The sequence below is a fragment of the Alienimonas chondri genome (genome assembly GCF_013036045.1).
GTDB classification, from domain to species: Bacteria; Planctomycetota; Planctomycetia; order Planctomycetales; family Planctomycetaceae; genus Alienimonas; species Alienimonas chondri.
In genome coordinates this window covers 1-45,295 of the sequence record NZ_WTPX01000022.1, presented here as the reverse complement: position 1 = coordinate 45,295, position 45,295 = coordinate 1, and the positions used below count along the sequence as shown (strand labels likewise).

Below are 45,295 nucleotides of genomic sequence, written 5' to 3'. Positions count from 1 at the left end.
CCATCCGCCCCGTTACGTCCCCGCGCCGGCCCCTTCGCATCGCAGCTCTGCTGTGCGCCGCGGCGGCGGTCTGCGGCGCTTCGGGGTGCGGGAAAACGATCTCCCACGAAGCGACCCAGCAGCTCCTCACCGCGGACAGCATCGACCGGGCCGTCGCGGAACTGGACCTGTCCCCCTTCGCAGACCGGTCGGTGTACCTCGACACCGAGTTACTGGAACACAAGAAGCTCGACGCCGTCGGCATCGGCGCGCAGAACTATCTGATCGGGTCGCTCCGCCAACAGCTGATGGCCGCCGGGGCCAAGCTGGAGGACAAGGCGACTGACGCGGAGTTCATCGTCGAAGCGCGGGCCGGGGCGGTGGGCAGCGACTCGCACGAGGTGACGTACGGGATGCCGGCGAACTCGTTGCTGTCCTCCGCGGCCAGCTTCGTGCCGAACAGCCCGCCGCTGCCGGTGATCCCGGAACTGTCCGTCGCCAAGCAGGCCCAAGAGCACGCGGCGACCAAACTGCGTCTGTTCGCCTACCACCGGGAGCGCCGGGAGATCGTCTGGCAAAGCGGCGACGCGAGCGCCAACTCGCGCGCCTCGCACACCTGGCTGCTGGGCGCCGGCCCGTTCGAGAAAGGCCAGATCTACGACGGCCCCCGCTTCGCCGGCGACAAGCTGAGCATCGTTCCGAAGTGGCTCCGTAAGAAAGAGCCCGTGGCGCACGACCCGATCGCTTCGCTTGAGAACTACAACGAACCTCGGGTGTACGGCCTCGATCCGGCCCCGCCCCCGCCGGAGCCGGTCCCGCCCGCGGCCGGCGGCGAGGTGCAACTGGCCTCCGCCGAGAAATCCACGGACGAGAAACCGGCGGAGAAGAAGCCCGCGGAGAAGAAACCGGCGGAGAAGAAGGAGGACGCGGCGAAACCCCAACCCGTCGCCGACGCCCCTCCGCCCAAGCCCGACCCGAAGCCCGAGCCGACAAAGTAAACGCCGGCTCGGCGACGGCCGGTGGACGGCCCGGCGCCGCTTGACGCCGTCGGCGCACGGCCGGTTCACTGCGGGGCGACGTTTTCTCGCCCCCCTGCTCCGGTCGCCCGATGTCCGCCGCGTTCACGCTCGTTCTGCTCTGCGCCCCCGGCTTCGCCGATCACCACGAAGGCGACGCCAAGGCGGGCGAGCCGATCGTGTTGTTCGACGGCAAGAGCCTCGACGGCTGGACGGCGGTGCTCGCCGACGACACCGATCCGAAGACGGTCTGGAGCGTCGAAGACGGCCTGCTGAGGTGCACCGGTCGGCCCAAGGGCTATATCAAGACCGATCGGCAATTCAAGAACTATTCGCTGTCGGTCAAGTGGCGCTGGACCGGCAAGCCCGGCAACAACGGCGTGTTGGTGCACGCGACCACGCCGAACGCTTTGAACGTCTGGCCGATGTGCCAGGAGGTGCAGTTGATGAACGGCAACGCGGGCGATTTCTGGGTGATCGGCAGCGAGATTAAAATTCCGCTCGAAGGCGTGCCCGGCTATGAGAAGATGGTGCAGGGTCGCCGCCATTTGAACTTCGTCGACGGCGCCGAGAACCCCGTCGGCGAGTGGAACGAGATGACCGTCATCTGCCGCGACGCGACGATCACCGTGCTGGTGAACGGCAAGCTGGTGAACTACGGCTTCGACAGCACCGTGACCGAAGGCAGCGTCTGCCTGCAAAGCGAAGGGGCGCCGATTGAATACAAGGACATCGTCCTGACGCCGCTGGCAGACTGAGCGGGCCGACCGCTACCAGAGTCCCGCGACGGACCCCGCCGCGCAGATCAGCAGGATCGGCGGCCACACGTTGAGCGGCAGGAAGAAAAACGAATCTTGAATGCGGAACCACGCGGGGACGGCGCCGTTCTGCAAGTCGCGTCGCCGGATCGCCAGGTCGATCGCGGTCAGGATCACCGCCGACGCGCACAGGGCGGCCGGCAGGGGCCAGAGTTCCCGCTGATAAAACAGATCGTCGCCGGTCGCTCGCTCGACGACGTACTCGCAAGCCAGACAGCAGCCGAACGAGATTGCCGGGACCGTCCAGCCGTATCCAGTGAAGATCAGCATGGGTTCGGCGGGGACGAGGGGGGAACGGATTCTAACCCCGACGCGATCGCGGGGGGCGGCCTGCGACGCCCGGCCCGGTTGAGTCGGCCCGGTCGCCCCGGCTACCCTGATCGGTACAGTCTCTCACTGTACCCGCCATGCGTGCGCCGGGGCGCCGCCCGCCCGCTCCGTCGACCTACCAACGCCCGAAGCGACCGCCGATGACCCGTTCCCTGCTGCTCTCCCGGTTTCTGTGGCTGACAGCCGCCGTCGCGCTCGCCGCGAGTCCGGCGTTCGCACAGCTCTCGCCGATGAAAGACAACGGCCCGATCCCTGACAACGCGAAGTACGGCCAAGCCGACGTCTTCCGCGAATTGACGGAGATCCTGCCCACCCCCAACGCCTACCGCACGGCCAGCGGCGCCCCGGGGCACGAATATTGGCAGCAGCGGGCCGACTACACGATCGACGTCACGCTGAACGAGGACGAACACACCCTCACCGGCGCCGAGACCGTCGTCTACCACAACAACAGCCCGGACCGGCTGGAATATCTGTGGATGCAGCTCGACGCGAACCTGTTCACCCCGGACAGCCTCGCCCGCCGCACGGCTTCCGGGCCGAGCGAAATGAACGATATGTCGTTCGACGCCCTGAAAGCGATGCTCGCCGCGGAGACGTTCGACGGCGGATTCAAGATCGACAAGGTCGCCGCCGGCTCCAAGGACGCGGACGGCCCGGACCTGCCGCACGCCATCGTCGACACCATGATGCGGGTCGATCTGCCCAAGCCGCTCGAACCGGGGGCGAGTTATACGTTCAACGTAAGCTGGCACTACAATATTAACAACGTGGACGAGATCGGCGGCCGGACCGGCTACGAGCCGCTGGACGACGGCAACGATCTGTTCTGCATCGCCCAGTGGTTCCCCCGCATGTGCGTCTACGGCGACGCCGTCGGCTGGCAGCACAAACAATATTACGGCCGCGGCGAATTCGCCCTCGAACTGGGCGACTACGACGTCACGATCACCTGCCCCGCAGACCTCATCGTCTCCGCGACCGGCGTGCTGCAGAACCCCGGCGAGTGCCTCACCGAAACGCACCGTGAGCGTCTGGAGTCGGCGAAGACCTCCGAGACGCCGGTGTTCGTCGTCACGCAGGCCGAATCTGACGAGGCCCGCAAGACCCGCAACGAAGGCGGCAAGACGAAGAGCTGGCAGTGGAAAGCCAAAAACGTCCGCGACTTCGCCTTCACCGCCAGCCGGGCGTTCATCTGGGACGCCTGGGGCCGCACGATCCCGGACGAAGATTCCAAAAGCGGCGAGCACTTCGTGATGTGCCAGAGCCTGTATCCCAGCGAGTGCGAACCGCTGTGGAGCCAATACAGCACCCAGGCGATCGCGCATTGCGTGGAAGTGTATAGCAAGTTCACCTTCCCCTACCCGTACCCGAACGCGATCAGCGTGTACGGAGTCGTCGGGGGCGGGATGGAATACCCGATGATCTGTTGGAACGGTCCGAAGCCGGAGGAGGACGGCACCTACACCGCCCGCACGAAATACTTCCTGATCTCCGTGGTGATCCACGAAGTCGGCCACAACTGGTTCCCGATGATCGTCAACAGCGACGAACGCCGTTGGACCTGGATGGACGAGGGCCTGAACACCTTCCTGCAGTACCTGGCGGAACAGGAATGGGAGGACGAGTACCCCTCCCGCCGCGGGCGGCCGGAGGACATCGCCTCCTATATGAAAAGCACCACGCAGGTGCCGATCATGACGAACTCCGAATCGCTGCTGCAGTTCGGCTCCAATGCCTACGCCAAGCCGGCGACGGCGCTGAACATCCTGCGGGAGACGATCCTCGGCCGCGACCTGTTCGACAAAGCGTTCAAAACCTACGCCCGCCGGTGGAAGTTCAAGCATCCGGAGCCCGCCGACTTCTTCCGCACGATGGAGGACGCCAGCGGTCGGGATCTCGACTGGTTCTGGCGGGGCTGGTTCTACACCACCCAACATGTGGACTTGGGCGTCTCCAATTTGCGTGTCTATACCGTGGACGCCGGCGATCCGGTGGACAAGGAGAACCGCGAGCGGGCCGAGGAGCAGGAGGAGCCGGAGACGCTGTCCGACCGGCTCAATAAAGATCTCCCCAAGCGCCTCGCGGAGTTCCCCGAGCTGGCGGACTTCTATAACAGCTACGACGAACTCAAGGCGACCAACAAGTCGATCAGGTCTTACAAAGAGTTCCTCGAAAAGCTCGACGAAGAGCAACTCCGGCTGCTCAAGAACGACGCGAAGTTCTACATGGTCGACATCACCAACGACGGCGGCCTGCCGATGCCGGTGATTCTGAAGCTGACCTACGCGGACGGTTCGACCGAGGAAGTGCGGATCCCCGCGGAGATCTGGCGGGCGAACATTCAGAAGGTCACCAAGGTGTTGATGCGGAAGAAAGCCGTCGAAAAGGTCGAACTCGACCCGAACCGCGAGACCGCCGACGTGGACCGCAGCGACAACATGCTGCCCCGCGAGATCGTGGAAAGCCGCTTCAAACTGTTTAAGAAGAAGACGGAGTCCAACCCGATGCAGGAGGCCCGGAAAGAAGCGGAGCGAGCGGCGAAGGAGAAGGCCGCGAAAGAGAAAGCGGCCGCCAAAGCCGCCGCCGAGGCGAAGACGGACACGGAGTCCCCCGACGAAGCCGCGGAGGAAAAGGCCGAAGCCGAGGCGCCGCGGTCTGAGAACTAACGGAATCGCCTCCCCCGGAGCGATCGCGAGGGCGTCCGCGTAGCGGGCGCCCTCGTTTTCGTTTGGGTCTCGAATGTTTCCGGGACAGTCCTCGGCGCCGGGGGCCGGGTGGGTGCGATCGGCGGCCGCCGATGTGTATGGTCGACTCCCGGGCGACCGTTCCGTCCCGCGCCGCCCCTCTTCGGAGCGGCATTCGGCCTTAGAAAGCATCGAGATGACGCCGCAATCGCTCGCCAGCCTCCTCAGCATCGCCTCCCTGCTGGGCGTCGCTTCCCCGCTCCTCGCGGCCGATGCAGCGGCCGACGAAACGCCGCGTCCCAACGTCGTCCTGATCTTTATCGACGATATGGGGTACGGCGACGTCGGGTTCAACGGCGCCGTCGTTCCCCAAACGCCGAACCTCGATCGTCTGGCGGCCGAGGGGATGAAGTTTACGGACTTCTACGTCGGCTGCGCGGTCTGCTCCGGCTCGCGGGCGGCGCTGTTGACGGGCTGTCATTATCAGCGGGTCGGCATGAAGCCGGTGCTGTTTCCGAACAGTTCCGAGGGACTGCATCCCGACGAAACGACCCTCGCGGACATGCTCAAAGACGCCGGCTATCGCACCGCCTGCGTCGGCAAGTGGCATCTCGGGCACCTTCATCCCTGCCTGCCGACGGATCAGGGGTTCGAGAGCTACTGGGGCATCCCGTACAGCAACGATATGTGGATCGACCCGGCCAACAAAATCGCGGAGGACGTGCTCCTGCGGGACGGAGTGACCGTCGCGGACCTTAAAGCGGGACAGAAGCGAAAGAACGCCGTCCCGATCTTCAAAGACGACGAAGTCGTCGAATACCCCGCCGATCAGTCCACCCTCACGAAGCGTTATACGGAAGAGTCCGTCCGGTTCATTCAAGAGCACAAAGAGGAGCCGTTCTTTCTCTATCTGCCGCACACGATGGTGCATTTGCCGTTGGCGGTCTCCGAAGCCTTCGACGATCCGGATAAGACGTTGATCACCAACGCGATCGAGGAGGTCGACTGGTCGGTCGGCCAGATCGCCGACGCGATCGACGCGGCGGGCCTCGGGGAGAACACGTTGATCATCTTCACCAGCGACAACGGCGCGGCGGTCGGATCGTCGCTGCCGCTGCGGGCTAAGAAAGGCAGCGTGTATGACGGCGGGATCCGGGAACCGACCGTGATGCGGTGGACCGGCGCGATTCCCGCCGGCGCCGTCTGCCGAGAGGTCGCGGCGTCGATCGATCTGATGCCGACGCTCGCACACCTCAGCGGCGGGCAGTTGCCGACCCGCAAGATCGACGGCAAAAACATCTGGCCGTTGATGAGCGGCGAAGAGAACGCCCGCAGTCCGCACGAGGCGTACGTCTTGATGCACGGCCCGGGCACGGTCCGCAGCGGACAATGGAAGTTCTACCCCTGGCCCGAGGGGCAGGATCGTCGCGGTCGCCGTCCGGGCGTCAAACCGTCGGAGTTCCCCGTGCAGTTATACGACACCGTCGCGGACATCGGCGAAACCCGGAACGTGGCCGCCTCGCACCCGGAGGTCGTCCAACGGTTGCAAACGGCCTACGACGAGCACGTCCGCGAGATTGAAGCGAACCGACGCCCCACGGCGTCCCTCGTGCGTCCCGAGGACGCCCCCTCATCCGCACGGCCCGCAAACAGCCGATCGAACCGGCCGAATCGCCCGGCTTCGCGATGAGAGGAAGCGCCGGGGGCGGCGATGGGGTTGTTCGTCACGCGTCACCGATGCCGGTACGTTGGTCGCTCCGCGGAGCCGCCGAGGCTCCGGCCGAAATGACACGCAGGAAATCCTCATGCCCGCCCTCGGATCGCGTCGCCGACTGCTGCGTCGCCTGTGCCTTTCGTTGGCTGCGCTCGCATTGTCGATGTGGGCGTCGCCGGCCGGGGCGCAATCGCCCAGCGGCGGCGAGCCGGGGACGAAGAACGGCTATCTGCTGGTCCCCAACGGCCCGGTCTCGCAGGAGTTCGACGCCGGCTTCTCCATGTACGTCGCCGCGTGGCCGATGCTGCAGACCTACCCCGGTCAAGAGTTCCAATCCGGCCTGTTCGGCACCTGGATGCACCCGTATCACGAGACGAAGTCCGAGGAGAAGCTTTATAACACCATCGAAGGCGGACTCGGCTGGTGGCGGGACACCCGCTTCGCGACGGAGACGCCAAAGTTCATCACCGGCGGGGTCGCGCTGAATTTCTCCGCCTGGGCGAACGGCCCCGGCGCCGGCAAGGGGCGGGATTGGGACAACCCACGCGGCAAGTACGCCGTCGTGCAATTAAGTCCCCGGGTTCTTTGGCCGCCCGACGGTTTGAACCTGAAACAGGGAACCAACGGCGAGCTGTTCGGCTACGGCTGGCTGCCGCTGCCGCTGATCGACCCGCAACCCACGACCGACGGCGCGCCCGTCCCCACCGGCGGACAGTCCTGGACGCTGTTCCTCAACACGGACAACCTGAAGGGACCGATCGTCTTCTTCGCCCCCTCCTTCTGGTCCCGGCCGACCGTCGAGCGGCCGGACCTGGCGGGCATGTTTCTCGACGCCCGGCCCTCCAAGGCGAATCGGGCGTTGCAGATGGAAACGCAATTCATCCCCGCCGTGCTGGCGACGGCGGAGGACGGAACCCGCTACGCCCGCGTCGCCCGCACGTTGTTCCCCGCCAATCGCCAGGGGCCAGCGGAAGCCCCGAAGGGCGAGCCGCAGGAGGGGGAAGTCGCCTCGGTCACGGTGCATAAGGTGACTTCTTATCGCCGAGCGGCCCTGTGGGATGACGTCGAGCGCTGGTTCGACGGCGGCGCCCCGGCGAGCGGCCGGATCGACGCGGAGCAAGCCGCCCTCCACCCCTTCCCGGGCCGCGGCGGATCGACGTGGCGCATCGCCGAGCGTGGGGCGCAGCGGGAGGATCGCATTCGGCTCGATTGGGATGCGATCGCCACGCCGACCGCCTTCTCCGAGGACACCTACGGGCTCCGCTGGAATCCCGAACTGACTCGGCAGGTGGAAGTGGACGGCAAGGCCTGCGTCCTGCTGCCGGAGTACTACCGGCTGGGCGAGGATCAGCGGGGGCAACCTCTCTGGAAGCCGATCGCCGAGTCGGCTGTTCCCTCCTCCGTGCAATTCGACGAATCCAAGCTGACCACGCCCGGCGCCGACCAGCACGGTCCTTATATCACGCCGGACGACCCCGACAGCGTGTGGAACGCGCCCGGCCCGGTCGCCGGCCCGTTCACCGCCCGGCCCGGCGACGGCAGCGAGGTCACGTACTCCTGGTATCGCTTCGCCGATCAACCGGCGGTTCTCAAAGCCGGTCTGTCGGACGAAGAGCGGGAACGGCTTCAATCCCGCGTCGAACTGCTCCACCGGAACTGGACGCCGGACCGGGATTATCTCCCGCCGCCGGAATCCGGCTCGCTGGCCGAAATCGACCCCGCCCTGATCGTGACGCCGCCGAAGGGATTCGAGATCGGCTATGTGCCGATCGTCACGCGACAGGCGGCGGTCGAGGACGAGTGATCAGCGCCCTCCCGCGGGGTTCGCGTTTCTCTTCCGTGAAACCGGAGCGCAAGCTCCGGTCTCATCGCATCCACGGCGCTTTGATTTACTGACGAAGGCGGGCGCGCGAGCGCTCAGGCAGCCACGCTTTTCAACGGCTCGCGACGTTTGATCAGCGTGATCTCGTTGCCGGTCTCGTTGTGTCGCACCTCGTCCATGAAGTTCTGGATGAGCATGAGTCCGCGGCCGTGGGCGCGAATCAAGTTCTCCGGGTCGGTCGGGTCGGGAATTTTCGATGGATCGAACCCCGGCCCTTCGTCGCGGATCACGAACGTCACCTGTTCGGGAACGATCTGCGCCGTCAGCGTGACCTGCCGCTCCTGGTAGGGCGACTGCGTCCGTCGGTCGGCCCCCATCTGGGCGTATTCGCCCGGGCGGTCGTCGCGCAAAGCGGAATCGAGTTCCAAATTGCCGTGATCGACGGCGTTGACCAGCGCCTCCCGGAGGGCCAACGTGATTCTCAGCAGGCCGGTCTCGTCCAGATATTGCATGCCCCGCAGCTCTTCTTCGAAGCGCTGGACCATGCCGGTGACGATCTCCGGATCGTGGCCGAACACGAATCGGGCGTTGCACTCGACCAGGGAGCGAGACACGTGCTCCCGGGACCGTTCCTTCCGCATGACGCCGAAGATGTCGCTGAGCGTCGAATGCAGGATCCGTTCAAGCAGCCGCTTGGGAATATAACTGGCGGCGCCTTTCTGCAGCGCCTCGACCGCGATCGTTTCCGTGCCGTCGGCCGTCATTAAAATGACGGGGATGCGTTCGTACTGCTGACGGACGGCTTCGACCAGTTCGAGTCCGTTCATGTTCGGCATGTGCAAGTCCGTCAGCACCAGATCGGGCGGTCGCCGCTCGATGGCCTTCAACGCCTCCACGCCGTCGGCGGCGGACTCCGTTTCATAATCGGCGTCGGCGAGCATCATCTCGACCTGAACCGCCTGGGTCGGGCTGTCTTCGACGACGAGAATGCGCGACATCGGATCGACCTGGTCAGGGATTGACGTTAGTGAGTTTTAACAGGCGCGCCGCCATGCGTTGCGGCGATTCGGAGTGGTCGACGAGCCCGGCCTCCGCGGCCGCTCTGGGCATCCCATAGACCACGCACGTCTCCTTGCTTTGGGCCAGGACGAGACCGCCCGCTTGCCGAACGGCTCGGAGTCCGTCGACGCCGTCGCATCCCATCCCGGACATGATACAGGCAACGCCCTCCGCTCCATAGACCCGACCCGTCGACTCGAATAACGCCGAAGCCGCCGGGCGGAACCCGCCCAGCGGCGGATCGTCCGTGAGCGTCAGCCTCCCTTTGGAACCGAGGCACAGGTGGCGCCCCTCCGGACCGACATACACGACGCCCGGCCGAATTCGTTGTCCATGCTCGGCGGTCACCGCCTTCAACGCGATCGTATCGTTTAACCAGGCGACGAATCCGTCGAGAAATCCCGTACTGATGTGCTGCACGAGCAGAATCGGGGCCGGAAAATCGTCAGGCAGCGCCGACAGCAGTTGATCGAGCGCCACGGGGCCGCCCGTCGAAGCGGCGATCGCGATCACGCCGGGAATCCGGTGGTCGACGTCGACTTTCGGCGGAGCGGCCGGACGAAGCGGCGCCGGACGGATGCGAACCACTTTGACGTCGGCCATCGTCCGCAGCGTGTCCACGAGCGTTCGCCGGGATCGGTCAAAGCGGGGCGACGTCGGCGCCCCCGGTTTGCCGATCACCGCCAACGCTCCCGCCCGCAGCGACAGGATCGACTTCTCCACGTTCGGACTCTCCATACTGCCGCTGACGATGACGATCGGCGTCGGATGGGTCGACATGATCGCACGTGTGGCGGCGAACCCGTCCATGCGGGGCATCTGCACGTCCATCGACACGACGTCCGGCCGCAGCCGCTCCACCAGCTCCACGCCTTCGACCCCGTCGCGAGCCGTCCCGACCACCTCGATATCCGACTCGTGCTCAAGAATCGCCGTTAACAGATCGAGGGCGACCTGAGAATCATCGATGATGAGCACGCGTAACAACGCTCGGGCCTCGAAGAGATTTCATCAAGGAAACTGAATAAACTGCTCCACGGTCTCCAGCACTTCCGTCTGATCGAAGGCGCTTTTCACGAGATACGCGTCGGCGCCCACGTCCACGCCCCGTCGTTTGTCGGCGTCGCTGTCTCGGGAGGTCACCAGAATGATCGGCAGCTGTCCCTGAGTCGGGGAATTACGAATCAACTCGGTCAGTTCGAAGCCGTCCACCCGGGGCATATCGACATCGGAGACGACGAGGTCGATCGCCTCGCTCTGTAAACGCTCCCAGGCGTCCTGACCGTCCGGAGACCCGATGACGTCGTATCCGGCGGTCTCCAAGATGCTTTTTAGAAGCGTCCGCGTCGTGAGCGAATCGTCGACCACCAGCACGCGGGGGCACGGCCGCTTGTCCTCGCGGGTTCTAGGAAGGTCGGGCAGGGCGCGACGGACGTTCGTGCCCGCGCCGCCCGACTCCACGGACCGGAGGAGGTTATATGTATTGAGGAGCAACGCCAACTCCCCGGACCCGAGCGTGACGGCGCCGGACACATAGGGGACGGACAGGATGCGCGGCCCCAACGTCTTGATGACCGCTTCCCGCTCGGAGAGCGCCTGATCGACGAGCATGAGTAATTGCCGGTCGCCGACGCTGAGCAGGACGCCCGTTTGCAACCCGCCGGCGGGTTCCGAGGCGGACATTTCCAGCACGTTCGCGAGCGACGCCACCCGGACGGGCACGCCGCCCAGCGGGAGAACCGTCCGTCCCTGCTGCCGTTTCAACGCGGACGGATCGAACCGAACCAGCCGGGCGACTGTGCTGGTGGGGAACGCCAGCGTGCGTTCCCCGCAGCGGACGAACAGCGCCGACACCGTCGTCAACGTCAGCGGGACGGACAGCGTAAATCGGGCGCCCCGGCCCGGCTCCGTGACGATCTCGATCCGCCCGTGGAGCGATTCGATCCGACTCTTCACCACGTCCATGCCCACGCCGCGCCCGGAGACGTCGGTGACGACGTCCGCCGTGGAAAACCCGGGCAGGAAGATGCAATGGGCCAGTTCCTGATCGTCGATCGGCTCCGGCAGGCCGAGAGCGCGGACCCGCTGGCGAATCTTCGCGAGATCCAGTCCCCGGCCGTCGTCCGACACGGTGACGTTGACTTCCGCGCCCTGAATCGCGGCGCTGACCGTGACCGTGGCCGTCTCGGGCTTGCCGGCCCGCCGCCGGTCCTCCGGCGATTCGAGGCCGTGATCGACGGCGTTGCGAACCAGATGCAGCAGCGGATCGCCGAGTCCCTCGAGGACGCTCCGGTCGACTTCAATCTCTCCCCCCTCGATCACCAGCTCGGCGTCTTTCTCCTCCGTGCGGCAGACGTCGTGCACCGCCCGGGCCAGACCGCTGCACGCCTCGGCAAACGGGAGCATGCGAATGCGATGCACGTCCTCCTGCAGCGCGGCGCTGGCGAGTTTTAATTGGCGTGCATCCGCCGTCATCTCGCGGGCCAGGCGTTCCAGCCGCTCCTCGACCCGAGCGATCCGGTCCTCCGTCTCGTCGACCGCGCGGGCGGCTCGTTCCTTGAGTCGCGACGACCGTTGAACGAGCGGATCGACGCCGTCCCGCTGCACCAACTGACGGAGCGTGCCGACGATGCCCCGCCACTCGGCTCGCCAGGAATGCAGACCCTCGATTAGCCCTTCGAGATCCCCCGGCCGCGCCTCCACCCGTTGGCGAGCGACGAGCAACTCGCCGGATTGAGCCAGAAGCGAGTCGAGTTTCTCCTCGGCGACGCGAATCGTCGTCGGCAACGACCGGCTCGGTGAACTCGCGTCCTTCGGCGGCTCCTTCGCCGGCGGGGAGACCGACTCGGCTGCCCGGGACGGCTGTGGGACGCGCGATTCTGGGGCCGGCGGCGCAGTCGGCGGCGGGGCCGGTTCGGCCGGCGGCGTGGGCTCCGATTCATGGAGCGTCGGCGGCGCGGCGGCGACCTGCGCGCCAGGTCGGCCCGCCGATTTGTGCCCCCCGACTTCGTCGATTCGCTGCATGAGGCCGTCGAGGACGGCCCGATCGACGCCGGCCTGCTCGCGGAGTTGCATGCCGGCCGACTCAATCGCATCGGCGACGTCCAGTAATAAACCGCACACCTTCGGCGTGGGCTGCAACCGCTCGTCGCGCAGGCCGCTGAAGACGTTCTCCATACGATGGCAGACTTGCTCGATGCTCGGCTGATCGACGGCTCGGGCGGCTCCCTTCAAGCTGTGCGCCGCTCGAAACAACCGCGTCAGCCGCTCCTCGCGATCGTCGCCGACCGGGTCGGCTTCCAAGGCGATCACTTCGTCATTGATGGTCCGCACGTGCCCGACCAATTCGTCGAGGAACGTCGCCATTAATCGTTCGAGGAGCCGGGCCTTATCCATCGTTATGCCTGCCCCTCGCGGTCGATGAGATCGCGCAGCCGCTGGCCCAGGTCGTTCAGGTCGGCGGCGGACTGCTCCGCCTGCTGGGTGGCCGCGAGGGTCTGCTTGGTGGCCTGATCGATATGAGACATCGCCTCGTTGATCTGTTGCATCGCGCCGGCCTGTTGACCGGAGGACGCCACGATCTGCGACGCGGACCGGGCGGCGACGCTGATGGTACCGGCCAATTTTTCGATGGTTTCCTCCGCCCGTTTGACGACCTGCCGCGCCTCATGCATGGTCCGCGTGCCCTGCTCCGTGGAGATCACGGCTTTATTGGTCGCCTGTTGAATCTCGCCGAGGATCTCGCGGACCTGGTTCGTCGCCTTTTTGGACTGCTCCGCCAAGGCTTTAATCTCCGTCGCCACGACGGAGAAGCCTTTGCCGTGCTCGCCGGCCCGGGAGGCTTCGATCGAGGCGTTGATCGCCAGCAGGTTCGTTTGATCGGCAAGGTCGTCGACGGTGGAGATAATCTTGCTGATCGCCTGGGCCCGCTCCGCGAGCGCCAGTATATTTTCCGCGGTCGATTCCACCTGTTCCCGGACGTGCTCCATCGCCGAGAACGTCTGTTCGACCGCGTCGCGACCGGATTGACTGACCTCGTCCGCCTGACGAGACGATTGGGCCACCTCTTCGGCGCGTCCGCGCGCCTGTTCCGCGGTCTGGGTCAATTCCTCGACGGTCGTCGCCGTCTCCGTCACGCTGGAGGCCTGCTCCTGGGCGCTGCGGGCCTGCTCGGCCGTGGTGGACAGGATCTGAGCGCTGGAAGTCGCGAGATGGCGAACGGCCTCGCGGATGCCTTGGAACAGGCGATCCCGCTCCGCTTCCGCCTCTTTGCGGTCCGCGATGTCCTGAAGCGTGGCGATATACAGCCGGTCGCCTTTGTGATCGATCTGAGTGACGCGCAGCGCGATCGGAAATTCGTCGCCCCTACGGTTCCGGCCGGTCACTTCGACCTCCGCGCCGAGTCGGCGCACCTCCCCTTCCTTCAGCGGGGAACGATCGCGCTCGACCATCTGGCGGGCGAGCGCCGACACCAACCGGCCGGCGTCCTGCCCGCGGATCTCCTCGACGGGATAATCGAACAATTGCAGGGCGGGCTGGTTGATATTCACGATCCGACCGTCGGCGTCGACGGTGATAATGCCGTCCGCGGTGGAGTCGAGAATGGCCCGGGTCCGCCGCTGTTCGGATTCCGCTTCCGTGATCGACTGCCGCAGCGTGCCCGTCATCCGGCGGAACGAATCCGCCAACGTCCGAACCTCGCCCATGGCGTGGATCGTCGGCACGTCGGCGTCCAAATCGCCCGCGGCGATGCGGTCGGACGACAGGGCCAGTTGATGCAACGCCTGGGTGATTCGCCCGGAGAACCACCACACCAACAGCCCCCCGACGGAGCCGACCAACAGCCCCGCCAGCGGGATCCGGACGGCCAGATCGGTAATCGGCGCCAGAGCGACGTCGGCGTCGATGCTGGGCGCCACGGCCAGGAATCGGCTCGGCTCCTGCGGCATAAAGTAGAGTTTCTCGTAACAGGCGATCAGCGCCGTTCCGTCGCGCTCGTCCTCGGCGACCACCCGTTGAACGGCGTCCGGACCGTCCGGCTCCAACAGCAATTTCCCCCGGACCGGCTTGTCCTTTCGATACTCTCTGTTCGAAATGACGTACTGAGGATCTTCTCCCGAATAGACGTACAGCCCCCGATCGTCCACCACGTCCAGATATCCGGACTCGATGGTGTCCGCGGCTTCGTGGAAGATCGTCTCGGCGTCCACGACGAATAAAAAGACGCCGCGAAACTCGCCGGTCGTATCAAAGCAGGGCGTCGCCACGTCGATGGTCAGCGTCCTCGAAGCCCGGTGGACGGGCGAGACGTATACGGCGCCGCTGGGCAATGCCGCCGTCCCGGAGAAGGTCTCCCGCTTGCCGCCGGCCGGGGTCGATTGCGTGGCGACTTCCGGCTCGCCGTTGGCGTTCCGGGTGACGTGGAGCATCGGCTCGCCCGCCCCCCCCAATAACATCCCGCTGCGGTATTCAGGATGAGCGTTCATCTGCGAAGCGACGATCGTCGCCAGCCGATCGATCCAGATCTCGGTCGTCGAGCCGACCTGCTCCAAATCGGTCCCGTCGTTGTCGAGGCTCCGATAAATTCCCGGGATGGGCGGGAAGTCCCGGACCTGCAAGGCGATCGAGCCGGCCGTCGTGAGTTGGCGACCGATCGATTTCGCCGCCCGACTCGTCTCTTTGGCCAGTTTATTAAGCGTGATCTCGGTGACGACGGCGCGGCTTTCCGCCCAGGCGGCATATCCGAATCCCATCAACGACAGGACCAGCAGCGTCAGGGTGAACAAGCCGATCTGCCACCGCAGCGACAGGCCGGCGAATCGCTGGATGACGCTGCTGCGCGGGACGGCGGGCGTCATGGTCGGTCCCCCTTCAAGTCATGTTCGCGGCGCCTCGCTTTGGGTCGGTCGGCGCCGTTCATCGTTCTGCCCCGGTGACGTAAAGGCGCTGATCCCGCATCAAGGCGTCGCCGTCCAACAGCGACAAAGCGTCCGCGGTCACCCCCCGAATCAAACCCTCGCCGACCGCGGTCGCGGCGCGCGGCTTCATCACGGCGGAGAGCGGCAGCGCCCGCACTTCAAGCACGACGTCGGCCAGGATGCCGAACTCGTTGCGATCGCGGCCGCACACGATCAGCCATTCGCCGATCGGCCTGTCGGCGGACACGTTCAGGAACGTCCGCAGGTCCATCGCCGCCAGAATCTCGCCCCGCAGATTATAGATCCCTCTTAGAAAATCGGGCGTGTTGGGAATCGGCGTGACGGCCGGATGCCGGATCACCTCCCGCACCAACTCCGCTTCGATCGCGTATCGTTCGTCGGAGAACTGAAACGGGATCACGTCCCGCGTCGCTTCCGATTCCGAGGAATCGTCCGCCGGCCTGGCCAGTATTCTCGCCCGCTCGGCAAGAATCGCTTCGACCTCCCGAGAAGCCGCCAACCCGGTCGCCTGACCCTGCGGATCCCGGGGCGGCGGCCCCTCGAGCTTGGACGCAGACGCGGCGTCGGTCGGGATCATGGAACGGGAGCCGAGGGAGGTTCACCCTTGTCGGCGCTCATTGTCAGCCCTCCCGAGGCCGAGAGCCAGCGGGGACCGGGAACAAATCAAAATTCGCGTGGCCTTCCCGCCCATCGCGCCGGGCGACCGCCCGTCGGCGCCCCTCATGAGCCTCGGCGTCGGCCGACGTCTCATTTCACCGCCCCCGCCTCGCCCGCCGCCGTCTCGCCCGCCCCCGTCTCGCCCAGCAACCGCAATTGCTGATGAGCCGACTCCAGCAGCCGTCCGGCCGTTTCGCCGTCGCCGAGCGGGAGCGTCTCGTCCGCCGGCAGAGCGGCCGCGTAACGCTGGGCGTTTCGGAAGGCGCGGCGCGCCTCCTCCGCCCTCCCCAGCCGGCGGAACACCGCGCCCTGCGTGAAGTGGGCGATCGCCGCGGAGCGGTCCAGAAAGAGCGCTCGGCGTAATTGCTCCAGGGCCTCGGCGCTGCGACCGAGGTCGATGAATAGGATCGCGTGCAGATAGAGCAGTTCCTGCGACAGGCGATGCTGCCTGACCAACGCCGAACAGGCCTGCTCGGCCTCTTCGATCGATTGGAAGGTCAACGCGCGAACATGCAGCACGCCGGCCTCGACGGCGTCCGGGCGCTCCGGGGCCGCAGGCCCATCCGCCAGATACTCCCGGGTGAGCGTGACGGCGGAGGCATAATCGCCGGCTTCCATCGCCGCGCGGGCCGCGTGGAGCGTCTCCGCTCCGACGGATCGACGCCCGCCTTTCGTCGCCCCGGCCTGCTTCCGACCGGCGTGCTTGAACTCGGTCGAGCCGGATTCTCCCGATGAGGAATTGAGAGCCGTCGGTTCGCATGCAGCGGTCGGCGAACGCCCCGGTGCCTCAAACCTCGGCGGCGGAACCGACGCCGCGGGGATCGCCATATGCGGTCGCCGATAGACCAGGCCGGCGGGCGCCTCGATCACTTCAAAGCCTGCAAACGCAGCCGCCAGAGGGTCCGACGCTCCCAGAACCAGCCAGCCGCCCGGGACCAGGCACTCATAAAACTGACGACAGACGCGCGCCGTCGTCTGGCGATCGAAGTAGATCAAGACGTTGCGGCAAAAGATCAGATCCAGCCCCCAGGTGTCCGTCGCCAGCGACGGATATCGATCGGCGGAGAGATTGAGATATTCAAACACCGCCCGCCGTCGGATGCGCGGATCGAGCGCATAGACTCCGTCTTCCAACGATAAATAGCGCATCGCGACGGCACGCCACTCTCCCCGCAGCGACCACTCCCGATACCGCGCTTCGCGGGCGCGTCGGAGCGCCGGGCGAGACAGATCGGTCGCCAGCACCCGACCCTCGCCTGCGGGGTCGGCGTCCTGGAGCAGAATCGCCAGGGAATACGCCTCCTCGCCGGAGGAGCAGCCCGCGCTCCACAGCCGCGGGGAGCCGCCAGACCTCTTGCGAGACAGGAGGTCCGGAAAGATCCGATCGCGGACGAACTCGAATTGTCGCGTATCGCGAAAGAAGTACGTTTCCCCGACGGTGAGTTTTCCGACCAGATCGTCGAAGGCGCCGACGGTCGATTGCAACGTCCGTCGAAAGGCCGAGATCGACGAACACTGCGCCTCCCGCATGGCGCGTTCGATCGTCTCCCGCAACTGGTCGACGTGCCGATCGTGAAAGTCCAGACCCGTTCTCGCCGAGATGTCCGAGAGCAACGCCCGAACGTCTCGACGGTCCAGGCCGTTCATTCGACGACTCCCGCGGCGGCAGGTTCCGCGTGGCCGGCGCCCGCATGATCCCGGCGGAGCGGATCGCTCGATTCGACCAGTGCCCGCAACTTGTTCAGGTCCAGCAGGAACGTCACCCGGCCGTCCGCCTGCACCGATTCGGACATCACCGGCGAGTGCCGGCACGACTGCACGGCGTCCGCGGCGGCTTCGATCGTCGTCAGCCCTCCGTCCACCCGCAGCGCCCATGAGGCGTCTTGATGGTCGATGACGACCAGTGCGTCCGTCAGCGCCATCGGCTTCTCGGGCAACCCCACGGCGCCGCGTAGATCGACCACCGGCAACGTCCGGCCCCGCAGATTCAACAGACCTTCGATCCGACGGGAACGATCGATCGGCTCCGTCAACGCCACGGCTCGCAAGACTTCACGCACCGCCTCGATGCGTAGAGCGAACCGATGATCCCCGACCCGGAACTGCAGCAGCTGCACGTTCATCTCGCGAGCCTAACTGTCGCACCGGCGGGTCGCCATGAGAAAGCGTTTTCATGGCTCGGCGAGACGCATTCGGGCCGCCGCGATCACCGACGATAGGACGATCCTCTCCGGTCCTTGAACGATCCTCCAATCAAAGCGTTCAGTCGACTCAACGCCTCGGGGGAGTCGGGTACCGTACGCTGTCGCCGTCTCCGACGTCCCCCGAATCGCCGCTTAATGTCTTCCGAACGCCTCCGGCGCCACCACGCGGAACTCGCGTTTCGCATCAGGGACGCGATGCCCGAGGACGGCCGCACGGAAGTCGGCCCGGGCGTCTTCTTTAATCGCGCCTCCGCCGCCGGCGAAGTCTTTCACGCCGTGGCTCAGCCGTGCTTCTGCGTGATTGCTCAGGGCAGCAAGGAAGTACGGCTCGGCGACTCTCAGTTTCGCTACGATCCGGCCCGATACCTCATCACCACGATGGAACTGCCGGTCAGCGGGCAGGTGGTGCAGGCCTCCGCGGCAGAGCCGTACCTCAGCCTGCGTCTCCCGCTTGAATCTTCGCTCGTCACCTCCGTGCTGGCGGAGTCCGGCGCCCCGCCCGCCCGGGGCGGGCCGATCCCGAGCGGCATCGACGTCAGCGAATTGGACGAAGATCTGCTCGATGCGGTGGTTCGATTCGTGCGTCTCCTCGATCGGCCGCGGGAATACCGGGCGCTCGCCCCGCTGGTGATGCGGGAGATCGTGTTCCGGCTGTCGATCGGCGCCCAGGCGGAGCGGCTGCGACATCTCACGACGGTCGGCGGTCGGTCGCCCCGCATGGTCCGGGCGATCGCTCTGCTCAACGAACGCTTCGCCGAGACGCTCCGTATCGACGACGTGGCGGGCGAATTGAACATGAGTCCCTCCAGCTTCCATGCCCATTTCAAAGCAGCGACCGCAATGAGTCCGCTGCAGTTCCAGAAGCGGCTGCGGCTCCAGGAGGCACGCCGGCTGATGCTTGACGAAAGCAAGGACGCCGCCGAGGCCGGCTCCCTCGTCGGGTATGAAGACGCCTCTCAGTTCAACCGCGAATATAAACGCCAGTTCGGTCTCCCGCCCAAGCGCGACGTCGACCGCCTGCGCGGCGAACCGAGCGCCCCCGTCGCCGCTTGATCGCGGCTCCGTTCAATCGTTCGTCCCCCGCCGATCCCCCCGTCGAGACAGATCCTGTGAGAACGCCCGCTTTCCTCGCCTCCGTGCTCTGCCTCGCCGCTCCGGCGGTCGGGGCGGACAAGTTCGACTGGCCCCAGTGGCAGGGGCCGGACCGCGACGCAGTCTCGCAGGAGACCGGGTTGCTGCAGGAGTGGCCCGAGGGCGGCCCGCCGCTGGCGTGGCGGGTCGAAGGACTCGGCGGCGGCGATTCGGCGCCCGCCGTAGCTGACGGGCGGATCTTCGGGATGAGCGCCCGCGACGGGAAGGAGATCGTTTGGGCGTTGTCCGAAGCCGACGGCGAGGAAATCTGGATTACGACCTTGGGCGACGCGGTCGAGCAGCGGGTGCCGCAGTCCCAGGAAGGGCCGGCGTGTACACCGACGGTCGACGGCGACCGTTTGTACGTCCTCGGGATGGGCGGGAGGCTAGCCTGTCTGAGCGTCGACGGCGGGGACGTTCTCTGGCAGCGCAGCTTGGTCGACGACTTCGGCGGCGTCGCCCCGACTTGGAGTTATCGCGAATCCCCGCTGGTCGACGGCGACAAGGTGGTTTGCACGCCCGGGGGACCGGAGGCATTGTTGGCGGCGCTGGACAAGCTCACGGGCGAGACGATCTGGAAGACGTCGCCGCCCTCGGCCTCGGATCAGGCGGCCGGTGAGGCTTCGCCTCGTTCCGCCCCCGATGGCCGCGAAAGCCGGGGCGACGCTGGCCGGCCGCCCCAAGCGGAAACGGCGGATCGTCGGGGCGACGATCGGAACTCGGCTCCGCAAATCGCCGGCACGAAAGACTCGGCCCTGTTCCAGAGCGAACGCTGGGGGATGACTGGTTTCCAGAAGGAGATTCCCGACGGAAGTTACCTCGTGAAACTATATTTCGCGGAAACCTACGCGGGCATCACGGGCTCCGGCGAGCGGGTTTTCTCTTTCGATGTCGAGGGGAAAGAGTTCGAGGACTTCGACATCTGGGAGAAGGCCGGGGGCCGCGATAAGGCGTATATCGAATCGGTGCCCGTCGAAATCATGGACGGTCGGCTCGACGTGACGTTCACCCGTCAGGTTGAGAACCCGGCGATCAAAGCGATCGAGATCATCCGGCGGGGAGACGACGCAGAAAACGTCGCTCCCATTCGCATCAACGCCGGACGGACCACGCCGTTCACGGATTCCGAAGATCGAGTCTGGCTGGCGGATCAGGGTTTCGTCGGCGGCCAAGGCAATCCGGGGACCATGAACTTCGGCGGCGCCTCTCCCGCCGGCGCCCCAGCCGGCCAGCGTCGTGGCGGCCGTGGGGGATTCGGCGGCTTCGGCGGCGGTCGCTCGGGAGCGGCCTACTCCTCGCCCATCGCCATCGACTTCGAGGGGGAGCGGCAATATGTGCAACTCACCTCCGACGCGCTCGTCGGCGTCGCCGCGTCCGACGGCAAGCTGCTGTGGCGGTACGCCGCCCCGGCCAACCGAATGGGCATTAATATCTCGACGCCGATTTACCGAGACGGCATCCTGTTCGCGTCCTCAGCCTACGGCAACGGCGGCGGAGCGGCGAAACTGATCGAGGAGCCGGGCGGCGGCGTGAAGGCCGAGGAGGTGTACTTCGCCCGAGAGATGCAGAACCACCACGGCGGCATGATCGTGACCGACGGCGCCTTGTACGGGGCGAACGGCGGTAACGAGGGCGGGTTCCTGACCTGCCTCGATTTCGCCACCGGCGACGTCCTGTGGCGGGACCGCGACGCCCCCAAGGGGTCGTTGGTGATGGCAGACGGGCGGCTCTACCTGCGGGCCGAAGGGGGCGAGTTGCTTCTGATCGAGCCGTCACGGGAGGAACTCATCGTCAAGGGCCGGTTCGACCAACCGGACCGCACCTCCCTCCCCGCCTGGGCTCACCCGGTCGTGGCGAACGGAAAGCTATACGTCCGCGATCAGGGATTGTTGCTCTGCTACAACGTGAAAGCAGAGTGAACCCCCCGGCGCGGCCACGGGCGCTGGCCGGCCGGGAGGCGGAGATCGTCGCGGCGATCGGCGAGTACGCGAACCGAACGGTCCGCCGGTTGAAGGGTCGATCTGGGGCTGCCGTGCTGTGACGAAGGGCTGCGGAGAGAACTTCGCCGGCTCGGTTTTCGTTATAGAAGACCCCGCGGCCTAGTCGCCGCCCTCGACCGGCAGTTCCTGGGCCCGCCAAGCGCCCCAGCTGCCGGGGACGTTGGCGACGTCCGCGAAGCCGCCGCGTTTCAGCAGACTGGCGGCGATGCTGGCCCGGTAGCCGCTGCCGCAATAGCAGGCGACGGGGCACTGCTTGTCGAGGTCCGGCAGGTCGCCGTCGCGCATCTCGCCGACGTAGAAGTGCGTGGCCTCGGGCACGCGGCCGGAGTTCCACTCGCCGTCGTTGCGGACGTCGAGCACCTGCACGTCGCCGCGGCGCTCGTTCAACTCGTTCACGCTCAGCTCGCGGACCGTCGCCAGCGGCAGGCCGTCGCCGTTCCACGCGGTCATCCCGCCGGCGAGATAGCCGGCGAAATCGGTGAAGCCGACGCGGTGGATCAGCGTGACCAGCTCCGGAATCTGCCGGTCGTCGTAGGCGACGAGCAACAGCGGCCGGTCCGGATCGAGCATGTCCCCGGCCCAGACGCTCAGTTCGTCGCGGTCGCCGATGTTGATCGACCCGGGGATATGCCCGCCGCCGAAGGCGAGCATGTCCCGGGTATCGAGCAACTGCACGTCGTCGGCTTCGCTCCGCTGCTGAAAAGCATCGACCGACAGCGGCGGGCAGGTCGGTTCGTGGGCGAGGTCGTACGGTTGGAGGTTCGCCTTTTTCAGCCGGGGGTAGTGGGCCGGCACCGGCGGGGCGCCCTCTTTGACGAACTCCAGGAACGCGTCCTCGTCGTCGATGTTGAGGGCGTCGTTCTCCCGCTTCTCCCGGCCGATCGTGGTGACCGGCCGATCGCCGATGTCGGCGCCGCAGGCGCTGCCGGTGCCGTGGCCGGGGTAGACCAGCACGCCGTCGTCCAGGTTGCGGAAGTAGTCCCGCATCGTGCGGAACAGCTTCTTAGCCAGCTCCTCGGTCTCCTCCTCGCCGAGCAGGTCCGGCCGGCCGAGGCTGCCGACGAACAGCGAGTCGCCGCTGAAGACGCCCCACGGGGCGTCGACGTCCTCGCCGTCCGCCGCCTCGAAGGCCAGGTGCTCCGGCGTATGGCCGGGGGTGTGGCGGGCGGTCAGCGTGACGTCGCCGAAGGTGAGCCGGTCGCCGTCCCGCAGGCGTTTCACCTCGTCGCCGTAGTCGGGGTCCTCCTCGCCGCTGACGCAGACCGTGACGTTCCCGCCCAGCCGCGCCCGCAGAGCCCGACTGCCGCTGAGGAAGTCGGCGTGGATGTGGGTCTCGATCGCGTGGGTGATCGACAGCCCGTGCCGCTGGGCGAGTTCCAGATAGATCCCGCAGTCCGGCCGCGGGTCGATCACCGCGGCCGTCCCGGCGCCGCTGTCGCCGATCAGGTAGGAGAGCTGGGCGATACCGGGGGTGTTGATCTGTTCGAGCACGAGCATCACTCACCGTCCTTTCCGGTGCGGGCGTCGACGTAGTTCTTGACCATGTCCTTCAGCTCCGGCTGATCGCACTCGAAGCCCATCTCCTCGGCCTGCTTCAGCGTCTCCTCGCCGCTCATGCCGCGTTCGACGGCGACGTGCATCATCACCATCGCCCCGGCCCGCTTGCCGCTTTTGCAGTGGGCGAAGACCGGCTTGGGCAGATCGGCGTACTTGTGGCGGAATTGATCCACCAAATCCGGCCCCATGGAGTCTATCGAAACCGGGACGTTGAGGTACTCCAGCCCTTCGGCCCGCACCTTGTCGCCCTCGGCGGACGGGGAGAGCGGTTGATCCTCCTCCCCGTCGGTGCGGAAGTTGACGACGGTCTTGAAGCCCTCGCCGGCGAGTTCGCCCAGTTCCGCTTCGCTCGGCTGCGGACCGACCGTGACGTCGTCGTTGACTTTCATGAGGTTCTGCATGGGAGACTTTCAGGGGGGGAATCGGCGGACAGGAAACGCTAACGCTTCGGAGCGCTCCGATATTGGGGATCGACAAGTCCCGGGGGATCGGGGGATCTCGCACGGACTTGGCGCCGCCGGAGATCGAAGCGGGATCACGACAGCGGGAACGGCTGCATCCACAACGAATTAACGGCCGCAGAAATCCGGCGCCCCGCTGGGGAGTCCGACGACGTCCGCCGCAACCCACGGACTCCCCACGCCGCCTGAGACACGACATCGAACCTGAGACGCGCCCCTGGTCGGGGGCCGGAAGTAGCGAATTACCGCTCCGCGATCCGCCGGCGCATCCAATCGACGTTCAACGTTTTTTCCACCAGGTCGAGCGGAAGATAATAATAGGCGTTCGAAGCCTCGAAGCCGATGCGGGAATCCGCCCGCGTCAGGTCGTAAAGCTGCCGGGCGAACGCGTCTTCGGCGTCGAGCGTCGCGGCGATTTGCTCGCGCGTCTCCGGCGTGTCGTCCGACGACAACCGATCCCGAAGCGCGATCCACCGCGCCTGCGCCGCCGTGCTGGCGAAATGCAGATGGGCGGCGCGGGCCAACCGCAGATCCTCCTCCACGACCGCTCGCCGATCCGGCGCCGCAACGGACGCCGCCGCTTCGAGGCGGTCCAGCCCGACCTGCCAGCCGGCGGCCAGCTTGTCGAATTGTTGAATGAAGACGTCCCGCGGGTAGGGGCCGCGCCAGCCGTCCAGATCGTCATAGGGAAAGCCGATCATCGTGGACGCCCGGCCCGTCGGCGCTGCGTGCAGGAGGTTCGCCGGGCCCATCTGTTGGGGCCCCCGATACACCGTCGCCCCCGAATAGGGATATTCTTGAAAGGCCTCGCTGAAGGCCGTCCAGGCCCGCCGCACGTTTGGAGCGGCCGCGTCGCCGTAACGATCGACCGCGATTTGCTGAAGCACGTCCTCGGCCGCCGCGGTCTTGTCCGTCAGCAGGCGATTCATCACCTCCAGGTTCGGCGACGGATAGCCCCCGAGGGACCAGCTCAGCATGACGCCGTCGACGCCCGCGTCTCGCAGCCGGGTCGCGTGCTCGGCGACCAGATCCGGCACGGGCAGCCACGGCGTCGCGGACAGCTCCCAGGAATTATTCACCTGCACTTTCGCCACGGTCCGCAGTCCGCGATCACGGGCCGTCTTCCACTGCTCCGTCGCCCGGGGGCCGGGGCCGACCGCGGAGACCGAATACTCGCCGATCCGACTCTCGACGCCCCCGCGCTCGATCGGGAGATGCCACTCGCTGACCGACATCAGCCACGTGTCGCGGGGGAGCTGCGCGATGTGGTCGGGGGCGAGACCGTGCCCGTTCCAGCCCCAGTCCCAGGCGATCACCTTGGCCTCTGGATCGCCCGCGTGTACCCCCTGTTCGACGACGGCGTTGACCTCCCCAATGATCTCCGCGGCGGACCGCGAGCCGCAACGCGGACAGTCCGCGTGCCGGCCGTGCGAGGCGCAGTTGGTCAGGTTTTCGCTGGCGGTGATCGTGAACGCGCCGCCCAGCCCGGGCGCCTCGCGGAAGACATGGGTCAGTGCGTTCCGCATCCAGTCCCGGACGCGGGGATCGCTGGTGCACAGCGCCGCCAGCTCATTCTCCTGCACGCCGCGGAGGTCCGGGCGATCATTAAAGAACGAGAGCGGCATCGCCCGCGGCTCGTTGAGGTAGAGATAAAGCTTGATGCCGTGCCGCTCCGCCCGTTCGATGAGCCGCCGGAGGTTCGCCAGCCGACGCTCATGGTCCTTTCCGAATTCGGGAAAGTCCGGGCCGCCCGGCGCCAGTTGCCGCAGGACGACGTGCAGCCACACGCCGTTCACCCCCCGGGCCGCCAATCGTTGCAGCAGGCCTTCCGGATACGGGTCGACCGCCGGGTCCAGCAGCGGATCGCCATAGACGGCGAAATAGGAATAGAGGAACCGCGGCCCCCCGGTCGCCGGCGCCGAATTACTGGGACTGACCGGATCGCCGGCGCCCGTCGCGGCGACCGGCGCCGCAAGATCGTCGATAAACGCGAAGCGGGCGTCGCCGGTCGGCGACGATAGATCGCCGAACCGCTGGGCGACGAGGTCCCGAATCTCCGCGGCCCGGCGCCGCTCCGACTCGCTCGGCGCCCGCCAGCGAACCGGTTCGCACAGGGGCTTGGAACGTCCGAATTTACTATAGAGGAAGTCGTCTTCGTGCAGCAGGAAGGCCAGTTCCTCCGCGTCCATCTCCAGCAACGTTAATAACTGATCGTACGGCAACAGGTGCCAATTGCGGCGGAGGACCGTCTTGTAGAAGTACGGTTTAAAGCGATCGGGGATCGGCTGATTCGCCGGCAAACCCATCGACGCGGCGAGCGCTTCAATCTGCGCGGGTTCGGCGCCGACCGTGCGGGCAATCCGGTCCGCGGGCAGGATCGGCCAGTTTCGCCAAACGACCGCATGCAATCGGCTGGGGAAGTGATCGATCGCGAGCGCGGGGGGCTGATCGCCCCGGGGCAGATCGACCTCGTCTCCCGCCGCCGAAGCTCCCCCGCCGAGGACCGCCGCGAGGAACAGAACCGGCAGAACACGGCGCATGGCGGAGGGGCGGGCTGAGAGGAAACCGGCGGGAGACGCGGGACCATTGGATCGCCTCCGCCGCCGCGACGCGACCGAGCGGAGAGAGGGCCGATACGGTCCCGTTTTGATCCCGTGGACCAGTAAGAAGACCGGGAGAGAGGCGATCGGGGCGCGGCACGCGTCGTCCACGGGCCGCGATCCGCGGGCGGTTGTGCCGTTCCCCCGCGAGACCTAGCGTGAGGAACGGGCGGGCGGATCGGTCAGTCATCCACTTCAGCGGCGTCTCGTTATGCGGATCTTCGCCCTCGCGCTCGTCGCCACGTGGATGATGGTCGCCGCTCCGATCGGGGCGCTCCGAGCCGGGGAGACGGCGTTCCGATTGGCGACGTTCGACGTCGACGCCACGCCGCCGGTCGGGGCGCAGATGGCGTACGACCCGGTGCGACGCGTCGACGAACTGACGCTCCGCTGTCGCGGCCTCGTGCTGCTGGGGGCGGACGCGCCGATCGTGCTCTGCGCCGTGGACTGGATCGGCATCGCCAACGGAGCCCACGACGCCTTTCGCGAACAATTAGCCGCCGCGGCGGGCACGACGCCGGACCGCGTCGCCGTCCATACGCTGCACCAGCACGACGCCCCGGGGGCCGACTTCACGGCCGAGCGGATCCTCGCGGACCTCGGCGTGACGAACTATCGACGGTTCGACAGCCGGTTCCCGCGCGAGGTGCTCCGTCGCGTCGCCGCCGCCGTCCACGAGGCGATCCCCAGCGCCCGGCCGATCACCGCGTACGGCTGGGGCGAGGCGGCGGTCGAGAAGGTCGCCTCCAACCGCCGCATCCTCGGTGCGGACGGGAAGGTGCGGGCCGTTCGATATACCACGACGCGCGACCCGGTGCTGCGAGCCTTGCCCGAAGGCGTGATCGATCCGGACGTCTCGCTATTGAGCTTTTGGAACGGAGACGAGCCGGTCGCCGTGCTCAGTTATTACGCCTGTCACCCGCAGAGCTATTACCGAACCGGCGTGCCTAGCTCCGATTTCCCCGGCATCGCTCGGTTCGTCCGCGGCCAGTCCGTCCCGGCGGCGCTGCACGTCCACTTCAACGGGGCCGGCGGCAATATCGGGGCGGGGAAATACAACGACGGCGACAAGCGGAACCGCATGACGCTCGCCCTCCGGCTCGCGGACGGCATGGAGCGGGCTTGGGACGATGTCGAGAAAGTCCCGCTGCGGGCGGGCGATGTCGGCTGGCGAACCGTGCCCGTCACGTTGCCGCCCGGGGATCACCTGAACCGGGAGGCGCTGATCGAGTCGATCAAGACGGAGCCGGCGAGCGGCTATATCGCCGAAGCGGATCAACTCGCCTGGCTGCTCCGCGCTGAATCCGGGCACACGATCGACGTGAGCTGCCTGACGGTCGGCGACGCCCGCGTCCTGCACCTGCCGGGGGAGTTGTTTGTGGAATATCAACTGGCGGCCAAAGCGATGCGGAGCGACCTGCATGTCGCAATGGCGGCGTACGGGGACTACGGCCCCGGCTATATCGGCACGGCCGTCGCCTATGACGAAGGCGGCTACGAAACGAGCGAGCAGGCCTCGAACGTCGACCCCGGGGCGGAGAAACTCCTGATGGACGCGATCCGCGACCTGCTCGAAGCGCCCGCCGCCGACCGCGCACCCGCCGCGGAGGAATAATGCGACCGGTCCGAACATATGCGGGACGGATCGCCCCCCCGTCCCGGATCGCCGCGGCGATGCTGACGTTCGGCGCCGCGATCGGCCTCGCCTCAGCGGCCACGGCTCAGGACGCCGATGTACAGCCCACACAGGCACAGGCCGACGACTACGCAGCCCAGCTCCCCCGCATCCCCCCACGGTCGCCGGCGGAGGGGCTCAAGTCCCTCCAGACGTTGCCGGGATTCCGAGTCGATCTGGTCGCCGCGGAACCGCTCGTGACGGACCCGGTGGCGATGAGCTTCGACGCCGACGGGCGGCTCTACGTCGTCGAAATGCGGGACTATTCCGAGCAGGACAAGGCCCATCTCGGACGCATCCGATTGCTGGAAGATACGGACCGGGACGGCACGTTCGATCAGGCGACCGTGTTCGCGGAGGGGCTCTCCTGGCCGACGGCCGTGATCGCCTACGACGGGGGCGTGTTCGTGGGGACGCCGCCGCTGATGCTCTACCTCAAGGACACGACCGGCGACGGCCGGGCGGACGAGCGGCGGGTCGTCTTCGAGGGGTTTGATCGCTCGAACGTGCAGGGGTTGATGAACAGCCTCCGCTGGGGACTCGATAACCGGATCCACGGCGCCACGGGGACGGCGGGCGGCACGGTCGTCCGTTCGGACGTGCCCGACATGACCCCCGTGGCCCTCGACGGACGGGATTTCTCGTTCGATCCCCGGACCCTCGACCTCCGAGCGGAACCGGGCGGCGCCCAGCACGGGATGGGCTTCGACGACTGGGGCCGGAAGTTCAGCAGCGCCAACAGCGACCACCTGCAGTACGTCGTCTATGAACCGCGGTACGCGGCGCGATTCCCCGAGCTGACGGCGCCGCGCGTGCGGCACAGCATCGCGGCCGACGGGCCGCAGGCGCCGGTGTTCCGGCGTAGCCCGGTCGAACCGTGGCGGACGCTCCGCACGCGGCTGCGGGTCGCCGGCGCCGCCCCCGGCCCGGTTGAGGGCGGGGGGACGCCGGCCGGCTATTTCACCGGGGCGACCGGAGCCACGATCTACCGGGGGGACGCGATGCCCTCCGAACGCGGGCGGGCCTTCGTCGCCGACGTCGGCAGCAACCTCGTGCATCGCAAGGCGGTGACGTTCGAGGGGGAGGGCGTCGTGCCGATCGCCCGCCGCATCGACGAAGCGACCGAGTTCCTCGCCTCCGATGACATCTGGTTTCGGCCGGTGCAGTTCGCCAACGCCCCGGACGGCGGGCTGTACGTCCTCGACATGAGTCGCGAGACGATCGAGCACCCGAAGTCGCTGCCGGACAGCATCAAGCGGCATCTCGATCTCACCAGCGGCCGCGACCGGGGACGGCTCTATCGGATCGTTCCCGACGACTACGCGCACCGGCCGGCACCGACGCTCTCCGGCGCCGCGACCGACGAGCTAGTCGCCCTGCTGGCCCACGACAACGGCTGGCACCGCGAGACCGCCGCCCGACTGCTGTACGAACGGCAGAACCCCCGCGCGTTCGGTCCGCTGCGCACGTTGCTGGAAACGAGCGACCGCCCGCTCGGCCGGCTGCACGCGCTCGCGGTGATCGACGGTCTCGGTCTGCTCGACGAGGCGGCGGTTCTCGCCGGCCTGCGGGACGAGCATCCCCGCGTCCGCACGTTCGCCCTGCGACTGGCGGAGCGGTTCCCACGGTCGACGCCGGTCCGCGAGGAACTGACGCGGTTGGTCGACGACCCCGATCCGCTCGTGCGGTTCCAGCTCGCCTTCACGATCGGCGAGTTCCCGACCGGCTGGCGGGCGCCGATCGCCGCGGAACTGCTCACCCGGTTCGGCGACGACCCGTGGATGCGGTTCGCGACGTTCAGCTCCCTGTCGACGGGGGCCGGCCGAGTCGTTGCAACGCAGCTCGCCGCGGCCCCCCGCGAAGGGACGGAGGGGGCTGTCGGGGCGCTGGCCGAACTGATCGGCCGGCAGGCGGACCCCGCCGAGGTCGCCGCCGTATTGCAGGCGGCCTCCCGCACGCCGCAAGCCGATTCGCGGGCCGCGACGGTGCTGACGCAGCTCACCCGGGGACTGCAGAACTCCCGCAACCCGGTCGCGGACGAACTCGCCGCCGGCGACGGCCTGGCGGGGATCCTCGAAGGTCTGCTCGCGACGGCCCGGGGCACGCTCGACGCCCCGGACCGGCCGCTCGACGAGCGGGTCGCCGCGATCCGCACGCTCGCCGCCGGCGCCTCGCCGGAGGACGTCCGGCGGCTGCTCGACCGCCTCGACCCGCGGGAGCCGGCGGCGGTCCAACGCGCGGCGTTCGAAACGCTTTCCGCGACAAACGACGACTCGATCGGGGGGGAGTTGGTGCGGCGTTGGCCCAGCCTCGGCCCGGAGTTGCAGGATGCGGTCTTCGACACGCTGCTGTCGCGCATCCAGTGGAACGACGCCCTGCTGACCGCGATCGAGTCCGGCGAGGCGCCCCGCTCTCGTTGGAACCCCGAACGGCTGCGGCTGCACCGAATCGCGGTGAACGCGGAGACCGCCGCCCGCATCGACGCGATCCTCGCGAAGACGGAGGTCGGCGACCGGAACGATGTCCTCGCCGAGTACGGCGCCGCGCTCGACCGTCCGGGCGACCCCGAGTCCGGCCGGCCGGTCTTCCTCAAGCGCTGCGCGAGCTGTCACCGCGTGGGGGAGGACGGAACGACGATCGGCCCGAACCTCGTGGCTGCGACCGCCCGCGGACGGGAGACCCTGTTGGTCAACGTGCTGGACCCGAACCGCGAGGCGAACCCGGAGTACCTCAGTTACGTGGCGCTGCTCAAGGACGGCCGGACGCACACGGGCCTGATCGCGGAGCAATCGGCGACCGGCGTGACGCTCCGCCGCGTCGACGGTCCCGACCTGACCGTCCGCCGGGAGGAGATCGTGCTGCTCCAAAGCAGCGGCCTGTCGCTGATGCCGGAGGGACTCGAACGCGAGATCACCCCGCAGCAGATGGCCGACCTGTTCGCGTTCCTGGAAGGTTCGCCCTGAGGAACGGCTCTCGCCCGCCGCCGCCCCCGCACCTCCTTCGGCGATGAGACCCCGAAGAGTTTTGAACCCCCAACCGGCGGGACTTCCGCGTGGAGAAACCGTCGCTGGCGGAGGCGAACCGTCGAAGACTGCGGACGAAGTCCTCGGTTTCACTCCGTCCAGAACTCCACTTTCCCGTCGTTCCTTCGCCGAGCGCTCAACCTTCGCTGAGGGCCCAAGCGAACGAGGCGGCGGCGGCTTCATTTCGCGATCGCGTTGCCGGGCAACGCAAAGCCTCAAACAGCGGGATCGTGTTCGGCGTCGTCGGTCGATCCGGCCGCGGGCGGTTCGTCGGGGGCGTCGATCTGGTCGTCGCGGAGGTCCGCGGGCGTGCCGCGGCGGCGGATGAGGCGGGCGGCGCCGGCCTCGACCCACAGTTCCGGCGGGGCGGCGTGGCTGAGGAAGCCCAGCGGACTGGCGGTACGAGCGTAGGCTCCGGATTGAAACACCCCCACCAGGTCGCCGACCCGTGGAGCCGGGACCGCCGCGGCCCGACCGAGCATGTCCAGCGGCGTGCAGAGCGGGCCGACCAGCTCGGCCGGGGCGTCGGCCGCCTCCCGCAGCCGGTTGACGACGGCGAGCGGGTAATTCCGCTTGATCGTCTGGCCGAGGTTCCCGGACGCGGCGAGGTGATGGTGCATCCCGCCGTCCAGCACCGCGAACGTCTTGCCGCGGGAGGACTTCACGTCCGTCACCCGGGTCAGGTAGACGCCGGCTTCGGCGGCGAGAAACCGGCCCGGTTCCAAGACCACACGGGCCTCGGCCAACCGCGGGTCGGCGCCGCGGTCGGCTTCGAGTTCGCTCAGTCCGTCGGCAAGGGCGAGGAGGTCCAGCGGGGTTTCGTTCGGGAAGTACGGAACGCCCCACCCTCCGCCGAGGTCCACCGTACCGACCGGCCGGCCGGTCCGGTCGGCGAGCCGGCGGGCGAGGGCGAATCCGTGCCGGTACTGGGCGAGCAGCACGTCCGCGTCGAGGATCTGCGTGCCGGTGAACAGATGCAGGCCGTCGACCTGCAATCCCGCGGCTTCGCTCTCGTCGACGGCGTCTTCGAAGCGCTCCTCGTCGACGCCGAACGGGCTGGGCCGGCCGCCCATCCGCATCGCCCCGCCCTGCACCGCGGCGTCCGGGTTCACCCGCACCGCCAGGCGGGTGCGGAGCGGCGAGCCGGCCGCGATTCGGGCCAGTCGGCGGGCCTCGCCGACGGATTCGAGGTGCAACTCGCCGACGCCCGCCTCCGCGGCGAGCCTCAGTTCCGCATCCGTCTTCCCCGGCCCGGCGAAGATGATTTCGTTCGCCTCGCAGCCCGCATCCAAAGCCTGCCGCAGTTCGCCGGCGGAGGCCACCTCGATTCCGCAGCCCCGGCCGAGGAAGAAACGCAGGAACGCGGCGGCGGGATTCGCCTTCATCGAGTAGAACAGCTCCCACCCGGCCGGCAGCGTGTCGCGGACGGACCGCACCGCGTCCGACAAAATCCCGCCGTCGTAGGCGAACAGCGGGGTGCCGAACCGTTCGGCCAGCTCGCCGACTGGCACGCCGCCGACGACCAGTTCCTCGGTCGAGTCCGGGAACCGTCGGGCAATCAGCGCGGCGACGTGCGGGGGGAGCGGGTCAGGCACCGGCGGCGGTTTCTTCGGGGGGGCCGTGCAGGGCCGCGGCTTCCGTGCGGAGGGCGGGATAGTCGGTCTTGCCGCTGGCGGTGCGAGGCAGACCGTCGCGGGGTTCGACGGCCCCGGGAACCATGTGGGCCGGCAGGGCCGCGGCGCAGGCGGCCCGGACGGCGGCGGGGTCGACGTCCGCGGGGGCGACGAACGCGATCACCCGCTGGCCGAGCGTTTCGTCCGGCACGCCGACGACCGCGGCCTCCCGCACGCCGTCGGCGGCGGCGACGGCGGCCTCAATTTCGGTGGGGCTGACGCGGAACCCGCTGGTCTTGATCTGCCCGTCCCGCCGGCCGACGAAGTAGAGGAACCCGTCCTCGTCCGTCCGCACGAGGTCGCCGGAGTAGCAGACCCGGTCCGGCTCCGCCCCGCCGGGCGGGGGGAACGGGTGCGGGCGGAGGACCGCCGCGGTCTGCTCCGGCCGGCCCCAGTAGCCGCGGGAGACGGTCGGCCCGTGGTGCACCAACTCGCCGACCTCGCCGGGTCCGCAGAGGCGACCGTCTTCGGCGACGACGAGGATCTCCGTGTTCGGGATCGCCTTCCCCATCGAATCCGGTCGGCGGTCCAACTCGGCGGGCGGCAGGTAGGTCGAGCGGAAGGCTTCCGTCAGCCCGTACATCAGCACGACGTCCGCGGCCGGCGCCGCGGCCCGCAGCCTGTCCAGTAACGCCCGCGAGACCGCCCCGCCGGTGTTCGTAAGGTACCGCAGCGCCGGCAGTTCGGCCTCCGCCAGCCCGGCCCCCGGGGCCGTCAGCCGCGCCCAGAGCGGCGGCACGCCGGCTAAACCGGTGATTCGCTCCGCCCCGAGCACGCGGACCAGATCCCGCGGCAGCACGAACCGGATCAGCACGCACGCCGCCCCCTGTCGTACGGCGGTCGTGAGTTGATTCAAACCGGCGTCGAAGCTGAACGGCAGCGCCGCCAGCAGCCGGTCGGTCGCGACGATCGACAGGTAGTCCGAAACGATCGACGCCCCGGCGAGCAAGTTCGCGTGCGAGAGCATCACGCCCTTCGGCGATCCCGTCGAACCCGACGTGTACAGCACCGCTCCGAGGTCGCGGTCCACGCCGACGTCCGCCGGCGGCGTCGCGTCCGCGGCGCGACACAGGTCGTCCCAGTCACGAACCGGCGCGGGGAATCCCGGAGCGCCGTCCGCCCCGCCGACGGCAACGACCTGCTCCAGATCGGGGCAGCCGCCCGCCGTCTCCGCCAGTTCGCCCAGTCGGTCGGCGGCGGTGACGAGAACCCGCACGCCGCAGTCCCGCAGGATGTGGCCCACCTGCGACGGCCGCAGCCCGTGGTGGATCGGCACGAACGCCGCCCCCGCCGCGCTCACGCCGTAAATCGCGATCGGCAGTTCGAGCGAAGGTCCCAGAAAAATCGCGACCCGGTCCCCCCGCCGTACGCCCAACCCCCGCAGCCCGTTGCCCAAACGGGCCGCCGCCGCGGCGAACTGCCCGAACGACAGCCGTCGGTCCTTGTCGACCAGCGCCTCCGCATCAGGCCTGCGGGCGGCGGAGGAGAACAGCGTGTGGTGCAGGAGGTAGTCCATCGGGCCGATCAGTTCTCCGCCCGCCCGGCCCCGGAGCCGCGCTTCGACTCGACGAAGCGGGCCATCGCGGCCACGGACTCGAAATGCTCGCCGACGACCTCTTCGTCCTCGACGTGCACCTCGAAGCGGCTCTCCAGAAAACCGACCAGGTCCAGGACGCCCAGCGAGTCGACCGCCCCGCTGTCCAGCAGGGAGGCGTCGTCGGACAGGTCGCGCTGCGCGGCTAAAGGGAACTGCTCGCGGACGAATGCGCGGATCGCGTCGGCGGGGTCGGGTGCGGCGTCGGTCATGCGGGCTCGGGGGCGGGGCTTGCGGAGGTGAGGCGGAGGAAGGGGACGGCCAAGGCAACCGCGGCGACGGCGCTGCCCAGCAGAACGGCCGCCCCGGCCCCCGGCGCGGCGTAGATTGCCGAAAGCGGGACGGCGGCCGCGACGGTCGTCAGCAGGCCGGCCAGCATCGCCCGGAATCCCACTTCCGGCCGGTCGATCGCGGAGAGCCCCGCCTCAAACGCGGTGCTGACCGACCACGCCAGCGGCGCCAGCCCCAGCAGCAGGATAACCGGCGCGGCGGACGCGAACTCGGTCCCGTACAGCAGTCCCAGCAGCGGCCCGGCGGCGACCAGCAGACCCAGCCAGAACAGCCCGGCGAAGGCCGTCAGCGCGACCGCGGCCCGCACCGCCACGCGGCGGACCGCTGTCGGACCGCCGGTGCGGCGGGCGGCGGCGGTCTGGGCGACCAGCAGGCTCGCCACGGCCAGAATCAACGGGTTGCACAGCAGCACGACGTTCTGCGCCGCCGCGAACCGTCCGGTCGCCGCTATTCCGACCGCCGCCGCGAGCACCCACTGCGGGGCGCTGCCGTTCACCTGGCCGCACAGCTGCGCCGCCAGAACCCAGCGACCGAACTGCCAGCTCCGCCGCCAGTCCGCGCCGACGCGGCCAGTCCCCAGCCGGAACACGGTCCGCGACCGGGCCAGCCAGATCGATCCCGCGATCAGCCCCGCCGCCGCCGTCGCCGCCAGCGCCGTCAACGCCGTCAGGCGTCCGGTCGCCCACAATCCCGCCAACGCCCCGAGTTGCAGCGCGGCCAGGCCGCCGTCCACCGCCAACGCGGACCGCAGGCGTAGATGGGCGAAGCTCATCCGGCGGGCGAACTCCCAAAGCAGCGACAGCGGGACGGCGGCGGCCGTCACGGCGAGCACGATCGCAGCGGTTCCCGCCCCGGCCGCCGCCGCGATCCCCGCCGCCGCCAGCAATGCGACGGCCAGTCCCCCGCCCAACGCGGCGTGATGCAGCAGTGCGCTGCCGGCGTAGTCGGAGTCGACCTCGCCCTCCCGCAGCACGGTGTACGGCTTGGTCACGACCGCTTCCTGCGCCACGCCGGCAAGGATCAATCCCGCCATCGCCAAGGAGTAGAGGCCCAGCTCCTCCTCCCCCGCGGCCCGCCCGACCGCCACGGTGGTAACGAACCGCGTCCCGCTGACCAGCCCCTGATCCAACACCGCCAAGACCGGATCGGACGCGGACCGCCTCCACGCCGACCGCACCGCGCCCCGCACGCCGGCCGCCGGCGGGGACGGGTCGGTCGCCGGGTCGGTCGCCGGGTCGAGCAACGCGTTCGTCACAGCACGAGTTTCCGGCAGTGAAACGCCTCGGCCACCCCGCTGACGGCGTTCGCCTCCACGCCCCGCAGCCGCAGTAGCCCGCGGAACGTGTCCGCCGTGAACCACCGCCGCGCCGCCTGCGAGGGAAACGCCTCCGCCAGCTGCGCGATCTTTCGGTCGGCGGTGGAGGCGTCCAGCGGCACGAACAGGTTGGGCGGGGCGAGGTCGCCCTCGTACTTCGGGATCTCGTACTCGAAGATCAAGTGATCCCGGAAGGCGCACCAAGTCAGTTCCGCGACGGCCCGGTGATCCTGGTGGGCGTCGTCCCGGCGATGGGTGAACACGATGTCCGGCGAGACGCCCGCGGCAAGTTCGTGGAAGCGATCCTTCAAGCCGCTGTCGAACGGGAAATAACTGTCCCGGAAACGCTCGACGTGGACGGCCCGTTCGCCGGCGTCGTTCAGGAACAGGTCCGCCCCGCGCAGAGCCTCGTCGCGGCGCTCCCCTTCGCCGCTGAACACGACCCAGGTGACGCGCACGCCGGGGTTCTCCGCGAGCAACCGCAGCAGCGTGCCGCCGCAGCCGATCTCGATGTCGTCGGGGTGGGCGCCGAGGCACAGGACCTCTCGCACGCCCGTCAGGGAGGGATGGAACACCGGATCAGCGCCCGCCGGCGGTCGGGACCGCGGGGCCCGGGACGCGGGGCCGCCAGACCTCCCAGGGGGCGTTTCCGTCGGCGTAGAGGTCGTCCAGCATTTGTTTCTCCTTGAACGTGTCCATGCAGCCCCAGAACCCTTCGTACCGCAGCGCGGAGAGCCGTCCGGCGTGGGCCAGCCGTTCCAGCGGCTCCGCGACGAGATCCTCGCCCGGCCGCAGCGCCTCGAAGATCGCCTGGTCCAGCACGAAAAATCCGGCGTTGATCCAGGTGTCGGTCTGAGTCACGTCCCTCAACTCCCGGACCTGGCCACGTTCGTCCATGTCCACGGTATGGAAAGTCTGAGAGGGCTTGACCGTCAGGAAACTGGCGGTCGCCTCCCGCTCCCGGTGAAACCGGACCAGGTCCGGAAGGTGCAGGTCGGCGAGGCCGTCGGCGTAGTTGGCCAGGAACGTTTCTTCGCCGTCGAGATGGGGGCGCACCGCCCGCAGACGCTCCCCGATCGAGGCGGTCGTTCCCGTGTCCACGAACGTGATGTTCCAATCCTCCAGGTCGCGGCCCGCCAGATGCACCCGGCGGCTGTGCCGCCGACCGCCCGCGGCCGTCGTTTCGGCGCCGCGGCGCTCGCCCACGCCGCGGCGTTCGGGTCCGAACGACAGCGTGAAGTCATTGGAGACGCACTCGTCGTACTCCAGGAAATACTGCTTGAACGCCCGCGCCCGCCAGCCGAGGCAGAGGATGAAATCCGTATGCCCGTAGTGGGCATAGTATTTCATGATATGCCACAGGATCGGCCGGTCGCCGATCTCCACCAGCGGCTTGGGGATCGACTCCGAATACTCCCGCAGGCGCATCCCGAATCCGCCGCAGAACAGCACGACTTTCATAGCGACGGGATCACCGGGGCGGGGGAGGGGAAACGGGGGCGCCTAGATGTAGGTCGCTTCCGGGATCGGGACGGCCAACGCGCCGCCCCACTCTCGAACGTAGGTCAGTTGCGCGGCGATCTCTTCCTTCAAGTTCCAAGGCAGGATCAGAACGAGGTCCGGCCTGGTCTCCGCGATCCGCTCGGTCGGATACACGGGAATGTGCGTCCCCGGCAGGAACTTGCCGTGCTTATATGGGTTGCGGTCCACGACGTAGTCCAGGAAATCCGTCCGCACGCCGCAGTAGTTCAACAGCGTGTTCCCCTTCCCCGGGGCTCCATAGCCGACGATCGACTTGCCGGCCCGTTTGGCGTCGATGAGGAACTCCAACAATTTACGCTTCGTCTCTTCGACGCGGCGGCCGAAGGCGGCGTAGGTCGCCATCTCCGTGAGCCCGGCGGCCTTTTCCCGCTCGATCAGGTCGGTCACCGCCGACGTGACGGGTTTCGCATCGTCCGCCTCGTGCCGGGCGTAGATTCGCAGAGATCCGCCGTGCGTCGGGATCTCGTCCACGTCGTACAGCGTCAACCCGTGCGCGGCGCACACCCGGCGGAGCGTCAAGAGCGAGAAGTAGCAGTAGTGCTCCTGGTAGATCTGATCGAACTGATTGCCCTCCAGCATCGTCAGCCAGTGCGCGACCTCGACGGTGACGACCCCGCCCGGCCTTAGCAGCAGCCGCATCCCGCCGAAAAAGTCGTTCAGGTCGGGCACGTGGGCGGCGCAATTATTCGCGACCATCAGGTCGGCGGAGACGCCCTCGGCGGCCAGTTCCTGCGCGGCCTCCACGCCGAAGTACATCACGCGGGTCGGCACGCCCCGCTCCTCCGCGGCGGCCGCGCAGTTCGCGGCCGGCTCGACGCCCAGACAGGGTACGCCCTTCGCCACGAAGTTTTTCAGCAGGTAGCCGTCGTTGCTCGCCAGTTCCAACACGAAGCTGTCTGCGTTCAACCCGAGCCGGTCGGTCATCCGGTCGGCGTAGTCGGCAGCGTGCTTCAGCCAACTGTCGCTGAACGAACTGAAATACGCGTACTCCCCGCCGAATATCTCCCGCCCGCTGACGTATTCCTCGACCTGCACCAGATAACACTCGCCGCAGACGTACGCCGCCAGCGGGTAGAACGGCTCCGGCCGGTTCAGTTCTTCCGCCGTCAGGAAGTTCTCGCATAGCGGCGAAGTGCCGAGGTCCACCACTTGCTGTCGCAGCGCGGCCCCGCCGGCGACTGTCGGTTTTGCGGGGCCGACGGGCGATCAGGCGAACGCCGCGGGGGCGTCGGCCCAGTCCGGGCGGGACTCGGCGTACCGGTCGATCAGTTCTTCCGGCAGGTGCGTGAAGTCCGCGGCCCTCAGGTAGTCCATCGTCGTGGTCCCCCCGCAGGCGCTGTCGACGTTGGGGGCGCCGCGGCCGGCCTCCAGATCGTCCCGGTGGACCGTACGAAAGTCGATGCTCAACCGGGTCCGCCCGGTCTCGTTCGGCACGGTCGAGTGCAGATGCGCCGCCGAGAACACGATCAGCCCGCCCGGCTCCGGCACCAGCTTCAACGCCGGCTCTAATTCCAGCTCCTCCAGCGCCTCGGACTGCACCCGCGTGTCCTTTTTTCCCTGGTCGTGAGCCGCTTTGCGACCGCCGGTCTGCCAGTCCTGATAGTTGAACCCCGCCGACGAGTTTCGGATCGCCCGGTCCCAATAATGCGGGTGGAAGGCCATCGCGTTGCCGGGCTCTATTTCGTACACCGGCAGCCACCAGTTCAGCTGGCACTGCGGCGGGGAGTACCACGTGTCCCTGTGCGGTTTGAAGGCGTACGCCAGTCCGCTGGTGAGGTACCCGTGGGAGGTCGCCGTCCGCAGCCGGGGCACGTCGGCGTAGGTGCGGTCGAGGTCGCATCCGGCCCCCGCCAGCACCTCGCGGATGAGGGTCTTACTATCCGGGTGGTGGATGAACTTCGGCTTCAGATCCTTCAGGACCGCGTTATATTCATCGACCGACAGGACGTGCTGGGCGTCCCGCGGGTCGTGCGGGGCGAACGCCTCTTCGGACAGCGTTCGCGCGAACGCGCAGAACGCCCGCGTGGCGGCGTTGGCGGCGTCGACGTAGATCGCCCCGGCGTAGAGGTTCTCCCGGCGGCGATCGTCCGGGTGGTCGGCATTAAAATAAACGGCCGTCATGTGTGAGATCCGAGAGATAGGTCGGCGGAGCGATCGTCCGTGAGGAAACCGTGAGCGAGCAGGGCGTCGGCGGCGGCGGCGACGGCGGCGAACGGCAGGCCGGACCGCTCCGCGATCGCCAACAGCGACCGCGACCCGTCCGACAGATTCAAGACCCACTGCACCGCCCGCTGAGCCGCGGCCCCGGCCGGGTCGGCGCCGAACGCGGCGTACAGCCCGCTCGGCCCCAAACGCGGCTCGCCGAACGGCTTGAGGTTCCGGCAGGTGCGGTCCCGTTCCAGCACGTCGAAGACCGCCGCGCAAACGCCCAGCGCCCCGGCCAGTCCCGCGGCGGAAACGAGCGACAGGTCGTCCGCGGAGGTGTGATACTCCGGGTACTCGCCGTCGGGCGTGCGACTCAACGCGGCGACCGGCAGGTCGAACCCCGGCGAGCAGAACTGCCGCTGGTCGTACCCGAAGGGCGCGAACTCCCGCACCTCGTGCGGTTCGCCGGAGGTCTTCAAAACGTGCGCCGCGGCCCGGTCGACGGGGGAGTCGCCCCGCCGGCTGCGGCGGAGCGTGAACGGCCCGTCGTCCCCGCAGCAGGCGAGCGTCAGCCCCCCGAACATCCGGTCCGCACAGTCCCGGTTCCCCGCCAGCCAGGCGATCGCCCCCACCGTCGCCGGCGCGAACAGGAATCGGTACGAGAACCGCCTCCGCGGACGCTCGACGAGGGTCCGGGCCAATTCGGTCGCCACGGCGATTCCGCTGACCCCGTCGTGGGCCAGCGATGGGTGGCAGACGTGCGTGGAGATCAACACCTCGTTCGGCCCGTCCGGGGCCGGTGCGGTCGGGGGGAGGACGAACTCCGCGTAGGTGAGGGAACCGTCCGCAACGGTCGCGTCGACCCGCAGTTCGTACTCCCGCTCCCCGCGGGCGGCGAGTTCGTCGTACTGCTCCTGCGAGACGCACAAACCCCAGTCCGCCCCCGGTTCGCAGGTGCGAAACGGCACGTCCGCCGGCCGGCCCGGGGCGGTCCGCAGACGCCCCTGCAGTTCGGACCACGAGACGCGACGGTCGACCGGGGCGGAGCCGCTGAGCACGTGCAGGTTCGATTCGCCGAAGTCGACCAGGCGCACGCCCGGCGGATCGGCGGGGTCGCGGAGGAACGCGTCGCGGACGTTCCACTCCGGCGGGACCTCCCAATCCAGGATCGGCGTGCCGGTGGGAACCTCCGTCATCGTCCACTCCCCGCCGCCGGTCGGCAGACGGTCGGCGAGGAGCGCCAACGACTCTCGCACCCCCGCGCCCGTCTTCGCCCGGCAGATCGGAAACAGTTCCGTCAGCAGCGCGAGCATGCGGTCGCCGGCCTCGCGGCCCGGGGCGTCGATCGGCGGCGGGGGGGCGGTCGCCACGGGACTAATTAAACTTCCGATAGACGGACTTCGACGGCGGCCCGACGAGATATTCGCCCACGCCGTCCTCCAGAGCGCGCAGATAGACCTCCATCGCCCCGTCGAAGGCGGCGACGGTCTCCTCCACGTCCCGTTCGCTGTGGGAATAGGAGATCACCAGCGACGGCCCCAGCACGCCGCGGCGGATCAGTTCCTGAATCAGCAGACTGCGGAACTCCTGGCTGGCGTTCCCGTCCCGGTCGCGGGCGCCGAACACCAGATTGCACGGCGGGCCGAACAGCGGGATCGCCTCGAACAGCCCGCGCTCCCGGGCGACGGCCTCGATCCCGTCCCGCAACTGCGCCCCGCGTTCGGCCATCGTTTCGATGACCGGCTCCCGCTGGTAGACGCGCATCGTCTCGATCGCCGCGGCGAGGGCGTGGGTCTCGGCCCCGTGCGTCGTGGAGAGCAGGAACACCCGCTCCCGGTCGTGCCGCAGGCCGCCCAATTCCATCAGGCTCCGCTTGCCGACCAGCGCGGAGACCGAATGCCCGTTCGCCAGAGCCTTGCCGAACGTCGACAGATCCGGCGTCACCCCGTACAGAGCCTGGGCTCCGCCCAAGTGATAGCGGAACCCGGTGATCATCTCGTCCAGCACGAACACCGCCCCGTGCTCGCGGCACAACGCTTGAACCTTGTGCAGAAAGCCGTCCGCCGGCTCGTCGTACTTAGCCGGCTCCAGGATGACCGCGGCGATCTCGCCGGGGTGCGCCTCGAACAGCCCCCGAAGGCTCTCCGGATCGTTGTAGCGGAACGTCAGCGAGAGATCCTTGACGCACTGCGGGATGCCGGCGTCGAAGGGGGTGGTTCCGATAAACCAGTCGTGGATCGCGAAGAACGGGTGATCGCCGCAGACGGCGACTTTCTCCCGGCCGGTCTGGGCGCGCGCCAGCTTCAGGGCGCCGGTGGTGGCGGTCGAACCGTCCTTGCAGAACTTGACCATCTCCGCCCCGTCGATCAGGCCCAGCAGCTCTTCGGCGCACTCCACCTCGATCGGATGGGGGCGGGTGAAGTTCGTGCCGGTCGGCAGGTGTTTGCGGACGGCGTCCAGCACGGCGGGGAAGGCATGCCCCAGCGCGACGGCCCGGCAACCCATGCCGTACTCGATAAAGCGGTTGCCGTCCGCATCCCAGACGTGGCAGCCCTGTCCGCGAACGATGAACGGCGGGGCGTTTGCGGAGAGCTGATCGTCTCCCTTGGCATAGGTGTGGCACCCGCCGGGGATCAGTTCGTGCGCCCGCTCCCGCAAGGCGTCCGTCGCCGGAGAGACGCGGCGGGGCGGGGACGCGGCGGGCATAAAGTAGAACTGCGGAGCGTGAGGCGACGGTCCGCAAGCTTAGAGCCAATCCGCCCCTCGAACGCTCGGGCCGCCTGGGAGAACGAGGCGAACCGGGCGGAACCGGCCGACCGTGCGGGATCGGTCGGTTTCGCCGGGCGATTCGGTCAGGCCGCGTCGCGGTCGGAAATCGAGCCGCGGCCTCAGCGGGCGGCCGGGCGGTTCTCCAGCGCCGCCTCGTAGCCGGCGATTTGCCGCTCCGAGAGCGCCCTCACCGCCGCGGGGCCGGCGTCGCCCCCGGCCGCGTCCTCCAGGGAGAAGCAGTCCCGGTACCAGCGGGCCGTTTGTCGTAACGCCTCGTCCACGTCCCAGACCGGCTTCCAACCGAGAACCCACATCGCCCGGTCAATCGAGAGGTGCAACAGGCCGGCCTCCCGCGGGTGGTTCCCGTCGCTGACGTCCTCCCAGCCTCCGGCGCCCCATTCGGCGGCGAGGGTTTCGACCACCTCCCGCACGTTCAAAGCGCGGCCGGGCAGCGGGCCGATGTTGAAGCCCGAACAAACCGCCGACAGCCGCTCCGCGTCGTTCGCGTCGGCGGTCAACAGGGCGGCGGCGCTCGTCAGATAGCCGTCGAGCGCCTGCAGGACGTGCTGCCAAGGGCGGTAGGCGCCGGGACTGCGGAGCCCCACCGACTCCCCGCGGCGGAGGGCGGCGACGGCATCGACGATCAACGCGTCGCGGGTCCAGTCGCCCCCGCCGATCACGTTGCCGGCACGCACGCTCGCCAGCCGCACGCCGTGCTCGCCCAGCCGCTCGGTCGGAAAGAAGGAATGCCGATAGGCCCGAATCGCCAACTCCGCCGCCCCCTTGCTGCCGCCGTAAGGGTCGTGGTCTCCCATCGGGTCGGTCTCGCGGTAACCCCAGACCTGTTCCACGTTCTCGTAGCACTTGTCGCTGGTCACGCAGACGACCGAGACCGGCGCCCCGCCGGACGTCGCGGACCGCGTCCGCACCGCTTCGAGCACCGCGGCGGTGCCCATCACGTTCGTCTCGAACGTCTCGAACGGCTCTTCGTACCCCGTCCGCACCACGGACTGCGCCGCGAGGTGCAGGATCAGGTCCGGGTCGCACTCGTCGATCGCCGCGGCCAGCGCGGCCCGGTCGCGGACGTCCCCGCGGAGATCCCTGGCCAGCGTGTCGCTGATCCCGGCGGCGGCGAAATGACTGGGGTCGGTCGGCGGGTCGAACGCGTACCCGGTCGCCTCCGCCCCCAACCGCTTCAACCACAGGCAGAGCCAGCTCCCCTTAAATCCGGTGTGTCCCGTGACGAACACCCGGCGGCCGGCGAAGACTCCGCCGAACGGCGCGGGCGGGGACGGGTCGGACATCGCGATGAAACGGAAGCTGGGGAACGGCGGGAGGGGCGATTCGAACGGCGATCCTGCCCCGAAGACCGCCCCTCGTCCAGACGGCGGCCGGAACGGGGCGTCTCAGGCCGGGTCCGCGTTTGAGGGCAGCCCGAACAGGCGGCGGACCCGCTCGCTGATCTCGTGGGTCAGGTCCGGCAGGGTCGTGAGGGCCAGCAGCGTGACGTCCGAGTACAGGTTGTCGATCCGCTCCGGCGGGACGCGCTCCGACTTGAACAACGCGTTCGCCGGCGCCCAAAACTTGAACCCCCGAGGGAACCGCAGGCCCGGAACCAACCGCGTATCCACCGCCGCGAACCGCACTTGATACCGGTCCAGCAGCGCCGCCCGGATCGCCGGCTCACGCTTCAGGAACAGATCCCGGTCGCTGAAATAACTGACGTGCACGTAGGGCAGTCGGTGTCGCAGAACGTGGCCGTGCAGCACGAGACAACGGGCGCCGCCCTCCTCCACCAACAGCGGCTCCACCGGGTAGGGGCGGTGATCGGTCAGCAGGCGGCGTTCCTCGTCCGAGACGCGGTTCGTAATCTCGTCCGCGTCGAACGACAGCGTGACGCCCGCCGGCGTCCGTCCGATTCGACCCGGCGGCGGGAGGATTGTGAGCTGCGAACTGAGGTCCGCGAAGCCTAAACGTCGCAGCACCGCGCGGACCCGATCGCCCGGCGTGAAGTGAGTGATCGTGTAACCGCGCAGCCGCGTGATCGGCCGCAGCAACGCCAGGCTGTGCCCGCGGCGGTCCTCGCGGACCCACCAGGTGTGGAGATTGCAGAACCGTTCTTCCCGCCCGTCCACCGTCCGTCGGCTGAAGATCATGCCGAGAAAGCCGATCGCCTCGCCGTCTTCCAAGAGCGCATAGCCGGCGTGGCCCTCCGGCTTCTCCCAGGCGTAGTCGAACACGTTCCGCCACTCCGCCTCCCCGGAGAGCGGGTCGTCGTCGCGCAGGAACGCATCGTAGAGCTTCGGGAACAGGTCCGGGGTGATCGGCGCGAGCGTCGCCATGCGGCAGCGTCGGGGGTCGGGGGAACGGCGGCTGGAAACGGCGACTGGAAAAGCGCTGGCTGCGGCGCTCGGGGCAAGCGGCGAAGAGCGGCCCGTACGGCGGTCGGGCGGCGGCGGTAGTCGGGCGGCGGTCAGGCGATGACGAACTCGCCGTCGAACCCCAGGCCCGCCGCTTGTCGTCGGATCTCCTGCTCGTACAGGGCGTTCGAGAGAATGACGACGTCCGGCGGGTTCTCGGCGAGGGCCGCCGGCGGGAGGATCGGATGACCGGTCCCGGGAAGGAACCGGCCGTGTTTGTCCGGGTTCGAATCGACCACGAAGCCGATCACTCCGTCGCCCGGCGCAGCAAGGGGCAGGGAGTTCAAGAACGTGACCCCCTTGCCCGCCGCCCCCCAAAACGCCGCGGTCTTGCCGGCCGACCGCCAGCCCGCCAAGCGGTCGGACCACTCCGCCCGCTTCGCCCGGTGCGCCGCGCTGAACGACGCCAATTCGGGGGGCAGGCCGTCCGGTTCCAGATCGTCCGGCGGGTCGGCGGCGGCGGGGTCGGCGGCGGCGTCGACGAAGGCGTACTGATCGCCGGCGTAACAGTTCCCGGCATCGGTCACGGTCAGCCCGGCGTGTCGGAACAGCGCCGCCAGCGACGCCGCCCCGAACAGGTTGCACTGCTCGTAGTGCACGCTCCAGATCTCCCCGCGGCCGAGCGCCCGGCGGGCGTCGAACACCTCGAAATACAGCCCCGCCCCCCGATCGCCCGACATGTCCCGCACCGTGCGGAGCAGCGCCGCCGGCTCGGGGACGTGTTCAAACGCGGACAAGCAGCAGACGAAGTCGACCGGCGGGTCGTTCGCACGACGGGCGGTGCGGTCGTCGAAGTAGGCCCGGATCAGTTCGACCGCGCCGCCGCCGGCCGGCTCGCGGCCCTCGCGGGGGGCGGTCGGGTCCACGCCGACGC

At 68.3% G+C, this 45,295-nt stretch carries 32 protein-coding genes and 1 pseudogene; 9 read left to right on the top strand and 24 right to left on the bottom strand.

The genetic code is table 11. The annotated features are described in order from the left end of the window. On the top strand, positions 1-977 hold a 977-nt coding region (locus LzC2_RS05400), incomplete at its 5' end, for a DUF6655 family protein (protein WP_315854539.1). Between the two features lie 110 nt (positions 978-1,087). After that, positions 1,088-1,753, top strand: a complete 666-nt coding sequence (locus tag LzC2_RS05395; RefSeq protein WP_171184555.1) for a 3-keto-disaccharide hydrolase — start codon at positions 1,088-1,090, stop codon at positions 1,751-1,753. 12 nt (positions 1,754-1,765) lie between these two features. Here LzC2_RS05395 and LzC2_RS05390 read toward each other — a convergent pair whose 3' ends face one another. Beyond that, complete coding sequence (locus tag LzC2_RS05390; RefSeq protein ID WP_171184553.1) at positions 1,766-2,083, bottom strand: hypothetical protein; 318 nt, start codon at positions 2,081-2,083, stop codon at positions 1,766-1,768. 200 nt (positions 2,084-2,283) lie between these two features. Here LzC2_RS05390 and LzC2_RS05385 point away from each other — a divergent pair, with 200 nt between their 5' ends. From LzC2_RS05385 to LzC2_RS05375, 3 genes are all read left to right on the top strand, one after another. Next, on the top strand, positions 2,284-4,812 hold the full coding sequence (locus tag LzC2_RS05385) for a M1 family metallopeptidase (protein ID WP_171184552.1): 2,529 nt from the start codon (positions 2,284-2,286) through the stop codon (positions 4,810-4,812). A gap of 214 nt (positions 4,813-5,026) precedes the next feature. Further along, positions 5,027-6,520, top strand: a complete 1,494-nt coding sequence (locus LzC2_RS05380) for a sulfatase family protein (RefSeq protein WP_171184550.1) — start codon at positions 5,027-5,029, stop codon at positions 6,518-6,520. 115 nt (positions 6,521-6,635) lie between these two features. Further along, positions 6,636-8,348 (top strand): hypothetical protein, encoded by a 1,713-nt coding sequence (locus LzC2_RS05375; RefSeq protein WP_206678569.1) that lies wholly within the window; start codon positions 6,636-6,638, stop codon positions 8,346-8,348. A gap of 113 nt (positions 8,349-8,461) precedes the next feature. Here the strand turns inward: LzC2_RS05375 and LzC2_RS05370 are convergent, their stop codons facing one another. From LzC2_RS05370 to LzC2_RS05340, 7 genes are all read right to left on the bottom strand, one after another. Further along, positions 8,462-9,364, bottom strand: a complete 903-nt coding sequence (locus tag LzC2_RS05370) for an ATP-binding response regulator (RefSeq protein ID WP_171184548.1) — start codon at positions 9,362-9,364, stop codon at positions 8,462-8,464. Positions 9,365-9,377: 13 nt separating this feature from the next. Continuing rightward, positions 9,378-10,403, bottom strand: a complete 1,026-nt coding sequence (gene cheB, locus LzC2_RS05365) for a chemotaxis-specific protein-glutamate methyltransferase CheB (RefSeq protein WP_315854541.1) — start codon at positions 10,401-10,403, stop codon at positions 9,378-9,380. 33 nt (positions 10,404-10,436) lie between these two features. Then, on the bottom strand, positions 10,437-12,821 hold the full coding sequence (locus LzC2_RS05360) for a hybrid sensor histidine kinase/response regulator (RefSeq protein WP_171184544.1): 2,385 nt from the start codon (positions 12,819-12,821) through the stop codon (positions 10,437-10,439). Positions 12,822-12,823: 2 nt separating this feature from the next. Next, complete coding sequence (locus LzC2_RS05355) at positions 12,824-15,283, bottom strand: methyl-accepting chemotaxis protein (RefSeq protein WP_171184542.1); 2,460 nt, start codon at positions 15,281-15,283, stop codon at positions 12,824-12,826. Between the two features lie 58 nt (positions 15,284-15,341). Then, on the bottom strand, positions 15,342-15,941 hold the full coding sequence (locus LzC2_RS05350) for a chemotaxis protein CheW (RefSeq protein ID WP_171184540.1): 600 nt from the start codon (positions 15,939-15,941) through the stop codon (positions 15,342-15,344). 170 nt (positions 15,942-16,111) lie between these two features. Continuing rightward, a complete protein-coding gene (locus LzC2_RS05345; protein WP_171184538.1) occupies positions 16,112-17,668 on the bottom strand; it encodes a CheR family methyltransferase in 1,557 nt (518 codons plus the stop codon). Beyond that, complete coding sequence (locus LzC2_RS05340; RefSeq protein WP_171184536.1) at positions 17,665-18,144, bottom strand: chemotaxis protein CheW; 480 nt, start codon at positions 18,142-18,144, stop codon at positions 17,665-17,667. Before LzC2_RS05340 ends, LzC2_RS05345 begins: the two co-directional genes overlap by 4 nt. Positions 18,145-18,360: 216 nt before the next feature. On the opposite strand from LzC2_RS05340, the gene LzC2_RS05335 reads away from it, so the two are divergent. Further along, positions 18,361-19,278: an AraC family transcriptional regulator gene (locus LzC2_RS05335; protein WP_171184534.1), complete on the top strand. Its 918-nt coding sequence runs from the start codon at positions 18,361-18,363 to the stop codon at positions 19,276-19,278. 56 nt (positions 19,279-19,334) lie between these two features. Next, the gene (locus LzC2_RS22110) at positions 19,335-21,275 is read left to right on the top strand and encodes an outer membrane protein assembly factor BamB family protein (protein WP_171184532.1); all 1,941 of its coding nucleotides are present in this window, start codon (positions 19,335-19,337) and stop codon (positions 21,273-21,275) included. Between the two features lie 180 nt (positions 21,276-21,455). Here the strand turns inward: LzC2_RS22110 and LzC2_RS05325 are convergent, their stop codons facing one another. The 3 genes from LzC2_RS05325 to LzC2_RS05315 form a co-directional block, all read right to left on the bottom strand. Further along, complete coding sequence (locus tag LzC2_RS05325) at positions 21,456-22,853, bottom strand: MBL fold metallo-hydrolase (RefSeq protein WP_171184530.1); 1,398 nt, start codon at positions 22,851-22,853, stop codon at positions 21,456-21,458. After that, positions 22,853-23,314, bottom strand: coding sequence for a protein tyrosine phosphatase family protein (locus tag LzC2_RS05320; RefSeq protein ID WP_171184528.1), 462 nt, complete (start codon positions 23,312-23,314; stop codon positions 22,853-22,855). Before LzC2_RS05320 ends, LzC2_RS05325 begins: the two co-directional genes overlap by 1 nt. Before the next feature lie 302 nt (positions 23,315-23,616). Further along, positions 23,617-25,914: a hypothetical protein gene (locus LzC2_RS05315; protein WP_171184527.1), complete on the bottom strand. Its 2,298-nt coding sequence runs from the start codon at positions 25,912-25,914 to the stop codon at positions 23,617-23,619. A gap of 271 nt (positions 25,915-26,185) precedes the next feature. Here LzC2_RS05315 and LzC2_RS05310 point away from each other — a divergent pair, with 271 nt between their 5' ends. Continuing rightward, complete coding sequence (locus tag LzC2_RS05310; protein ID WP_206678568.1) at positions 26,186-27,589, top strand: hypothetical protein; 1,404 nt, start codon at positions 26,186-26,188, stop codon at positions 27,587-27,589. 59 nt (positions 27,590-27,648) lie between these two features. Next, positions 27,649-30,612 carry a PVC-type heme-binding CxxCH protein gene (locus LzC2_RS05305; RefSeq protein WP_171184525.1) on the top strand — a complete coding sequence of 988 codons (2,964 nt, stop codon included), beginning with the start codon at positions 27,649-27,651 and terminating at the stop codon, positions 30,610-30,612. A gap of 275 nt (positions 30,613-30,887) precedes the next feature. On the opposite strand, the gene LzC2_RS05300 is transcribed toward LzC2_RS05305, so the two are convergent. The 13 genes and pseudogenes from LzC2_RS05300 to LzC2_RS05240 form a co-directional block, all read right to left on the bottom strand. Then, complete coding sequence (locus tag LzC2_RS05300) at positions 30,888-32,267, bottom strand: type III PLP-dependent enzyme (RefSeq protein ID WP_171184524.1); 1,380 nt, start codon at positions 32,265-32,267, stop codon at positions 30,888-30,890. Beyond that, positions 32,260-33,861: an acyl-CoA ligase (AMP-forming), exosortase A system-associated gene (locus LzC2_RS05295; protein WP_171184521.1), complete on the bottom strand. Its 1,602-nt coding sequence runs from the start codon at positions 33,859-33,861 to the stop codon at positions 32,260-32,262. Before LzC2_RS05295 ends, LzC2_RS05300 begins: the two co-directional genes overlap by 8 nt. 8 nt (positions 33,862-33,869) lie before the next feature. Further along, positions 33,870-34,151: an acyl carrier protein gene (locus tag LzC2_RS05290; RefSeq protein WP_171184519.1), complete on the bottom strand. Its 282-nt coding sequence runs from the start codon at positions 34,149-34,151 to the stop codon at positions 33,870-33,872. Next, on the bottom strand, positions 34,148-35,485 hold the full coding sequence (locus LzC2_RS05285) for a lipopolysaccharide biosynthesis protein (RefSeq protein WP_171184517.1): 1,338 nt from the start codon (positions 35,483-35,485) through the stop codon (positions 34,148-34,150). The genes LzC2_RS05290 and LzC2_RS05285 overlap by 4 nt, the downstream gene beginning before the upstream one ends. Then, positions 35,482-36,120: a PIG-L deacetylase family protein gene (locus LzC2_RS05280; protein WP_171184515.1), complete on the bottom strand. Its 639-nt coding sequence runs from the start codon at positions 36,118-36,120 to the stop codon at positions 35,482-35,484. The genes LzC2_RS05285 and LzC2_RS05280 overlap by 4 nt, the downstream gene beginning before the upstream one ends. 4 nt (positions 36,121-36,124) lie before the next feature. Next, entirely contained in the window at positions 36,125-37,006 is an 882-nt protein-coding gene (locus tag LzC2_RS05275) for a sugar phosphate nucleotidyltransferase (protein ID WP_171184513.1), read from the bottom strand. Between the two features lie 42 nt (positions 37,007-37,048). Further along, positions 37,049-38,248 (bottom strand): class I SAM-dependent methyltransferase, encoded by a 1,200-nt coding sequence (locus LzC2_RS05270; protein WP_171184559.1) that lies wholly within the window; start codon positions 38,246-38,248, stop codon positions 37,049-37,051. A gap of 45 nt (positions 38,249-38,293) precedes the next feature. Continuing rightward, on the bottom strand, positions 38,294-39,208 hold the full coding sequence (locus tag LzC2_RS05265; protein WP_171184511.1) for a phytanoyl-CoA dioxygenase family protein: 915 nt from the start codon (positions 39,206-39,208) through the stop codon (positions 38,294-38,296). Next, positions 39,205-40,545: a DUF4910 domain-containing protein gene (locus LzC2_RS05260; protein ID WP_171184557.1), complete on the bottom strand. Its 1,341-nt coding sequence runs from the start codon at positions 40,543-40,545 to the stop codon at positions 39,205-39,207. The genes LzC2_RS05265 and LzC2_RS05260 overlap by 4 nt, the downstream gene beginning before the upstream one ends. Positions 40,546-40,581: 36 nt before the next feature. Then, positions 40,582-41,938 (bottom strand): annotated as a pseudogene (locus tag LzC2_RS05255) (glutamate-1-semialdehyde 2,1-aminomutase); the annotation flags it as partial. Between the two features lie 182 nt (positions 41,939-42,120). Next, a complete protein-coding gene (rfbG, locus tag LzC2_RS05250; RefSeq protein WP_171184508.1) occupies positions 42,121-43,305 on the bottom strand; it encodes a CDP-glucose 4,6-dehydratase in 1,185 nt (394 codons plus the stop codon). 102 nt (positions 43,306-43,407) lie between these two features. Then, complete coding sequence (locus LzC2_RS05245) at positions 43,408-44,343, bottom strand: GNAT family protein (RefSeq protein WP_171184505.1); 936 nt, start codon at positions 44,341-44,343, stop codon at positions 43,408-43,410. 131 nt (positions 44,344-44,474) lie between these two features. Continuing rightward, positions 44,475-45,295, bottom strand: an 821-nt coding sequence (locus LzC2_RS05240; protein ID WP_171184503.1) for a methyltransferase domain-containing protein, incomplete at its 5' end; no start/stop codon positions are given.

Excerpts from the sequence above, each read along its gene's own strand:
- LzC2_RS05395 (WP_171184555.1), top strand. The coding sequence starts at position 1,088 with ATGTCCGCCGCGTTCACGCTCGTTCTGCTCTGCGCCCCCGGCTTCGCC.
- LzC2_RS05390 (WP_171184553.1), bottom strand. The coding sequence starts at position 2,083 with ATGCTGATCTTCACTGGATACGGCTGGACGGTCCCGGCAATCTCGTTC.
- LzC2_RS05385 (WP_171184552.1), top strand. The coding sequence starts at position 2,284 with ATGACCCGTTCCCTGCTGCTCTCCCGGTTTCTGTGGCTGACAGCCGCC.
- LzC2_RS05380 (WP_171184550.1), top strand. The coding sequence starts at position 5,027 with ATGACGCCGCAATCGCTCGCCAGCCTCCTCAGCATCGCCTCCCTGCTG.
- LzC2_RS05375 (WP_206678569.1), top strand. The coding sequence starts at position 6,636 with ATGCCCGCCCTCGGATCGCGTCGCCGACTGCTGCGTCGCCTGTGCCTT.
- LzC2_RS05370 (WP_171184548.1), bottom strand. The coding sequence starts at position 9,364 with ATGTCGCGCATTCTCGTCGTCGAAGACAGCCCGACCCAGGCGGTTCAG.
- LzC2_RS05360 (WP_171184544.1), bottom strand. The coding sequence starts at position 12,821 with ATGGATAAGGCCCGGCTCCTCGAACGATTAATGGCGACGTTCCTCGAC.
- LzC2_RS05355 (WP_171184542.1), bottom strand. The coding sequence starts at position 15,283 with ATGACGCCCGCCGTCCCGCGCAGCAGCGTCATCCAGCGATTCGCCGGC.
- LzC2_RS05350 (WP_171184540.1), bottom strand. The coding sequence starts at position 15,941 with ATGATCCCGACCGACGCCGCGTCTGCGTCCAAGCTCGAGGGGCCGCCG.
- LzC2_RS05345 (WP_171184538.1), bottom strand. The coding sequence starts at position 17,668 with ATGAACGGCCTGGACCGTCGAGACGTTCGGGCGTTGCTCTCGGACATC.
- LzC2_RS05340 (WP_171184536.1), bottom strand. The coding sequence starts at position 18,144 with ATGAACGTGCAGCTGCTGCAGTTCCGGGTCGGGGATCATCGGTTCGCT.
- LzC2_RS05335 (WP_171184534.1), top strand. The coding sequence starts at position 18,361 with ATGTCTTCCGAACGCCTCCGGCGCCACCACGCGGAACTCGCGTTTCGC.
- LzC2_RS05325 (WP_171184530.1), bottom strand. The coding sequence starts at position 22,853 with ATGCTCGTGCTCGAACAGATCAACACCCCCGGTATCGCCCAGCTCTCC.
- LzC2_RS05320 (WP_171184528.1), bottom strand. The coding sequence starts at position 23,314 with ATGCAGAACCTCATGAAAGTCAACGACGACGTCACGGTCGGTCCGCAG.
- LzC2_RS05315 (WP_171184527.1), bottom strand. The coding sequence starts at position 25,914 with ATGCGCCGTGTTCTGCCGGTTCTGTTCCTCGCGGCGGTCCTCGGCGGG.
- LzC2_RS05310 (WP_206678568.1), top strand. The coding sequence starts at position 26,186 with ATGCGGATCTTCGCCCTCGCGCTCGTCGCCACGTGGATGATGGTCGCC.
- LzC2_RS05305 (WP_171184525.1), top strand. The coding sequence starts at position 27,649 with ATGCTGACGTTCGGCGCCGCGATCGGCCTCGCCTCAGCGGCCACGGCT.
- LzC2_RS05295 (WP_171184521.1), bottom strand. The coding sequence starts at position 33,861 with ATGGACTACCTCCTGCACCACACGCTGTTCTCCTCCGCCGCCCGCAGG.
- LzC2_RS05290 (WP_171184519.1), bottom strand. The coding sequence starts at position 34,151 with ATGACCGACGCCGCACCCGACCCCGCCGACGCGATCCGCGCATTCGTC.
- LzC2_RS05275 (WP_171184513.1), bottom strand. The coding sequence starts at position 37,006 with ATGAAAGTCGTGCTGTTCTGCGGCGGATTCGGGATGCGCCTGCGGGAG.
- LzC2_RS05265 (WP_171184511.1), bottom strand. The coding sequence starts at position 39,208 with ATGACGGCCGTTTATTTTAATGCCGACCACCCGGACGATCGCCGCCGG.
- LzC2_RS05260 (WP_171184557.1), bottom strand. The coding sequence starts at position 40,545 with ATGCTCGCGCTGCTGACGGAACTGTTTCCGATCTGCCGGGCGAAGACG.
- rfbG (WP_171184508.1), bottom strand. The coding sequence starts at position 43,305 with ATGTCCGACCCGTCCCCGCCCGCGCCGTTCGGCGGAGTCTTCGCCGGC.
- LzC2_RS05245 (WP_171184505.1), bottom strand. The coding sequence starts at position 44,343 with ATGGCGACGCTCGCGCCGATCACCCCGGACCTGTTCCCGAAGCTCTAC.